Source organism: Streptomyces hawaiiensis, from assembly GCF_004803895.1.
GTDB classification, from domain to species: Bacteria; Actinomycetota; Actinomycetes; order Streptomycetales; family Streptomycetaceae; genus Streptomyces; species Streptomyces hawaiiensis.
The window spans coordinates 4662430-4718419 of sequence record NZ_CP021978.1 but is presented as its reverse complement, the minus strand read 5'-3'; the positions used below and the strand labels follow the sequence as shown (position 1 = coordinate 4718419).

Genomic DNA, 55990 nt, shown 5'->3' with positions numbered 1-55990 from the left:
ACGCTCGCCCGCATGACCCCTCAGCCGAACCCCGAAGCCGGTGCCGCCGTCAAGGCCGCCGACCGTGACCATGTGTTCCACTCCTGGTCCGCTCAGGAGCTCATCGACCCGCTCGCCGTCGCCGGAGCCGAGGGGTCGTACTTCTGGGACTACGACGGCCGGCGCTACCTCGACTTCTCCAGCGGGCTCGTCTACACGAACGTCGGCTACCAGCACCCGAAGATCGTCGCCGCGATCCAGGAGCAGGCGGCGCGGATGACGACCTTCGCGCCCGCGTTCGCCGTCGAGGCGCGGTCGGAGGCGGCCCGGCTGATCGCCGAGCGGACCCCGGGCGACCTGGACAAGATCTTCTTCACCAACGGGGGCGCCGACGCCGTCGAGCACGCCATCCGGATGGCCCGCCTGCACACGGGCCGCCCGAAGGTGCTCTCGGCGTACCGCTCGTACCACGGCGGTACGCAGCAGGCCGTGAACCTCACCGGCGACCCGCGCCGCTGGGCCTCCGACAGCGGCACGGCCGGGGTCGTGCACTTCTGGGCGCCCTACCTCTACCGCTCCCGCTTCTACGCCGAGACCGAGGAGCAGGAGTGCGCGCGGGCGCTGGAGCACCTGGAGACGACGATCGCCTTCGAGGGGCCCTCGACGGTCGCGGCGATCATCCTGGAGACCATCCCGGGCACGGCCGGGATCATGGTCCCGCCGCCCGGCTATCTCGCCGGGGTGCGGGAGATCTGCGACAAGTACGGGATCGTCTTCGTCCTCGACGAGGTCATGGCCGGGTTCGGGCGGACCGGTGAGTGGTTCGCGGCGGACCTGTTCGACGTCACCCCGGACCTGCTGACCTTCGCCAAGGGCGTGAACAGCGGGTACGTGCCGCTGGGCGGGGTCGCGATCTCCGGCGCGATCGCGGAGACGTTCGGCAAGCGGCCGTACCCGGGTGGGCTGACGTACTCCGGGCATCCGCTGGCGTGCGCCGCCGCCGTCGCGACGATCAACGTGATGGCCGAGGAGGGCGTCGTCGAGAACGCGGCCCGGCTGGGCGCGTCCGTCGTCGGGCCGGAGCTGCGCGCGCTCGCCGAGCGGCACCCGAGCGTCGGCGAGGTGCGCGGCGTCGGCATGTTCTGGGCGCTGGAGCTGGTCCGCGACCGCGAGACGCGGGAGCCGCTGGTGCCGTACAACGCGGCCGGTGAGGCGAACGCGCCCATGGCCGCCTTCGCCGCCGCCGCGAAGAAGGGCGGGCTGTGGCCGTTCGTGAACATGAACCGGACGCACGTCGTGCCGCCCTGCAACATCGGCGAGGCGGAGCTCAAGGAGGGCCTCGCGGCGCTGGACGCGGCGCTCTCGATGGCGGACGAGTACGCGGCGTAAAGGTCTGTAAACCCGTCAGTAAGCGACACCCTCGGGCCACATTCGAACGCGTAAGGTGGCGTGCCCGTAGACATATACGCGCACGCCACCCGAACGCGACGAGGGAGACGCCCTGACCATGCCCGCCAGCTCCGGCAACGGCGCCGTGACGCGCAGCACCCTGCGACAGCAGATCGCCGACGCGCTTCGTGACGAGGTGCTGGCCGGGCGGCTCCAGCCCGGGCAGGAGTTCACGGTCAAGGAGATCGCCGAGCAGTACGGGGTGTCCGCGACGCCGGTGCGCGAGGCGCTCGTCGATCTCTCCGCGCAGGGGCTGCTCGACGCCGACCAGCACCGCGGCTTCCGGGTCCACGAGTACTCGGTCGACGACTTCCGCGGCATGATCGAGGCCCGCGGGCTGGTCATCGAGGGGATGTTCCTCGCGCTCACCGCGGGACGCCCCAACGCGGTGCGGCCCGACGATCCCCGGGCCGCCGCCGTCGTCGCCGGGGTCCGCAGGCGCGGCGAGGAAGCCCAGCGGGCCGCGGCGGCCGGTGATCTCACCGTCCTCATCGGCTACGACCTGCGCTTCTGGCGCGAGCTCGGCGCCTGCTTCGGCAACCCCTACCTCGCGGACTTCCTGCACCGGCTGCGCGTCCAGACCTGGGTCTGCGCGGTGCAGCACCTGCGCCGGCTCACCGATCTGCGCGGCGAGCTGTGGGCCTGTCACACCGAGCTGGTCGACGCCCTGATCGACCGTGACAACGACACCGCCCGGGCGATCATCGCCGCGTACAACGCGCACTCGCTCACCCTGATCGAGCGGCTCGCCTCCGGATGACCCGCGTCGTCGCTGCCCGTATGGGTATGGGACATGCACGGCGGGAGCCGTGACCGCGGGGCACCGCTACCCTTCTTGACCATCGTGCTACCCGACCACCGCGCTGAGCGAGGAGCCTTCTTTGGCCTGTGACCTGTGGCTGGTACCGCTCGTCGACGTGTTGTGCCACACGCCGGACAACCCCTTCGCCGAGGAACTCGCGCAATACAACAAGGTGCTCACCGAGGCCGGGCTGCCCCCGGTGCCGGTGTACCAGTACATGCCGGGCCTGTCCGGCGAGGTCGCCCCGGTCGCGGGCTTCGACTACGACGCGCTGCACTTCCTGCGCCGCGCCTATCTGCTCCAGGTGTGCGGCCTGCCGGTGACGCCCGTGGGCGAACTCGGCGGTGACTACGAGCAGTTGCTGGAGATGTTCGAGTCGACGGCCCAGCAGTCGCACCTGGTCTGGCACTACGACCACGCGGGCGCCTACGTCCCCGTCGACTTCCCCGGCCCGCTCGCCGACGACGCTCTCCTCGCGGGCGGCGGCCCGCTGGGCTCCTCGCACGCCCTGCTGCGGGAACTGGAGCTGGTCGCCCCGGCCATCGGCATCGACCCGGCCAACCCGCCGGCGGCCCCCCAGCCGCCGCTCGCCCCGACGGAGCTGGAGGAACCCGCCGTACCCGCCCCGTACGATCCGAGTCCGTTCGCCCGTGAGCGGCACGTCTGGCTCGGGCTGCACGCGGCCGTGACCCGCAGTCTCGCCCAGGGGTCGATGATCGTCTTCAGCTGAGCCGGCGGCTCAGCGTCCCAGCTGGGAGAGGCCCTTCTGCACGTCCTCGACGTTCATCACCGGCGTGTAGGTGACCTCCGCGTTGAGCTGGAGGAAGAAGGGCTCGCTGAGCACCGGCATCTGCGAGCTGTCCTGCATGTCGAAGAACAGGAAAGCGGTGCGCTTGCCGTGCTCGGAGGTGAAGTAGGCCGCTTCGGGCTTGATCTGTTCCAGCGACTCCTGGATGAGCTTCCCCAGGGTGCCGTTCCGGATGGCCTCGTTGGCCTTCTCCGTGTCCATGGACGCCTTGAGCAGTACGCGCATCGCACTCACCTTCTTCTGGTCGACGCACGCGGGGGTATGGCTTCAGCGTATGCCCGTTTCCGGGAACTCTCCCTGCGAGAGAACGCGGGCCGCCCCCCGCGTGAACGGGGGGCGGCCTGCGGACGGGGGGTCGGATCAGATGAACGAGTTGATCTCGATCGTCTCGTCCCGGCCCGGGCCCACGCCGATCGCGGAGATCGGAGCGCCGGACATCTCCTCCAGCGCCTTCACGTACGCCTGGGCGTTCTTCGGCAGGTCGGCGAAGGTCTTCGCCTTGGAGATGTCCTCGTTCCAGCCCGGGAGCATCTCGTAGACCGGCTTGGCGTGGTGGAAGTCGGTCTGGGAGTACGGGAGCTCCTCGACGCGCCTGCCGTCGATCTCGTACGCCACGCAGACCGGGATCTCCTCCCAGCCGGTCAGGACGTCGAGCTTGGTGAGGAAGAAGTCGGTCAGGCCGTTCACGCGGGTCGCGTAGCGGGCGATGACCGCGTCGAACCAGCCGCAGCGGCGGTCACGGCCGGTGGTCACGCCCTTCTCGCCGCCGATGCGGCGCAGCGCCTCGCCGTCCTCGTCGAACAGCTCGGTCGGGAACGGACCGGCGCCGACCCGGGTCGTGTACGCCTTGAGGATGCCGATGACCCGGCTGATCTTCGTCGGGCCGACACCGGCGCCGGTGCAGGCGCCGCCCGCGGTCGGGTTCGACGAGGTGACGAAGGGATACGTGCCGTGGTCGATGTCGAGCAGCGTGCCCTGGCCGCCCTCGAACAGGACGACCTTGTCCTCCTCCAGCGCCCGGTTGAGGACCAGGACGGTGTCGGCGACGTACGGCGCGAGCTTGTCGGCGTAGGCCAGCAGCTCCTCGACCACCTGGTCCACGGCGATCGCGCGCCGGTTGTAGAGCTTGGTGAGGATCTGGTTCTTGACGTCGAGGGCCGCCTCGACCTTCTGCGTGAGGATCGACTCGTCGTAGAGATCCTGCACACGGATCCCGACGCGGTTGATCTTGTCGGCGTAGGTCGGGCCGATGCCCCGACCGGTCGTGCCGATCTTCCGCTTTCCGAGGAAGCGCTCCGTCACCTTGTCGACCGTCACGTTGTACGGCGTGATGATGTGCGCGTTTCCGCTGAGGAGGAGCTTGGACGTGTCGACGCCACGCTCGTTCAGACCGCTCAGCTCGGAGAGCAGGACCGACGGGTCGACGACGACACCGTTACCGATGACCGGCGTACAGCCGGGAGACAGGATTCCGGAAGGGAGGAGGTGCAGTGCGTACTTCTGGTCACCTACGACCACCGTGTGGCCGGCGTTGTTGCCGCCCTGGTAGCGCACTACATAGTCCACGGAACCACCGAGCAGGTCGGTGGCCTTTCCCTTGCCTTCGTCACCCCACTGAGCACCGAGCAGCACAAGTGCGGGCACGCGCGTACACCCCTTCCGGGCGGGGCATGTCCATGGTCGAGGGCGAACGCGGAGACAGGCAGCCGCGTGCACCGCGACCGCCGTTGGCCGCCAACCGTCGGACCGGATGCCCCGGAATAGACGAAGCCCCTGGCGCAATAGCGCAAGGGGCTCTTGCACAAAGATGCTACCCGAGGAAGCGAGGCATGGCCGAGGTGGCGACTTCCGCGACGTCCGAGCAGCTGCTGGTGGTGGTCGACCCGGTCGCCCGTAGGTCGGACGGCGAGTCCGTCCGGATCGCGAAAGACGTGCTCGGCGCGGGTGCCGGCATGAAGCTGTGCCTGCCGGACGGGCCGGAGGAGTTCGCCCGGGCGCTGGCCCGGCGGGGCTCGCGGCGGCCGGTGGTGGTGGGCGACGACCGGGCCCTGATCCGCGCGGTGGCACTGCTGCACCGGCACCGGGAGCTGGCCGGATGCGCGCTGTCGGTGGTGCCGGTCGGGGGCGCGCTGTCCCTGGCCCGGTCGCTGGGGGTGCCGACGGGGACGGTGGCGGCGGCACGGGCGGTGCTCGACGGGGTCGAGCGGCGCATGGACCTGATGGTCGACGACAGCGACGGGGTGGTGCTCGGCACGTTGCGGATACCGCCGTTGCGGCTCTCCCCGGGCGGGACGGGCCCCGGGGCCGCGCAGGACCCGGACGCCGTGCCGGGCCGCCCGTGGCTGCGGACCTGCCAGTCCCTGGTCCGGACGCTGGTTCCGGCGGGCCGCCCGTCCCGGCTCGCCGCCGCGCCCGAGCCGGGGCCGTCCCGGCTGCGGGTCGAGGTCGACGGGGAGACTCTGGTGGACCTGAACCAGCCGGTGGAGGCGGTGTGGGTGTCACCGACCGCGGCGGGCATCGCGTCGGTGGAGGTCAGACCCGTGTCGGTGGGCGCGGAGGCCTCCCCGCTGCTGGCGGAGGGCCGGACGGTGACCGTCTCGGGGGCGCACTTCCGCTACCGCGCGGACACGGTGGTGTCGGGGCCGGTACGGACCCGGACGTGGGTGGTGCGGGAGGGAGCGTGGGGGCTCACGGTGCCGGCGGGGCGGTGAGCCGGCCCTCGGCCTTCTCCTGACGACGTGATCAGCCGACCTCGACAGCCAGCCCCTCCAGCCCCCTGATCACGAAGTTCGGCTTCCTGTCGGGTTCGGCGGCAAGCCGCAGCGTCGGCGCCCGCTCCAGCAACGCCCCCATCGAGGCCGCCAGCTCGATGCGGGCCAGGGGTGCGCCGATGCAGTAGTGGATGCCGGCGCTGAAGGAGATGTGGGGGTTGTCCGCGCGGGTGAGGTCGAGGGCGGCCGGGTCCCGGAACACCGCCGGGTCGTGGTTGGCGGAGCCGAAGAGCATGGCGATCTCCGCGCCCCGGGGGATCGTCGTGCCCGCGATCTCGATCTCGTCCAGGACCCAGCGCTCGAACAGCTGGAGCGGGGTGTCGTAGCGCATCAGCTCCTCGATCGCGGAGGGGATGAGCGTGTGGTCCGCGCGCAGCAGCTCCAGCTGGGACGGGTTGCGGAACAGGGCGTACCAGCCGTTGACCGTGGCGTTCACCGTGGCCTCGTGGCCGGCGTTGAGCAGCAGGACGCAGGTGGAGATCATCTCCTGCTCGGTGAGCCGGTCGCCCTCGTCGTGGGCCTCGATGAGACCTGAGACGAGGTCCTCGCCCGGCTCTTTGCGGCGGGCCGCGATCAGGTCGCGCAGGTAGTCGGAGAACTCCACCGACGCCCGGACCGCCCGCGCCGCCGTGTCCTCGGACGGGTTCAGCTCGTACATCCCGCAGATGTCCGCCGACCAGGGGCGCAGCGGGGCCCGGTCGGACTCCGGGATGCCGAGCATCTCGGCGATCACCGCGACGGGGAGGGGCTCGGCGACGTCCTTCAACAGGTCGCCGCCGCCCGCCGCGACCAGCGCGGACGCCAGTTCGTCGGCCAGGCCCCGCACATACGGCTTCAGCAGCTCCACCGTGCGCGGCGTGAACGCCTTCGACACCAGGCGGCGGATCCGGGTGTGGTCCGGCGGCTCCAGGTCGAGCATCCCGTGGTCGTTGAGCGTGTGGAACGGCTCGTGCTCCGGCGGGGGCGCCGTGCGGCCGAACTCCTCGTGCATGAACCGGTGCTGGTACGTCCGGCCCAGGCGCCGGTCGCGCAGCAGTGCCGAGACGTCCGCGTGGTGCGGGACGAGCCACTGGTTCGTGGGCTCGAACCAGTGCACGCGGCCCCGGGCACGCAGCTCGGCGTAGGCGGGGTACGGGTCGGTGAGGAACGCCGGGTCCCACGGGTCGAATGCAGCCATGCCGGGACGCTAGCCCCAGCACCCCCTCCCTGACCAGGGGATCCGGACCGGCTATCCCGGCGTCACCAGCCGCGCCTCGTACGCGAACACCGCCGCCTGCGTCCGGTCCCGCAGGCCGAGCTTCACCAGGATCCGGCTGACATGTGTCTTGATCGTCGACTCGGCGACCACCAGCCGCTTCGCGATCTCCGAGTTCGACAGGCCCTGCGCGATGAGCACCAGCACCTCCGTCTCCCGGTCGGTGAGGTCCCCGTAGGCCCCGTGCGCGGAGGACATCAAGCGGGGGGTCTCGGAGAGTCTGGAGAACTCGGTGATCAGGCGCCTGGTCACCGACGGGGCCAGGAGTGCCTCCCCCGACGCCACCACCCGCACCCCGTCGGCGAGCTGGCGGGCCGAGGCGTCCTTGAGGAGGAAGCCGGAGGCACCCGCGCGCAGCGCCTGGTACACGTACTCGTCGAGGTCGAAGGTGGTGAGCACCAGCACCTTCGCCGCGCCGTCGGCGGCCACGATCTCGCGGGTCGCTTCGATGCCGTTCAGCTCGGGCATGCGGATGTCCATCAGCACCACGTCCGGGGCGAGCTCGCGGACCTTGGCGACGGCCTCCCGGCCGTTCACCGCCTCGCCGACGACCTCGATGTCCGGCATCGCGTTCAGCAGGACCGAGAAGCCCTCTCGCACCATCATCTGATCGTCCGCGATCAGGACCCGGATGGTCATGCGTCACCCTCGTCCGGCAGGGTGACCGGCAGGAACACCGCCACCTCGTAACCTCCGTCGTCCGTGCCGCCCGCCGTCATCTCGCCGTTCAGCATCGACACCCGCTCCCGCATGCCCGTGATGCCGTGTCCGGCGCCGGGCGAGGGCTTGATCAGGCTCGGGTTCGGCGGCGGGCCGTTGACTATGCGCAGCCCCAGGCCGCCGAGAACGTATCCGATCTCGACCCGGGCGCCCGCCCCCGGCGCGTGCCGCAGGGTGTTGCTCAGGGCTTCCTGCACGATGCGGTACGCCGACAGCTCCACGCCCTGCGGCAGCTCCCGCACCGCTCCTGTCACCGCCTTCTCCACCGTCAGCCCGGCCTCCCGGACATTGGCCAGCAGCCCGTCCAGGTCGGCGAGTGTGGGCTGCGGGGCGTCCGGGACCTCGTAGTCCTCGGCGCGGACGACGCCGAGCACCCGGCGCAGTTCGGTCAGGGCCGCCACCGCGTTCTCCCGGATCGTGGCGAACGCCTTCTCCAGCTCCGGCGGCGGGTTCTCCACCCGGTAGGGCGCGGCCTCCGCCTGGATGGCGACGACCGACATGTGGTGGGCCACGACGTCGTGCAGTTCGCGGGCGATGGTGGTGCGCTCTTCCAGCAGGGTGCGGCGGGAGCGCTCGTGCGCGGTGACGGTCTGCTGGGCGGTGACCTCCTGCTCGGCGTGGCGGCGGATGTGCCAGACGGTGACGCAGAGCAGGACCAGGGCCGATATGACCAGCATGGCCCCGGAGTTGCTGCCGTACTCGTAGTAGGTCGGGCCGATGCCGGTGTCCGCAAGCAGGGCGTACAGCGCCGTCAGCACCCACATCCACCCGGCCGTGCGCGGCCGGGTGCGTATCGCCACGACCGTCAGCACGGTCAGATGACAGGCGAAGCTGCCGGCCGCCCAGGGCCATTCGCCCCAGCGACTGCCGAGCACGGAGGCGAGCGGGGTGGAGACCATGGACGCCCAGAACGCGCCGACCGGCCGCACCATGGTCAGCAGCACGGGAATCGCGCAGAGCAGACCGAGCAGCAGGGCCGGGCCGCCGGTGTCGACGGTGGAGGAGGCCAGGGTGATCAGGGCCGCCACGGTGATCACGGCGTGCGGGAGCCATGCCGCGTACTCCCGCAGCCGCCCCGGCAACCGCCGGACGAGCGGCCCGTCGGTGCGCCGGCCCGGCAGCGGCCTGTAGGCGAACGCGTCGTTGATGAGGTCCTGCCGCAGCCCGCGCAGGGAGTCCACCGCCACCCGGAACTCCGGACTGCGCGGCTTGGCCCCGTTCCCCGCCGGCGTGGTCTGCATGTGAGTCGTCTCGGTCACGTACAGAACGGTAAGCGCGCCCCGGGGTCGCGGTCGTCCCCAGTGAGAGGGGTCATAGGAGGTCCCTCTCAAGTACTACGGGGACCACCGGCCGGCCTCAGTACCCCGACGGCCGCACCAGCCCCGACTCGTACGCGAACACCGCCGCCTGCGTCCGGTCCCTGAGGCCCAGCTTCACCAGGATCCTGCCGACGTGGGTCTTCACCGTCTGCTCGGCCACGAACAGGTGCCGGGCGATCTCCGCGTTCGACAGGCCCTGCGCGATCAGCGCGAGCACCTCGGTCTCCCGCTCGGTGAGATCGCCGACGCGTTCCTTGAGCGGGGCGCGGGGCCTGCCGTCCAGCCGGGAGAACTCGGCGATCAGCTTGCGGGTGATGACCGGGGCGAGCAGCGCGTCCCCGGCTGCGACCACCCGGACCGCCTCGGCGAGCTGCTCCGACGACGCGTCCTTCAGCAGGAACCCGGAGGCCCCGGCGCGCAGCGCGTCGTACACGTACTCGTCGAGATCGAAGGTGGTGAGCACCAGCACCCGCATGTCCGGGTGCGTCGCGGTGATGTGCTCGGTGGCCTCGATGCCGCCGATCCCGGGCATGCGGATGTCCATCAGGACGACGTCCGGGGCGAGCTCCGCGGCCTTGGCGATGCCACCCTCACCGTCCTTCGCGTCGCCGACGACCTCTATGTCGGGCTGGGTGCCGAGCAGCACGGTGAAGCCCTGCCGGACCATCGCCTGGTCGTCGACGATGAGAACCCGGATCGGGTTGCCGGTGCCGCTCGTCATGAAATCCCTCCGTGGGGGGCCTTGGGGTGGTGGATGCCCGAGGTGTCGGCGGGCGGGGTGTCCGGGAGGAAGGCGGTGACCTTGAAGCCGTCCCAGTGCCACGGGTGCGCCGTCATGGTCCCGCCGAGCATCGCGACCCGCTCCCGCATGCCGAGCAGTCCGTGCCCCGCCCCCGTCGACGGCGGAGCCGGCCCGGTCGGGCGGCCGTTGACGATCTCCACCTCCAGACCGTCCGGCTCGTAGGTGAGACGGACCGTGATCCTCGCGCCGGGCGCGTGCCGCAGGGCGTTGCTCAGCGCCTCCTGCACGATCCGGTAGGCCGACAGCTCCACGCCGGGCGGCAGCGGACGCCGCTCGCCGTTGATGTCGGTGACGACCTCGCGGCCGGCGGCCCGGGTGTTCTCCACCAGCGCGTCGAGCCGGTCGAGCGTGGGCTGCGGGGCGTGCGGGGTGGTCGCGTCGCCCGCGTCGGCGAACGGCTCTCCGGGCCCGGCGTGCTCCGAGCGCAGCACGCCCAGCACGCGGCGCAGCTCGATCAGTGCCTCCAGCGCGTTCTGCCGGATGCCCGCGAGGTTCTCCCTGAGCTCGTCGGGCGGGTTCTCGACGAGGTGCGGGGCGACCTGCGCCTGGATGGAGATGACCGACATGTGGTGGGCCACCACGTCGTGCAGTTCCCGCGCGATGCGGCTGCGCTCCTCCAGCAGGGTGCGCCGGGTGCGTTCCTCGGCGGTGAGCGTGGTCTGCTCGACGAGTTCCGCGCGGGCCTCGCGGCGGCCGCGCAGGGCGGTGCCGAGTATCACCACGACGGTGAACAGGGAGACGGCGAGCACGCCGGTGGTGTCGTAGTCAGCGCCGGTCCACAGGTTCTCGAAGACGTAGGTGACAAGTCCGGTCACCGCCAGGGCCGCCACCGCCGCGCGGGTGGGCACCCGCAGCGCGAGCAGCAGCAGCACGAGCAGCTGGGCGATGATTCCGGCGGCGGTCCAGGGCCAGGTGTAGGTCTCCAGGTCGAAGCCCAGCCGGGTGCGCACCGTGGCGGCTCCCAGGATGAACATCCCCAGGGACAGCCACCACGCCGGCACCGGCCGCCACATCCCCAGCACCACGGCACCGCCCTGCCCGCCCGCGACCAGGAGGGCCAGGCCGGAACCGAGATGCCCGTTGTCCACCAGATCACTCGCGCCGCCGACCGTGATGCCGAAGGCCGCCAGGCACAGCAGCCCGTGCGGCAGCCAGCGCAGCCACGTGGAGGGTGGCAACGGGTCCGCCCGGAGCGTCCACAGGTCCTGGCGCAGTTTCCGCAGCCAGCCCCCGACGCGCCCTCGCAGCGCGCGGCCCACCCCCGTGTCCGTCACGCGGCCCAGCCTAGACATGTCGTGCCTCGGCCGCTGTGCCCCGGTCGGCCGGGCGGTGCGCCCGCACCACCCGCGACCTGCGGCCCCGGCCGCCACCGCCCCGCTCGAAGGAACGGAAGGCGGCCCAGCAGACCGCGAGGGCCAGCGCGAACACGGGCAGCCACAGCAGCCGGACCCCGACCCAGCCGAGACCGTCGGGCGGCGTGTGCAGGCCGGGGAGCCGGCCCATGAGGAGGCCGGTGGCGGTCGTGGCCATCAGGGCCGTCTGGTGCCAGAGGAAGACGGTCATGGCGGAGAGGTTGACGAGCGCCACCGCCGCCCATGCCAGAGGCCGGCGCATCGCGTGCCGCAGCCGCTCGCGCAGCAGCAGGGCGAGACCGCACTGGGCCAGCCCGAACGTGACGACGGCCAGGGTCGGCGGATCCAGGTTGGACAGGCCCTCGCCCGGCACGCCGACCATCGACGCCGGATAGCCCGCCCACGCGACGAGCACCGCGGTCGCCGCCGCCCCGGCACCCAGCAGGACCCATCCCGCGCGCCGGCGCTCCAGCTCGCCGCGGGTCCAGGCCGCGCCCAGGGTGTAGGGCACCATCCAGCCGGCCGCCACGTTCACCCAGCCCAGCCAGGAGGGGCCGCCGAGGCCGAAGCGCAGCAGGTCCACGTGCAGGACGACGGCCAGCGGCCAGAGCGGGTTGAGCCGGGTGAGCAGCGGGGTCGCCGCCGTCAGACCGGCGAACACCACGAGGAACCACAGCGGGGACAGGGCCAGTTTCACCAGTGTGCGGACCGTGCCGAACTCGGCGCCCGACAGCAGCAGCGCGAGGGCGGCGACCGTCCACAGGGTGAGGACGGCGGCGACCGGCTTGAACAGCCGGGACAGCCGGGCCGTCAGCCACTGGTGGTACGGGACTCCACGGGCCCGGGCCGAGGCATGGCTGCGGGTGGCGACATGACCCCCGACCAGGAAGAACACGGCGAGGGTCTGGAACATCCAGGAGACGGGCGCCAGCCAGGGCATGTGGTGCAGCGGGCTCGCCGTGCGCAGGGCGCGGCCGTCGGAGACCAGGGCCGTGACCAGCCAGTGTCCGAGGACGACGCCGACGACGGCGGCGGCCCGCAGGGCGTCCACGGCCCGGTCGCGGTCGGGTGGGGTGGCCGCGCCGACGCGGTCGGCCTCACGGCGCACTCCCTGCCGGATGGCGCGTACGCCGAGGTCAGTCATGGGTCACCGCCTTGGTCTCGCCCAGGACGATCCGGGCCAGGTTGGTCAGGGAGGTCGAGCCGGGGCTGAAGTACTCGCTGTGGCCGACGTCGCCGGCCGCGAAGGCCCGGGCGCCGAAGGCCGGGGAGACGGGGTCGGTGCCGAAGCCGACGGTGGTGCCGAACAGGTCCAGGTCGAGGTGCGGGACGTTCTCCACCCAGTCGTCACCGCCCCGGGCCGCCCAGACGCGGGCGCGGGTGTGCAGGTCGGCGGCGGTGTCGGCACCCGTGCCCGGGCTGCCGACGAGCGCGATGTCGTCGACGGCGAGCCCGGCGGCGGACCGGCCGCAGACGACCGAGCCGTAGGAGTGGCAGAGCAGCGAGATGCGCGGTCCGTCGCCGGTGATCGCACGCAGGTCGGTGACGAGCGCGCGCAGGTGCGGGGCCGCCTGTTCCGCCCTGCCGGTCGTCGTGACCGTCGTGCTGACGGTGCCCGGCGTCTCGTAGCCCAGCCAGGCCACGACCGCGGTGCGCGTGCCCGCTGGGGCCTGCCGGGCGAGCTGCCGGTGCAGGGCGGCGGCCGCCGCGTGGAACCGGCCGTAGGTGTCGAGGCTCGTGTCGGAGCCGGGGACCAGGACGGCGACGCGGTCGGCCCGGGCGAGGTCGCCGAGGACCTCCGTCACCCGGCCGGAGCCGCGGCCGTCGAACCGCAGGAGGTGCCGGGCCGGGGCGGCCAGACGACGCTCCGTCGCGGCACGGTCCGGGTCGTGGTGGGCGGCGGCCATGCGGGCGGCCTCGGCGGCATTGACCCGGTTGGCCGCGTACGCCTCGTCGAGCGTCGAGGCGCTGAGAGGTGCGAGGGAGGCGGGGGCCGGGGCGGGGGTCTCCGGCCGTACGGCCGCGGACAGGGGGAGGACCACCGCACCGGTGATGAGGGCGGCGAGCCCGGCGCGGCGCCAACGGCCGTCTGGACGCCAACGGCCGTCTGGGCGTCTGCCGCCGTCGCCACGGCGGTACTTCGATGCGGACCCCATGGTCGTCCCTCCAGCGCACCCGGCCATCGGGTCTGCGTGGAAGGGAAGTTACGGAGCGGACCACCTCGTCCGCGTCACACCGGGGAACTCACCTGCGGCGTAGCTCTCAGGTACTACGGGTATGACCGGGTACCACTCCTACGGGTTGGACCACGCCCCCGTCGCTTGCCCACCCGGCGCCGCGCTCACCAGGCCAGCTGCGCGATCTCCTCCACCACCACCGCGCACGCGTCCGCCGCCGGGTCGATGAGCGGGAAGTGCCCCACGTCCTCCAGCAGCGTCACCCCCACCATCTCCCCGGCCTTCGCCGCCGCCTCCGCGTACGACTCGGCGACCGCCTGCGGCACGTCGAGGTCCGTACGGCCCTGGACGAGGGTGGTGGCGATGCCCGTGGGCAGCAGCAGCGCCGGGTCCGCGTACGGCTGCCGCTCCGCGAAGTGCTCGTCTCCGCCCAGGAGTTGACGGGCGGCGCCCCCGCACACGTCCAGCTTGTCGGCGATCGCGAGATCGGCGATCGGGGCGAGGGCGACGACGCCGCGCAGTGTCACCGGGCCGCCGCTGCGCCAGGGCGAGCCGGCCGGCAGGACGTGCCGGGCGGCACCCCACAGCGCGAGATGCCCGCCCGCCGAGTGGCCGGTGAGGACCGTACGGCGCGGGTCGGCCTGCGGCAGCACCTGCCGGACCAGCGCCGGAAGGGCGTCCAGCGCCGCGGCGACGTCGTCGAAGGTGTCGGGCCAGCGGCCCGCGAGGGAGTCGTCGCCGCCGCCGCGCCGGTACTCGATACTGGCCACGGCGAACCCGCGGCGGGCGAGGAAGTCCGCGAAGGGGCTGATGTGAAGCCGGTCGTACGGCGCCCGCCAGGCGCCGCCGTGCAGCACGACGACGACGGGGGCCGGTCCTGGGCCGCCCGCCCGGCGCGGCGCGAAGAAGTCGATCACCTGGTCCGGGTGGTCGCCGTAGGCCGCGGTGGCGTCGGGTTCGACGGGCGCGTGGGAGAAGGCCGACTCCTCCTCGGCAGCGGCCCGTGCTGCTGCGACGTCGTCCGTCATGCTCCAACCTTCCAGCGATGAACCGTACGTGGCAGACCAGTTGAGGGATCAGCCGTTGGCCGGGACGGTACCAGGCGCGTGACGTGCGAGGACACGGGGATGTCACGCTCGGTGAAGATCGGACGGGGCCGCGGGGCCGGGACACCGCAGGGGCGTCCCGGCCCCGCCGCCGCTCAGGCCAGCGTCCGCGCCAGCACCCGCGCCGCCCGCTCCACGTCGGCGAACCCGACGTACAGCGGTGTGAAGCCGAAGCGCAGCACGTCCGGCGCCCGGAAGTCGCCGACCACACCCCGCTCGATCAGCCGCTTCATGACGTCACCGGCGTCATCACAGCGCAGGGCGATCTGGCTGCCCCGCTCCCCGTGCGCCACCGGCGTCACGCACTCGACCCTGCCCTCGGGCACATACGCCGCCACGCACTCCAGGAAGAAGTCCGTCAGCGCCAGGGACTTGGCCCGCACCGCGTCGACCGACACCCCGTCCCAGACCTCCAGGGCCGCCTCCAGGGCGAGCATCGAGAGGATGTCGGGCGTGCCGACCCGGCCACGCAGGGCGCCGGGGGCCGGTTCGTAGCCGGTGCGCATGCCGAACGGCTCGGCGTGCGAGTTCCAGCCGGGCAGCGGCGAGTCGAAGCGGTCCTGCAGTTCCCGCCGCACGTACAGGTACGCCGGTGAACCGGGCCCGCCGTTCAGGTACTTGTAGGTGCAGCCGACCGCGAGATCGACGCCGTGCTCGTCCAGCCCGACCGGCAGCGCGCCCGCGCTGTGGCACAGGTCCCAGACGGCGACGGCGCCCGCCTCGTGCACGGCGGCCGTCAGACCGGGCAGGTCGTGCAGCCGGCCGGTGCGGTAGTCGACGTGGTTGAGCAGGACGGCGGCGGTGCGGTCGCCCAGCGCGGCCGGCACGTCCGCCGGTGCCACGGGCCGCAGGGTGCGGCCGGTCAGGCGGGCGGCGGACTCGGCGATGTACCCGTCGGTGGGGAAGGTCGTCGCGTCGACGAGGAGCTCGTCACGGCCTTCTCCGGCCATCCGCACCGCGCCCACGAGTGCCTTGAACACATTGACACTTGTCGAGTCGCCCACCACGATCTGGCCGGGCTCCGCCCCGACCAGCGGGGCGATCCGGTCACCGATCCGCTCGGGCGCCGTCCACCAGCCGCTCTCCTCCCAGGACCGGATGCGCAGCTCGCCCCACTGGCGGCGTACGACGTCCTCGACCCGGCCGGGGACGACCGCCGGCAGGGCACCGAGCGAGTTGCCGTCGAGGTAGATCACGTCGTCGAGGACGAACTCGGCGCGCTTGCCGCCCAGTTCGTCGACGGCGTCCAGCTTCCGCGCGCGTTCCGCCGGCTCAGACATAGGACCGCGCCGTCCACAGCTCGGGGAACACGTTCTTCTGCGCGCGCTTCTCCAGCCAGGCCACCCCGGCGGAGCCGCCCGTGCCGGTCTTGGCGCCCATCGCGCGGCGGGTGGCGACCAGGTGGTCGTTGCGCCAGCGCCACACCAGCTCGGCGACATCGCTCAGCGCCTCGCCCAGCCGGGCGACCTCGTCGATCTCGTCGCCCGAGTAGACGGCCGTCCAGGCCGCCTCCACCTGCGGCGACGGCTCGTAGCGCTTGGAGACGTCGCGTTGCAGTACGGCCTGCGGGATGTCGTGCCCGCGCCGCGCGAGCAGCCGCACCACCTCGTCGTACAGGCTCGGCTCGTGCAGCGCCTTCTCCAGCTCGGCGTGCACGCGCGGCGCGCCCCGGTGCGGGACGAGCATGGACGCGGACTTGTCGCCGAGCAGGAACTCCATGCGCCGGTACATCGCCGACTGGAAGCCGGAGCCCTCACCGAGTGCGCTGCGGTACGAGTTGAACTGGGCCGGCGTGAGCTGGGCGAGCGGCTTCCAGGAGTGGTTGAGCGCCTCCAGCTCCCGTACGGACCTCTTGAGCGCGGCGGTGGCGGTGGGGATGTCATCGCCCCTGAGCGCGCCGGCCGCCGTCTCCCACTCGTGGACGATGACGGTGAACCACAGCTCCATCACCTGGGTCGTCACCAGGAAGACCATCTCTCCGGGGTCGTCGGAGAGGGTGTGCTGGAGGTGGGTGAGTACGTCCGCCTTGACGTAGTCCTCGTACGGCGTAGTGCCGTGGAAGTCGAGATGCGGGGTCTCGGGCTCGTGAGCCTCGTGGGACATCGCTGTCTCCTGCGTATAACTCCGGGTAGCGGTCCGCCCCTGCCGAATCCGACACGGGGGCCCCGGTCCCCAGGGGCATCTTCCGCAATCGTCCCCCGAAACCGCAAGGCCCGCCTTTCGCGGACGGGCCTCGCGTGCACGGACCGTGTTCTCAGCCCAGGACCTGCGCCGCCGTCGGCGAGGAGTCCTTCAGGAACTGGGAGCAGCGCTCGTACTCCTCCTGCTCGCCGATCGCCTGCGCGGCGCGGGCGAGGGCGTGCAGGGCGCGCAGGAAGCCACGGTTCGGCTCGTGCTCCCACGGCACCGGTCCGTGGCCCTTCCAGCCGCTGCGGCGCAGGGCGTCCAGACCGCGGTGGTAGCCCGTGCGGGCGTAGGCGTACGACTCCACGGCCGCGCCGCGCTCGAACGCCTCGTCGGCGAGCTGCGCCCAGGCGAGCGAGGAGGTGGGGTGCGCACCGGCGACCTCGGCGGGCGCGGCACCCGACGCGAGCATTTCCCGCGGGCCGGGGTCGTCGGGGAGATGGGTCGGGGGCGGGCCCCCGAGAAGGTTCTCGTGAATGGACATGAGGTCAAGTCTGCGCCATGCCGACCGGTGCAGCGCAGCGGGCGGGGGGATCGGCCGGACGACTTCCAGGACAGGCCGGATTGACGACCACGACGGGGCCGGACGACCGGCGCGCCGGGGCAGGGCCAGGCGGCCAGGCCCGGACGGGACGGGCCAGACGGCTACCCCAGGCCGGACCGGACAACGACCCACACGTCCAGGCCGGACGACGGCCAGGACAACGCCGGCCCGGACGGACGGACCAGGCCACTACGCCAGGGCCGGACCGGACGGGCCAGACGACTCCCCCAGGGCCGGGCCGGACAGCAACCCTCACAAGGCCGGGTCGGACCGGCCAGCACAACGCCGCGCCAGACGGCCAGGCGACCACGCCAGCGCCCGACCAGACGGGCCAGAGGGGCCAGGGGGGCGAGACGGGTACGTCAGAGCCGGACCGGACGCGCCAGACGGCTACGCCAGAGCCGGGCCAGACGGCTACGCCAGGGCCGGACCGGACCGCCACAACGCCAGGCCGGACGGCGGACGGCACAACGCCAAGCCGGACGACAGCCGGCACAACGCCAAGCCGGACGACAGCCGCCACAACGCCAAGCCGGACGACAGCCGGCACAATGCCAGGCCGGACGGCGGACGGCGCGACGCCGGGCGGATGGGGCTAGGGCAACTTTTCCCGTACCGGCTCCCCCTCCAGCGGCGGTGCCGTCACGCCGCCCTGCCGCAGGCACTCCGGCCGCTTGCAGTCCGGCGGCGGTCTGCGCACCACCGCGGCCGCGATCACCGCGCCCGCCACCAGCGCCCCCGCACACCACCCCATCGCCTTCCCGAACGCGGCGTCGAAGGCGGCCGGCTCCCGGTACGCCTCCTCCCCCATCCCGGCCAGCAGCGGCAGCGCCGCCACCGCCATCAGACCCGCCGCCCGGGCCGCCGCGTTGTTGATGCCGCTGGCCAGCCCGGCCCGCACCACGCTCACCGAGCCCAGCACCGTCGCCGTCAGCGGCGCCACCAGCGTGACCATGCCCAGCCCGAGCACCATCAGCGCCGGCAGCACATCGGCCGAGTAGGACGCACCCGGCCCGACCCGCAACATCAGGAGCATCCCGGCCGCGCACAGCAGCGGCCCCACCGTCAGCGGGATCCGCGGCCCGATCCGGTCGGCCAGCTCCCCGGACCGCGCGGACAGCAGCAGCATCAGCACGGTCGTCGGCAGCAGCGCCGTACCGGCCGCGAGGGCCGAGTAACCCACGACCACCTGGAGCTGGAGCGCGGCGAGGAAGAAGAACCCGCCGAGGGCCGCGTACACACACAGCGTGACGAGGTTGACGGCCGTGAACTGCCGGGAAGCGAAGATGTCCGGCGGCATCATCGGATCGGGCCTGCGCCGCTCGACGACCACGAACGCGACGGCCGCGGCCAGCCCGGCCACCGCCGAGACCGCCACCACAGGACCGCCCCCGCCGGCCTCGATCAGCGCGTACGTCACCAGCGCGAGCGCCAGCGCCCCCAGCACGGCCCCGAGCACGTCGAACCGCCCGTGCGCCCGCTCTCCCCCACCCGACTCGGGAACGTGCCGTAGGGCGACCGGCACGCACAGCAGCGCCAACGGCACGTTCAGCAGGAACACCCACCGCCAGCCGGGCCCGTCCACCAGCCAGCCGCCGACGAACGGCCCGACCGCCGCCCCGATCCCGCCGAAGCCGGACCACAGGCCCACCGCCCGTCCCCGGTCGTCGGGATGGAAGGACGCCTGGATCAGCGCCAGCGACCCGGGCGTGAGCAGCGCACCGCCCACCCCTTGCAGGGCCCGCGCGGCGATCAGCGTCCCGGCGTTCGGCGCGATCCCGCACAGCAGCGACGCCACCGCGAACCACACCACGCCGACGACGAACACCTTCCGCCGCCCGAAGCGGTCCCCCAGGGCCCCGCCCAGCAGGATCAGTCCGGCCAGCGTGACCATGTAGGCGTTGACCGTCCACTGCAGGGCGGACAGGTTCGCGTCGAGATCGCGGCCGATGCGCGGCAGCGCGACGTTGACGACGGTCGAGTCCAGCATCGCCATGCCGGAGCCGAGGACGGTGGTGAGCAGGACCCACTTGCCCTGCGGTGAGGCCAACCGGACATCGGGCATGTGGGGAGCATACGGAAGAGCCCGGCACCCCAGGAGGTGCCGGGCTCGACGCGGGCGAACCGGGACTACTTGAGCTTCGTGCCGGTCGAGCGCAGGTTGCCGCAGGCCTCGACGACGCGCGCGGACATGGAGGCCTCGGCCAGCTTGCCCCAGGTGCGCGGGTCGTAGGTCTTCTTGTTGCCGACCTCGCCGTCGACCTTCAGGACACCGTCGTAGTTGCGGAGCATGTGGTCGGCGACCGGGCGCGTGAACGCGTACTGGGTGTCCGTGTCGATGTTCATCTTCACGACGCCGTTCTCCAGAGCGGTGCGGATCTCCGCCTCCGTGGAGCCGGAACCGCCGTGGAAGACGAAGTCGAACGGGGAACCCTTGCCGAACTTGGCGGCGACGCCCTCGTTCAGCTCCTTCAGCAGCTCGGGGCGCAGGACGACGTTGCCCGGCTTGTACACGCCGTGCACGTTGCCGAAGGACGCGGCGAGCAGGTAGCGGCCCTTCTCGCCCAGGCCGAGGGCCTCGGCGGTGCGGATCGCGTCGTCGACCGTGGTGTAGAGGGAGTCGTTGATCTCGTGGGTGACGCCGTCCTCCTCGCCACCGGTCGGGGTGATCTCCACCTCGAGGATGATCTTCGCGGCGCGGGCCTGCTCCAGCAGTTCCTGGGCGATGGAGAGGTTGTCGGCGAGGGTCTCGGCGGAGCCGTCCCACATGTGCGACTGGAAGAGCGGGGCGAGACCGGCGTCGACGCGCTTCTTGGAGAGCGCCAGCAGCGGACGTACGTACCCGTCGAGCTTGTCCTTGGGGCAGTGGTCGGTGTGCAGCGCGATGTTCACCGGGTACTTCTCGGCGACGATGTGCGCGAACTCGGCCAGGGCGACCGCGCCGGTCACCATGTCCTTGCTGTACTGACCGCCCAGGAACTCGGCGCCACCCGTGGAGATCTGGACGATGCCGTCGCTCTCCGCCTCAGCGAAACCGCGCAGGGCCGCGTGCAGGGTCTGGGTGGAGGTCACGTTGATGGCCGGGTAGGCGAACTTTCCTGCCTTCGCCCGGTCCAGCATCTCGTTGTAGACCTCGGGAGTTGCGATGGGCATGCGTCCGCTCCTTGTATCTGCGGGTTGACGTACTGCTGTGTCTAACGGCCCTGACCTAGACCTTGGGGTGCGACGTCATCGTCGGCCCCATCTTTCCAGACTTGGCCGGAAGGTCCAGGCCACCGTCCACGCCCTGGTCAGTCGAGGCCCAGCTCGTCCTTGGAGAAGGCGAAGAGGTACGGCACCCCGGCGCCCTCCTGGATCTTCTCGGCGGCACCGGTCGCCCGGTCGACGATGGTCGCGACGGCGACGACCTCGGCCCCGGCCTCGCGCACGGCCTCGACGGCGGTGAGCGGGGAGCCGCCGGTGGTGGAGGTGTCCTCGACGACCAGCACGCGGCGGCCCGCGATGTCCGGGCCCTCGACGCGCCGCTGCAGGCCGTGCGCCTTCGCGGCCTTGCGTACGACGAAGGCGTCCAGGCGCTTCCCGCGCGCGGCGGCCGCGTGCAGCATGGCGGCGGCGACCGGGTCGGCGCCCATGGTGAGCCCGCCGACCGCGTCGAACTCGAGCTCCTCGGTCAGGTCGAGCAGCACCTGGCCGACCAGCGGGGCGGCCTCGCCGTCGAGCGTGATGCGGCGGAGGTCGACGTAGTAGTCGGCCTCGAGACCCGACGACAGGGTCACCTTGCCGTGCACCACGGCCTTGTCCTTGATCTGCTGCAGCAGCGCGCCACGAGTGTCCGTCATGGCGCCCAGCTTAGAGGCGGCGCCAGCTCCAGGTGGTGGTGGCCTCCAGCGGCTCCAGGGGCGTGACCAGGCGCGGCATGGTGTTGAGCCCGTTGGGCGGGCCGGTCTGCGGCTCCACGCACACGGCCTCCTCCTGCTCGTCGTAGACGACGACCCACTCCTCGCGGCTGCTCACCTTCAGCTCCAGCTGACCGGGCCAGGTGAGGGTCGCCTCGACGCCGCCGGGCATGCCGAAGCAGTCGTCCCAGGGGCCGGGCTTCGGGTCGAGGCGGTTGCCCGTGGGCAGGTGGTCGTCGCCGCGCTCCTCCTGCCAGGCGGGGTCGAAGTCGAGGGTCACGTCCTCGCCGCCGAGGTTGCGGTTGAACCAGGGGTGCCAGCCGATCTGCGCCGGGAAGGACGACTCGTACGTCTCGACGGACATGGTCAGCGTCAGCGCGTCCCCGGTGAGGGCGACGACCTGGGTGACGCGGCCCGGGTGGGGCCAGGGGTCGCCGAGGTCGTACGTGAGGACGGCCTCGTCCGTGCTCGTGCGGGCGGTGCGCCAGGCGCCGTCGCGGGCGGTGCCGTGGATGGCGTGGGGCGGGGCGTTGAGGGGCATCTGCCGCACCTCGGCGCCGTCCAGGAACCGCCCGTCCCGGATCCGTCCGCACCACGGCACCATCGGGAAGCACCCGAACCGCTCGCCCTGGCGGAGCAGTTCGACGCCGCCGATCCGCAGCCCTCCGACCCGGCCGCCGTTGCCCGGCTGCACGGTCACCTCCGCGTCACCCGCGGTCAGCGTGATGTCTTCGTCACTCACAGGACGACCCTACTGCGGTGATCAAGAGGCACTCACCGGTTGCGGGCTCCTTCGGCCATGTCTGCCCGGCCCGCGCGGGGTGTCCGGCGACGCCCGGAACGGCTCAGCGACGTCCGCCGCGGACACGCACTGCCCGAACCGGCACGCGGCAGCGGCAGTGGGCGGCAGGCGGCAGGCGGCAGGCGGCAGGCGACAGGCGGCAGGCGGCAGGCGGCAGGCGGCAGGCGGCAGCGCTCAACGGCATCCAGCGGCGATGCGCTCCGGCCGAACCGGCACCCGGCACCCTGCGTCCGGCACCCTGCGTCCGGCACGCGGCACGCGGCACGCGGCACGCGGCAGCGCCCAACACCGTCCGACGCCGATACGCACCGGCCGAACCGGCACTTGACACCCGGCGCCCGGCGCCCAGCCCGCGACGGCGCTCAGCGGCGTCGACGCAGGGCCCGGACCGCCACGATGGCCGACGCCAGGGCCAGTGCCGCCGCGGGGGCCGCCCAACGCAGCGGGGCCGGGGACGTCACGGTCTGCGGCGCGGGCACGGGGGCGTACCGGCCGCGCGGAGGGGCGTGGTCGACCTCCTCGGCGCTGCGGCCGATCATGGTCCGCCGCGCGTGCGCCGCTTCGGCGATGTCCTCCTCGTCCTCCTCGTCCACGGGTCCGTGGGAGGAGGACGGGACGTCGGAGCCGAAGACGGAGGGGCGCTCGGGGCCGGGGTTTCCTCGGTGAGACCGGGGTCGGAAGGGGCCTTCTCCCCGGCCTCCGCCCGCGCACCCGCGTCGTCCGCACCAGCGTCGCCCGCGTCCGTGGCCGCCGCGGCCAGGTGCTCCGCGAAACGGTTCATCAGCCGGGTGACGGCACCCTCCACCGCCTCCGCGGGGAGGTCCTTGATCCGTCCGTCCGCGGACGCCGTGCCGTCGTACACGACGGTGCAGCCGTCCTCCGCCTCGCGCAGGACGATCCGCAGGGTGAGCTTGACCGTGCCGCTGCCGCGCGACTCCTCCGCCTCGCCCTCGACTTCGTACGCGTCGTCGCCCCGCCGGGAGACCCGTACGGCACCCCGGTAGGTGACGGAGTGGCTGCCGACCCGGATCTTCAGCCGCCCGGCGACGGGCTCGGCGCCGGCGTCCTGCTGGAGCCCGGGAACAGCCCGGGCGACCCGCGCGGGGTCGTCCAGTACCTCCCTGAGCCGCTCGGCCGGAACCGGAACGAACACCTCGTGCTCCATGTCGACGGACTCTACCCAGCACAGCCCGAAACGCACCCCCGCCTGAGGGATTCGCCCCCGATCCACCCCCACCAGGCGTATCCTCCCGGCCCGCCCGACGGCCCCGGCCCCGGCCCCTCAGTACCGCGGATGCACCAGCGTCGACGCCGGCAACCCGGCGATCCGCGTTCTGCGCGCCGCCCGCTCCCCGGCGGCGAGGGACGCCTCGGTGAGGACACTCGGCCGCGGACCGTCCGGGTCGAGCCGCAGCCGCGGCTCTGTGCGGGCGGCCAGGACGAAACCCCAGCCCCGGGGCGCCCGGGAGCGGTCGGCGGGGGTGCGGTCGGGCCCGGCGGCGAACGCGGTGTGACGGCCGCCCGTGCGGTACGGGGCGGTGCGGAAACCGGCCGCGCGCACTGTCGCCTCGACCGTCCAGTACGCCCGGGGGCCGGCCGCGACCGGCCCGGCGTGCACCACGAGCCGGCCGCCGGGGGCCAGCACGCGCCGCGCCAGCCCGTAGAACTCCTGCGAGTACAGCTTCGTACTCGCCGTGATCCCCGGGTCGGGCAGATCCGAGACGACCACGTCGTAGGTCGCCGGGGCCGCCCCGCGCAGCCAGCCGAAGGCGTCCTCGGTCGTCACCCGCACCCGCGGGTCGCCGAACGCGTGCTGGTTGAGCGCGGACAGGGCCGGGTCGGTGCGGGCCAGCCGGACCACCTCCGCGTCGAGTTCGACGACGTCGACCCGGTCCACCCCGGGGTGGCGCAGCACCTCGCGTACGGCGAGGCCGTCCCCGCCGCCGAGGATCAGCACGCGGGCGTGCGGCCCGCTCATCGCCGGGTGGACGAGGGCCTCGTGGTAGCGCGGCTCGTCGCGTCCGCTGACCCGCAGCCGGCCGTCGAGGAACAGGTCGAGGGGCCGCCCGTGCGTGCCACCGGTGAGGACGACCTCCTGCACGCCGGTCTGGAGCGCCACGCGGACGTCCCCGCCGTACACCGCCTGCCGCGCGGCCCGTTCGAAGTCGTCGACGAGGACGGCCGCCGAGGCGAGGATCGCGAGGACGAGGGCGTTGCCGAGCAGCAGCAGCCACCGGGCGCGCCGGGTCAGGTCCCGGCGGAACAGGCCGAGCACCAGCGCCCCGCCGACCACCGCGTTGACCGCGCCGGTGAGCAGGGTCCCGGTCAGCTGCCCGAGGAACGGCAGGAGGAGGAAGGGGAAGGCGAGGCCGCCGACGAGGGCTCCGACGTAGTCGGCGGCGGACAGGTCGGCCACCGCGCCGCCCGCGTCCTGGCGGCGGATGCGCTGGATCAGCTCCATCAGCAGCGGAACCTCGGCGCCGATGAGCAGCCCGGTGGCGAGGGAGAAGGCGACCAGCAGGCAGCGCGGCCCGTTGGCCCACATCCCGCCCCAGTCGCCGGTCCAGGCGAACACCGCGTACAGGGCCATCGCGCTGCACCCGCCGACGAGTGCCAGGCCGGCCTCGACGGCGCCGAAGCCGGCTGCCGCGAGCGGACGCAGCCGCTTCGCGGCGAGGGAGCCGATGCCCATCGCGAAGACCATGACGGACAGCACGACGGATGCCTGGGTGACGGAGTCGCCCATCAAGTACGAGGCGAGCGCGACGAGTTCCAGTTCGTACACGAGTCCGCAGGCCGCGCAGACGAACACGCCCGCGAGGACCAGGAACCGTCCGGTGCCGGGCCGGACGGGCAGGCGCGCCGTGCCGCCGGGTGCGCCCGGGTCGCTCCAGGGCGGCGGGCAACCGGGCGGGGCGGGCGCTTGCGGCTCGATCACGCTGCGACGTTACGTCACGCTTCGACTGCGGTTCGTCACCCACACGTGTGGTGCTGGTTTACAGAGGCCGGATATCGGTACGAGATTCGGTTCGCCGCATGCGGTTCGGTCGGCCGGGAAGCGGTCGGTCGGCCGGGAAGCGGTGGGTGGGCCGGGTCAGTTGACGAAGGCCGCCGCCGGTACGCGCACACCCACCTTGGTGCGGGTCGCCACCAAGTGCCCGTCCTGCGGATAGGCGTGCCAGGTCCGCCAGTGCACCTGCCCCTGGTGGTGCTGGGCGAGCAGGGCCGTGAAGGCGTACGGGCTGCCGGGGAAGACGCCGGCGAGGCCGTGCGGATGGTCGGAGACGAGGGCCAGCAACTCCTGGGCGCGGCCCGCGAAGGAGCCGGGCGAGAGGACCTCGACCCGGGCCGCGAACTCGTACTCCCAGTCGCCCACCCGCTTGGCGACGCCGAGCGGAAGCGGAGTACTGCTGCCCGCGATGCACGCCACCGTCTCCGAGCAGATGCCCCGCTCCTCCTCCAGCAGGACCTGGTGGGATGCGCCGAGGAGTCGCAACTGCAGTTTGGTGTCCGCCAGTTCGAGGTCGAGCGCGGCCAGTGCGGGAAGCGGCTCGCGCCCCAGGGCCCACGCGAGATCGGCCGCGCGCGTGTCGGTGTAGGAGGTGTTCAGGGTCGTGAGCATGGATCGGCTCCGCAAGCACACAAGGAGAGGGAGATGGGTCCGCTGCGCCCCGGTCGCACCGGGGGATGTCGGCCCGGGTCAGCCCAGTCGGCCGGTTTCAGGAAGGTGTCCGCGGGACGTCCGAGGGGCTGCGTTGGTGACTTAGAGGGAATCATGAACGGTGGCGCCGCCACAGCGTTTTTACCCAAGTTCGTAGGGTTTCCATCCCTCAGAGGGCTCCACAGCTCAACTGTTCAACTACGGCGTGCGCCGGTACCGGGGAGGCGTGCGCCGGTGCGCCGTGGCTCACACCCGGAGCCGTGACGGACAGGAGCCCGGGATTCCGGCCGCCTTCCGAAATCACCGTTTGTCGCGCGCAGTTGCCGCAGTCACACTCGGGCCCGCAGCCGCGCGGCGCGAGTTGTCCTACAGGCAGGGAATGTTGCCAGGATCCGCCGAAAGTCACCCCACAGCCGTTCGAGCAACCATCCGTCCGAGACCTCCGAGACCTCCCGGAACTCCGGGAACTCCGGGAACTCCGGGAACTCCGGACACGACGACGCGGGGCCCGCCTCAGGTGCGGACCCCGCGTTCGGTGGATGCGGCTTCCCCGTCGTGAGGACGGCCGGCGTCAGTCAGCTGCCTCCGCCGCCGCAACCACCGCCACCGCCACCGCCGCCCCCGCAGGACGACCCGCCTCCGCAGGACGAGCTGCCGCCGCAGGAGTGTCCGCTGGACGAGCCGGAGTCTCCCCCGCCGGCCCACCAGCTGCCGCCGCTGCTGCTGCTCGACCCGGTGGACGCCCACGCCCCGCGACGCGTCGTCCGCCGGGAACCGCCCCTGCGGGCCGTGGAAACCAGCGCCCCGATCAGTACGACTCCGACCACCGCCAGGATGATGCCTACGAACATGGCGTCACCCTCCTTCCGTTTCCCCCGAAGCGGCCCCCCGTGGGCGCCTCGCTCTTGCGTGAGGCGGTGATGCCCTCCCCGCTCACGGCCCAAAGCAGAGTTGAGGAACTCCAGAGCTTCGGCGCAGGATGGCCGGCATGACCTCCAGCGCGCGCCCCCTGCTGAACCGTCGGCTCGCCGAGTTCGGGACGACGATCTTCGCCGAGATGTCCGCCCTGGCTCTGAGCACCGGCGCCATCAACCTCGGGCAGGGCTTCCCGGACACCGACGGCCCCGAGGAGATCCGGGAGGCCGCCGTACGGGCCCTGCGGGACGGCCGTGGCAACCAGTACCCGCCGGGTCCCGGCGTCCCCGAGCTGCGCACCGCCGTCACCGCCCACCAGCAGCGCCGCTACGGCCTGGCCTACGACCCCGACACGGAGGTCCTGGTCACTGCCGGCGCCACGGAGGCCATCGCCGCCGCCCTGCTGGCCCTGCTGGAGCCCGGGGACGAGGTGGTCGCACTGGAGCCGTACTACGACTCGTACGCGGCGTGCATCGCGATGGCGGGCGGGCGCCGGGTGCCGGTCACCCTGCGCGCGGACGTGGCGGAGGGCCGTTTCCGCCTCGACCTCGACGAGCTGCGCGACGCCGTCACCGACCGCACCCGGCTGCTGCTGATCAACACCCCGCACAACCCGACCGGCACGGTCCTCACCCGCGAGGAGCTGGCGGCCATCGCCGAGCTGGCGGTGGAGCGGGACCTGCTGGTGGTGACGGACGAGGTGTACGAGCACCTGGTCTTCGACGGCGCCGAGCACGTGCCGCTGGCGACGTTCCCGGGGATGCGCGAGCGCACGGTCACTATTTCAAGCAGTGGAAAAACCTTTTCGTTCACCGGTTGGAAGGTCGGCTGGGTGACGGGGGCCCCCGAGCTGGTGATGGCGGTGCGCTCGGCGAAGCAGTATCTGACGTACGTCTCGGCGGGCCCGTTCCAGTACGCGGTCGCCGAGGCCCTTTCCCTGCCCGAGTCGTACTTCACGGCCTTCCGCGCCGACATGCTGGCCAAGCGGGACCTGCTGGCAGCGGGCCTGGCGGAGGCCGGGTTCCGGGTCTTCCGCCCCTCGGGCACGTACTTCGTCACGACCGACATCCGCCCCCTCGGCGAGAGCGACGGCTTCGCCTTCTGCCGCGCCCTGCCGGAACGCGCCGGGGTCGTCGCCATCCCCAACGCGGTCTTCTACGACCACCGCGAGGAGGGCGCCCCGTTCGTACGGTTCGCGTTCTGCAAGCGGACGGGGGTGCTGGAGGAGGCGGCGAAGCGGCTCAAGTCGCCGACCGCATGACAGCCGACCGGCGTACCGGCCAGACGTACACGGCTGCCCCGAGCCGCCACGCACCTACACCGCCTCGCCGCCGCACCGGGAGTCCTCCGTCAGCAGGCGTCTGCCTCGGGCTCCGGGCGCGGGAGTTCGTCAAGGTCGAGGGTGAAGGTGCGGCCGTCCACCAACGGGATGGGGAGCTTGCCCGTGCCGTACTTGTGCGTGTGCGCCGCGATGTAACCGGTGGCGGTCGGCTGGGTGTGGAGGACGACTTCCTGCGCGTACGGGTCCACGACCAGGTAGATCGGGATGCCGTAACGGCCGTACTTCGCGGTGCAGTCGTCATAGTCCTTGCGCGCGGAGGAGGTCGAGACGACCTCTGAGATCAGCAGGACGTCTTCGAAGCTGTAGCGCTTGCCCTCCTTGCGTGCGTCCTCACGCAGGATCGCGAGGTCGGGGGCGGAGTTCTCGTCGGCAGGAAAGTCGATGTAGACATCGGAGGTGACCTTCGCGTGACGGCCCAGGGCGAGAGCGGAGTCGATCTGCATCGACCTGATGGTGCTGGAGTGCTCTTCGCTCTGTGGGGTCATGATCACCTTTCCGTCGGCCCCGAACAGGACCGTGTACCCCTTGGGGAACTCGGTGTGCACGATCGCGTCGACGCTCATGGACGGCTCCTTCCCGTGTGCGGTCAGGATACGGCGGACAGCGCGGTATCACCGAGCCCGGCGGGACCGGCTGTGGGAGCGGTCCGGACAGGTTCTGCGGCCGTCACGACATCCCGACCGGCGACAACTGAGTAGGTGAACGAGGAGTGGGCGGTCACGGCGGCGCCGAACTCACTCGTGCACATCGACCGGGAGGATCGACGTCACCCAGCGGACGGAGTGCTTCCCTGAGCTGGTCAGGGTCGGCCTCGGTGCACTCTGCGTGGATGGCCGTGGTCAGCACCATAACGGGCGCGTCCCGGGGCGTGATGCCGGCCAAGCGGGACCTGCTGGCGGCGGGCCTGGCGGAGGCCGGGTTCCGGGTCTTCCGCCCCTCGGGCACGTACTTCGTCACGACCGACATCCGCCCCCTCGGCGAGAGCGACGGCTTCGCCTTCTGCCGCGCCCTGCCGGAACGCGCCGGGGTCGTCGCCATCCCCAACGCGGTCTTCTACGACCACCGCGAGGAGGGCGCCCCGTTCGTACGGTTCGCGTTCTGCAAGCGGACGGGGGTGCTGGAGGAGGCGGCGAAGCGGCTCGGCGCGGCGTTCCGGGCGCCGGGGACGCTAGAGCGACATTGCGGCGGAGGGTGGGTGGGCGGGTAGTTCTTTCCCCGGTTCTTTCAGGAGGTCAGCGGCTCGCCGGACCCTCGCGGACAAGGGCCCGGTGGGACCGAAAAGGCAAACGGCGCGTGCAGCACGTACCTGTTCGTACGCGCCGACGCGCCGTGGCCCCGGGCGTGGGGGCCTACTCCTCGTCCTCGGGCTTCTCCGCCTCGTTGATCTCCTCTTCGAGACCGAGCTGCTCGATGAGCCACTTGTCGAACTCGATCGCGGCGCGCACCCAGCTGACCGTCGAGGAGACGAAGTGCTCCAGGCTGACGCCCATGCCGATCAGCATCTGGGCCTCGCCGATCAGGCGGACCGTGCCGTCGTCGTGGGTGTGGCTGTAGACCTTGGGCCACAGGGTCCGGCGGTTCCAGTCGTCGATCGACTCCAGGATCTGCGGCTTGGCCTCGATCTCGTGGGGCCTGTCGTAGAACGTCCGCACGGAGAAGACCTGCTGGTCTCCCTCACCCCGGAACATGAAGTAGGTGCGGAACTGCTCCCACGGCGCCGCGAGGTCACCCTCGTCGTCGACGACGTACTTGAGCTCCATCTGGTCGAGGAGCTGCTTCACGAGGTCCTGATCCGGGACGACGGGGCCGGCCGGGCCGCCGGGCTGCGGCTCGGGCTGGCCCCCGAAGTTCGGAATCGAGGACGGGTCGATGGTCACCGTGAATTTCCCTTCGTACGGATTCCGCCATCCTCCCCCATGCGGGGAGGGGGGTGGCAAGCCCCGACTACCCCGCTAAGCCCATGGCTGACACGATCCGGTCAACCGCAACCCCCAGGGGGCGGAGCGCCGTCCTCCCGGGCAGCGGACGAAGGGGGCGGTGGTCGTGGTGGCAGCGGAGCGAGGGCGTACCCGGTGGGGGCTGATCCTGCCGTTTCTGGCGGTGCCGGTGCTCGTTCTCGGGTTCCTCGTCGTGGGCATGTTCCTGTGGGCCCTGACCGGCGAGGACGACCCACGTGCCGGGGGCGCGGCGAAGGTCCCGTGCGCCGGGGCACTGGCCTTCGGCGGCGCCGAACGCCCCGCCGGCGCCGAGCCGCACGACTGCACGGTGCAGCGGGGCATCGACACCGCGTACACGGCCGTGCTGCTGATGCCGCGCGAAAACGTGCGGTACTGGCTGGGCCACACGTATCCCGGCGCCCCGGAGCCCCGCACGGACGGCGGCTCCTGCGGGGCGCTCTGCCTCGAGGTGACCCACGAGAACGGCCTGCCCGGCACGGCGGAGGCGCACGTGGTGCAGGTGAAAGTGGAGTACGTGAACGCCGAGACCGCGCGCTTGCGGTTCTCGGCGTTCACGATGTGACGTCCTACAGCGTCTTGCCCGTCGCCGGTCCCACCAGCAGCCCGTCCTCGAAGCGGTCCACCCGGACCGTGTCGCCGTCCTTGATCTCCCCGGACAGGATCTCCTTGGCGAGCCGGTCGCCGATGGCGGACTGGACGAGCCGCCGCAGCGGCCGGGCGCCGTACGCCGGGTCCATGCCCTCCTCCGCGAGCCAGGCCAGGGCCTCGGGCGTGATGTCCAGGGTGAGGCGCCGCTCGGCGAGCCGCTTGGCCAGACGCTCCAGCTGGAGCTTCGCGATGCGCTCCAGCTCGGGCTTGGTCAGCGCGGCGAAGACGACCAGGTCGTCCAGGCGGTTGAGGAACTCCGGCTTGAAGGAGGTCCGCACCACCTCCAGGACCTGCTCCTTCTTCTCCTGCTCGCTGGTCACCGGGTCGACCAGGTACTGGCTGCCCAGGTTCGACGTCAGCACCAGGATCGTGTTGCGGAAGTCGACCGTGCGGCCCTGGCCGTCCGTGAGCCGGCCGTCGTCCAGCACCTGGAGCAGGATGTCGAAGACCTCGGGGTGGGCCTTCTCCACCTCGTCCAGCAGGACGACGGAGTACGGTCGCCTGCGCACGGCCTCCGTGAGCTGGCCGCCCTCCTCGTAGCCGACGTATCCGGGCGGGGCGCCGACCAGCCGGGCCACGCTGTGCTTCTCGCTGTACTCGGACATGTCGATGCGGACCATCGCCCGCTCGTCGTCGAAGAGGAAGTCGGCGAGGGCCTTGGCCAGTTCGGTCTTGCCGACGCCGGTCGGGCCGAGGAAGAGGAAGGACCCGGTGGGCCGGTCGGGGTCGGAGATCCCGGCCCGCGAGCGCCGCACGGCGTCCGACACCGCCCGTACGGCCTCGCCCTGGCCGATGAGGCGCTTGCCGATCTCGTCCTCCATGCGCAGCAGCTTCTGCGTCTCGCCCTCCAGCAGCCGCCCGGCGGGGATGCCGGTCCAGGAGGCGACGACGTCGGCGATGTCGTCGGCGCCGACCTCCTCCTTGACCATGGTGTCCTTGGCAACCTCCTCCTCGGCCTCGGAGGCGGCCTCCAGCTCCTTCTCCAGGGCGGGGATCTCTCCGTAGAGCAGCTTGGAGGCGGTGTCGAAGTCGCCGTCGCGCTGGGCGCGTTCGGCCTGGCCGCGGATCTCGTCGAGGCGTTCCTTCAGCTCACCGACGCGGTTGAGGGACTGCTTCTCCTTCTCCCAGCGGGCGGTGAGGCCGCGCAGCTCCTCCTCCTTGTCGGCGAGGTCGCGGCGCAGCTTCTCCAGGCGCTCGCGGGAGGCCGCGTCGGTCTCCTTGCCGATCGCCAGCTCCTCCATCTTCAGCCGGTCGACGGCGCGCTGGAGTTCGTCGATCTCGACGGGCGAGGAGTCGATCTCCATGCGCAGCCGGGAGGCCGCCTCGTCGACGAGGTCGATGGCCTTGTCGGGCAGGAAGCGGGAGGTGATGTACCGGTCGGACAGGGTCGCCGCCGCGACCAGGGCCCTGTCGGCGATCTGCACCTTGTGGTGGGCCTCGTAGCGGCCCTTGAGCCCGCGCAGGATCGCGATGGAGTCCTCGACGGTCGGCTCGGCGACCAGCACCTGCTGGAAGCGCCGCTCCAGCGCCGGGTCCTTCTCGATCCGCTCGCGGTACTCGTCGAGCGTGGTGGCACCGACCATGCGCAGCTCGCCGCGGGCGAGCATGGGCTTCAGCATGTTCCCGGCGTCCATGGCGGAGTCGCCGCCGGCACCGGCCCCCACGACGGTGTGCAGCTCGTCGATGAAGGTGATGATCTGCCCGTCGGAGTCCTTGATCTCGGCGAGGACGGTCTTGAGCCGCTCCTCGAACTCGCCCCGGTACTTGGCGCCCGCGACCATGGCCCCCAGGTCGAGCGCGACGAGCCGCTTGTCCTTCAGCGACTCGGGCACGTCGCCCTTGATGATCCGCTGGGCGAGCCCCTCGACGACGGCGGTCTTGCCGACGCCGGGCTCACCGATCAGCACGGGGTTGTTCTTGGTCCGCCGGGACAGCACCTGCACCAGGCGCCGGATCTCCTGGTCCCGCCCGATGACGGGGTCGAGCTTCCCTTCCCGCGCGGCGGCGGTGAAGTCCGTCCCGAACTTCTCCAGGGCCTTGTACTGGCCCTCGGGGTCGGCCGTGGTCACCCGGCGCTGGCCGCGCGTCTTCTGGAAGGCGGCCTGCAGCTTCCTGGCGCCGGCCCCCTGCTCGGACAGCACCTCACCGGCCGCGCCGCCCTTCGCGGCGAGGGCGATGAGGAGGTGCTCCGTGGAGAGGTACTCGTCCCCCAGGTCCTTGGCGCGGGCCTGCGCGTCGGCGACGACGGCGAGCATCTCGCGGTTGGGCTGGGGCGGCGCGACGGTCGACCCGGTCACGCTCGGCAGCCCGGCGAGCACGCGCTCGGCTCCGGCGCGTACGGCGGCCTGGTCGGCGTCGACGGCGGCGAGCAGGTCGGTGATGTTCTCGTTGTCCTGTCCCTGGAGCAGCGCGAGCAGCAGATGGGCAGGGGTGAGGTCGGGGTGCCCCTCGGTCACCGCCCGATTGCTGGCAGCGTTGATCGCGTCCCGGCTCCGGTTGGTCAGCTCGGCGTCCACCTTCGCGTTCTCCTCCTTGCACTGACCCGAACAGCTTGCACAAAGTTGAGTCTAGTGCACTCAAGGGCGGTTCCGGGAGGCTCGGGGGTCTAAGTTCCGGTCCATGGCGACCAAGTACTCCGTGAACCCAGGCGCTCCGGACCCGCCGTATCTCAGCTTCTGGCGGGAGCGGCACCTGTGCACCCTGACGACTCCCCGCCCGGACGGCACTCCGCATCTGGTACCCGTCGGGGTCACATACGATCCCGAGGCCCGTCTGGCTCGGGTGATCACCAACAGGGCGAGCGCGAAGGTGCGGTATGTGCGGGCCGCCGGGGAGCAGGGGGCGGCCGTCGCCGTCTGCCAACTGGAGGGGCGCCGCTGGGCGACACTGGAAGGCCGGGCCTTCGTCCGCGAGGATCCGGACCGGGTCGCCGAGGCGGAGCGGCGTTACGCGGAGCGCTACGGCAGGACGCCGACACCCAACCCGGCGCGCGTGGTGATCGAGATCCACCTGACGCGGGCGCTGGGGCGAGGTTGACCGAAGTGAAAATCCACACCGGTGATCGATTGGATCCAGCCACTACCAGACTGGGTCGATACCCGGAAATGTCCCCGAAAACTGCAGCGGCGTCACCGTGTTCAGGTCACGGTGACGCCGCTGCGGGGGGAAGCACCTGAGCGATCTGTTACGACGGGGGAATCGCGTCAGGCACTGCGGGGGGTGGCAGAGATGGTCCTCGGGGCAGGAGAGTCGGCCTCCACCTGCTGGTGGTCCCGTTGGTCCAGGTTCACAAAGATCATTCCGTACCGTACGGCGCACCGCACCGGCTGCGGCGCCCCCCGAGGCCGCCGCAGACACCGGTAAGCCCGTACGTCCTCGTCCTCGTCCCGCGTGACGACCACCGGCTCGCCGAACACGGTCACCATCAACGAGTCACCGCTGTGGGGGATGGCGGTAACCAGGTCGATGAAGTGCCAGCCGGAGCGGTAGGCGGTGGCCATTTCACGACGGAAGGAGCGGTCGTCGGGTGGAGTGGTCACATCAACGCTCCGAGTCCGCGACTATCGCCGGCCAATGACTGTCCGCCAGGACATCGCTCTTCGCATCGCTCGTGACGCTCTCCGGCCAGTGACTGTCCGCCCGGGTATCACCCTTCACGCCGGAGTAACCACTCACTCCGATGACAGCGACGACAGAGAGGGCGGCAGCAAGCACCGAGCGAAGCAGTCTCTTGCGCATAGTCGGCTTCGTCCTCACTTGTGAGTCTCCTCTTCCCCCGTCAGGTAAGACGATGGCTCATTCGAACACGTCATGGCCACACAATCGGTGCATCATGTTCCTGCATGTTCAGGACCCTGGGGGGTGGAGATTTCGTGGCAAATCCGACTAAGGAGACGCATCCCCATGCGGTCACCGATCTGTGCGAGGAAGGTAACCGACTCTATGCGAACGCCCTGCGTGCAGGGCGGATCGCACGTACAGACGTGATGACAGCGCCTTGTCTGGTCGAGCTCGCCCTTCTTCACCCGGACCCGGACGACGAGGACTGGCTGCGACCGGTGCCGCCGACGGTCGCGCTCGCCGAGCGTCTGCATCCGATCGAGCGCGACATTGCGGAACGCCGACAGTTGTCGATCAAGATCGCGGACGCGTTCGAGCCGTTCATGGCCCTGGGTGCCCAGGTGACGGCGACCGACCACTCCTTCACGGTGCTGGAGGGCGGCGACCGGATCAACGCGGCCCTCAACCTGGCCACGGCCCAGTGTCAGGTGGAGATGCTCACCATCCAGCCCAGTGACGACCGCTTCTCCGAGCGGAGCCTCACACAGGGGCTCGAAAGAGACCGGGCTCTGATCGAGCGTGGAGTCCGGATACGGACGCTCTACCAGCACACAGCGCGATACAGCCCTCAGAAACTGGCCTACGTCGCCCAATTGGCGAACGGCAAGGCGGAGTACCGCACGATCGACGAAGTGGTGGAACGGCTGATCGTCTGTGACGAGACCGTCGCGTTCATCCCGGCTCGCGACGACCAGCAGGTCGCCCTCGAACTCCGCCACCCCGGACTCGTCCGGTACCTGGTGAAGGTCTTCGAGTTCATGTGGAGCCGTTCCGTTCAGCTGAGCGCCGGCGCCCCGTACGGGCCGGCCGCAGACGGCATCACAGACATCCAGCACTCCATCGCCAAACTCCTCATAGAGGGTCATGTGGATGAGGCAATCGCCCGCCGCCTCGGGATGAACGTGCGCACTTGCCGGGCTCACATCGCCAAACTCGCCGCCACGCTCGGCAGCGGAAGCCGTGCCCAACTCGGCTTCCTCATCGCCCAGTCCGGCATCCTGGAACGCGAGGGCGCGGCCCAGTGAGTTCACCGCACCACGAGCACGGCACGGAAGACCTGTGCTCCACGGGCACCGAACTTTACGAACGGGCAGTGCGCCAGGGGCGGCTGCCGACGGAGGACGCCCTGGCCGCCCCCTGCCTCGTCGATCTGGGCCTGCTGCACCCCGCCGTCGACGACTCCGCCAGGTTGGAGCCCGTCGCCCCGCTCCTCGCGCTGCACCGGCTGCTGCGGAGCTCCGGGGAGCGGATCGCGAACGAACGGCAGCGTGAGGCCCGGCTGACCGAGACGTTCGGCTCCCTCATGCGGATCGCCGGCTCACCCCCCAATGCCACCGACGCTCCCACCGTCCGGCTGCTCACCGGCACTCAGCGGATCAACCAGGCCATCACCGACGCCATGGCCGACGCCTCCGAGGAGTTGATCACCGTCCAGCCCCGGGCCGGACTCACCGGTGAACGCGGTCAGATCGCCGACGCCGCCTCGCTCGGCCGTGATCAGGCAGCGCTGGACCGTGGTTGCCGCATTCGCACCCTGTACCCGCACACATTGCGCCACTTTCCGATCATCGCGGCCCGTTGCGAGCGCCTGAAGGGCGACGTTCAGATCCGCACGCTGGACGAAGTCCCCGACCGCCTTGTCCTCATCGACCGCTCAGTGGCATTCGTCCCGGCCGGTGAGGACGGCAAACTCGCTCTGGAGATCCGGCATCCGGCCATCGTGGCTCACCTGGCCGTCACCTTCGACCGCCTATGGCGCCTGGGCACACCCATGTACCCCGAAGCCGCCCCCCAGCCCTCCCGCAACGGCATCACCCCCCGCCAGCACGCCATAGCCGCCCTCCTCGTCGAAGGCCACACCGACGCGGTCATAGCCGACCGGCTCGGCATGAACATCCGCACCGCCCGCGTCCACATCGCCAAACTCGCCGCGACGCTGGGCAGTCAGAGCAGGGCCCAGCTCGGGTTCCTCATCGGACGCTCGGGGATTCTTGACCAGGAAGACTGAGGGGCGTGGTCGAGTGCTGTGAGCCGTCCAGGCCCGCCTGGGCGATGCGTACGCCCAACTGCGTCCGGCTCACCGCCCCCAGCGTCTCCGACAGCCGCGCGATGTGCGCCCGGCACGTCCGTACGCTGATCCCCAGACGTTCCGCGATGACCGCGTCCTGGTGTCCCTCCGCCAGCAGCGCCGCGATGGACTGCTCCCGGTGGGAGATGCCCTCGATGCCCGTGTCGGGGAGCGGGGCCGTGAGGGGGATGGCCAGGCGCCACAGCCGTTCGAAGACGGTGCCGAGGTATTCGACGAGCGCCGGGTGCCGTAGCTCCAGGGCCATCGTGCGGTCGGTGTTGGCGGGGATGAACGCCACCGTCCGGTCGAAGAGGATCAGCCGGTCGATCACCTCGTCCAGCGTGCGCGCCTCGACCGCGTCGCCCATCAGCTCCAGATAGGTCAGCAGCCCCTGCCCGTGCCGGGCGACATGCGTGTACAGGTCCCGCATCCGCACGCCCCGGCCGCGCAGCGCCAGCGCCCGGTGCAGCCCCTCGGAAAGCTCCGCCTCGCGGCGGATGCCGCCGGGCTGCACCGTGAGCACCTCGGTCGTGCACGCCCGGGTCGCCTCGTCCATCGCGGCCTGGATCCGGGCGAGTCCGTCCAGGACCCGGATCGCCGGGCCTTCCGCCGCCGACGCGGCCGGCCGCACCTGGCGGCCCAGACCGGCGTACCACTCGACGGCCGTGACGGCCGAGCCCAGCCGCCGCTGGCTCGCGCTCACCTCGTCGTACATCCCGCGCAGCAGCCGGGTCATGACCTCCTGCGGGGAGGTCGGCACCAGCCAGTCCATGTCGTCCGGGTCCGGATGCAGCAGGGCGAGTTCCAGCAGGCAGGGCACCGGATCCGCGTCCCGGCGCGGCACCCGGCCGCGCCGTACGGCCCGGGAATACACGCGATCCCCGGTCTCGCACAGTCGGTCGGCACCATGGGGATGCTCATCCGCCCCGTGCCCGGCCATCGCCCATCCCACCCCCGGTTTCGCCGTCTTCCGCAGCGCAACTATGCGCGGACCGGACGTGCTCCGCAACACGGCTCCCCGCGCGACGGCCACCGGAAACCACCGGTTCGCACGGGCATCAGGGAGCCTCGGGTCGTCAGGGTCGCAGGGGGTGGGTGAACCCGGCTCGCGACGCGGCTACTTCAGGCCGATGGCCCGGCAAGCCGCCTTGTACTCGGCCGTGCAGATGTCCGACAGCTTGTAGATGTCGTCCGCGACCACCGTGTCCTTGATGTTCTCCTTGGTGAGCGCGACCACGGGCACGAGCTGTGCCGGGATGCCCTTGTGCGTGGGGCTGTCGACCTTGTCGCGGGTGAGGGCGGCGAACTGGATGTCGCGGCCCTGGACCTTGGCGACCGCCATCTCCGCGGCGTTCTCCGCCTCCTGCGGGTACGACTTGTACACGCTCATGTACTGGTCGCCGCTGATGATCCGCTGCACGGCCGGCAGCTCCGCGTCCTGCCCGGTGATCGGCGGCAGCTCGGTCACGCCCGCGGCCTCCAGCGCCTTGACGATGCCGCCCGCCATGCCGTCGTTGGCGGAGTACACCGCAGCGATGTCGCCCTTGCCGATCTTCTCGATCGCGTCGGCCATGTTGGCCTCGGCGTTCTCCGGCTTCCAGTCCTTGGTGTCGAAGGACTCGGCGATCGTCACCTTGCCGTTCAGCTCGGACATCGCGCCCGCCTTGAACTGCTTGGCGTTCGGGTCGGTGGACGAGCCGTTCATCATGACGATCTTGTCGGAGAGGCTCGCGCTCTCGCCGATGGCCTCCAGCAGAGTGCGCCCCTGGACCTCGCCGACCAACTCGTTGTCGAAGGAGATGTACGCGTCGATCGGGCCCTCGGCCAGCCGGTCGTAGGCGATGACCGGAATGCCGGCCTCCTTCGCCTTCTTCACGCCGCTCGCGATGGCCTGCGAGTCCACGGCGTCCAGCAGGATCACGTCGACCCGGTCGTCGATCATCTGCTGCATCTGGCCGGCCTGCTTGTCCGCGCTCGCCTCGGCGTTGGCGTACTCGACGCGGCCCTTGTCGTTGGTGAGCGACTCGACCTTCGTCTTGATGATGGGGTAGTCGAAGTTCTCGTACCGCGTGTTCGCCTTCTCCGGCAGCAGCAGCCCGACGGTGATGTCGTTGCCCTTCGCCGGGCTCGCGTCGTCACTGCTCCCGGTCGCGTTGAGCACGCCGCAGCCGGCGAGCGTGACGGACATCGTGGCGGCTGCCACGGATATGGCGATACGACGCATGGGGGAGCTCACTTCGCGTGTGATTCGGACGTGGGCACAGCTTTGTGGCCCATGTGTCTGAAAAGCCAACGCGGACGCGCCCCCAGCGTCAAGCGGAACCACTTAACGAGATGACAACACCACGCTCCGCAGTAGTTGTGAAGACTCTGCGGAATCGCCTTCAAGTGACACGCACCATCCGGTCATCCACGGGAGACCACGCGAAACCAGGCCAAGACAGACGAAAAGGGCCGGGAGTCGCCTCCCGGCCCCTTCCCGGCCCTTTCACGGGCGCATGCGCGTCAGCCGGATGTCAGTGGATGTCAGTCGGACTGCTGCTGCCGCTTCGGCCGCCACACCACCAGCGCGCTGGTCTGCTGCACCTCCTGGTACGGCACCAGGTCGCGGCGGTACGACGCGTGCACCGCCGCCTCCCGCTGCCGCATCGCCGCGGCCGCGCCGTCGAGCGCGTCCTCCAGCTCGGCCACCCGGGCCTGGAGCGCGGCGACCTGGTTCTCCAGTTCGATGATGCGCTTGATACCGGCCAGGTTGATGCCCTCGTCCTGCGACAACTGCTGGACGGTGCGCAGCAGTTCGATGTCGCGGGCCGAGTAACGGCGGCCCCGGCCCGCGGTGCGGTCCGGGGACACCAGGCCCAGCCGGTCGTACTGGCGCAGGGTCTGGGGGTGCAGGCCGGACAGCTGCGCCGCCACCGAGATGACGTAGACCGGGGTTTCCTCGGTCAGTTCATACGGGTTGCGCCGACGACCGTCCATCTGACTCATGCTCCCTTCGCGGCCTGGAACAGATCCGCCCGCGGATCCTCACCCGCGGTCGCCTCGCGATACGCCTCGAGTGCGTCACGAGCCTTCCCCGTCAGGTCCTTCGGAACACTCACCTCCACGGTGACCAGGAGGTCGCCGCGGGTGCCGTCCTTGCGGACCGCGCCCTTGCCCCGGGCGCGCATGGTGCGCCCGTTGGGCGTGCCCGGCGGCAGCTTCAGCGTGACGGGCGGGCCGCCGAGCGTCGGCACCCGCACCTCGCCGCCGAGGGCCGCCTCCGAGAAGGTCACCGGGACGGTGACCGTGAGGTTGTCCTCCTTGCGGCCGAACACCGGGTGGGAGTCCACGTGCACGACGACGTACAGATCACCCGCCGGGCCGCCGCGCTCACCCGGCGCTCCCTTGCCGCGCAGCCGGATCCGCTGGCCGTCGCTGACGCCCGCGGGGATGCGCACCTGCATGGTCCGCGAGGACTTGGCCCGGCCGCTGCCCTTGCAGACCTCGCAGGCGTTCTCCGCGATCAGGCCGCGGCCCTTGCAGTCCGGACAGGGGTCGGTGAGGGAGAAGCCGCCGCCGCTGCCCCGGGCGACCTGCCCGGTGCCGACGCAGGTCGGGCACACGCGCGGTGTGCCGTTCTTGTCGCCGGTGCCCGAACAGGCCTTGCAGGGCGACTGCGACGACATCCGCAGCGGGACCGTCGCGCCCTCGATCGCCTCGGTGAAGCTGAGCGTGACCTCGGACTCGATGTCCTGGCCGCGCCGGGGGTGCGTGCGCGTCCCCGGGCCGCCCGCGCCACCGCGGTTGAACAGGCCCCCGAAGACGTCACCGAGTCCGCCGCCGAAGCCGCCGGCTCCCTGACCGCCGCCCTGGGCACCGCCTCCGAAGAGGTCGCCCAGGTCGAAGTTGAAGGAGCCGCCCGCGCCGCCCGGCCCCGGGCGGAAGCCGCCGTTGCCGAAGAGGGCGCGCGCGTCGTCGTACTCCTTGCGCTTCTTGGGGTCGCCGAGGATGTCGTTGGCCTCGGAGATCTCCTTGAAGCGCTCCTCCGCCCTGACGTTGCCCTTGTTGGCGTCCGGGTGGAACTCGCGGGCGAGCTTCCGGTACGCCTTCTTGATCTCGGCCTCGGTGGCGTCCTTGGGGACGCCGAGGACCTTGTAGTAGTCCTTCTCGATGAAGTCCTTGGTGCTCATCCTCGACGTCCCTCCTTCCCTTCGTCTATGACGTCAGCCCTCGTCCGGGCCACCGCTCTCCTTGTCCTCGGCGTCGGCGGACTCGTCCGCCTTGACCGTCTGCGCCCCCGGCTGGGGTTCGGCCACCGCCACCCGCGCGGGGCGGATGGTGCGCTCGCCGATCCGGTACCCGGGCTGCAGAATCGCCACGCACGTCGTCTCGGTGACGTCCGGTGCGTAGCTGTGCATCAGGGCCTCGTGGATCGTCGGGTCGAAGGGCTCGCCCTCCTTGCCGAACTGCTGCAGGCCCATCTTCGCCGCGGTGCCCTCCAGCGACTCGGCGACGGACTTGAAGCCGCCGACCAGTTCGCCGTGTTCACGCGCGCGGCCGATGTCGTCGAGCACGGGCAGGAGCTCGGTCAGGAGATTCGCGATGGCGATCTCCTTGACCGCGATCCGGTCGCGCTCGACCCGGCGGCGGTAGTTCTGGAACTCGGCCTGGAGGCGCTGGAGGTCCGCGGTGCGCTCGCTGAGCGCCGTGCGGGCCTGGTCCAGCTGGGCCACCAGAGCCACGTCCTGGCCCGTGTCCCCGGCCGGGGCCGCCCCCTCCTCCGCGGAGGGGGAGGCGGCCTTCGGCTCGGCGTCGTCGGAGGTGGCGCCGGAAGGGACGTCGGGCTGCTGCTCGTCGAAGCCCGGGGTCTCCTCCGTCACGCGGCACCATCCTTCCGCTCGTCGTCCACGATCTCGGCGTCGACGACGTCGTCGTCGGCCTTGGCACCACCGGCGGCACCCGCGTCACCGGCGGGGCCACCGGCGGCCTGGGCCGCGCCCGCGTCCGCGTACATGGCCTGGCCGAGCTTCTGGGAGACGGCCGCGACCTTCTCCGTGGCGGTGCGGATCTCGGTGGAGTCCTCGCCCTTGAGCTTCTCCTTCAGCTCGGCGACGGCTTCCTCGACCTCGGTCTTGATCTCGCCCGGGACCTTGTCCTCGTTGTCCTTGAGGAACTTCTCGGTCTGGTAGACGAGCTGCTCGCCCTGGTTGCGGGACTCGGCGGCCTCGCGGCGCTTGTGGTCCTCCTCCGCGTACTGCTCGGCCTCCTGGCGCATGCGGTCGACCTCGTCCTTCGGCAGCGAGGAGCCGCCGGTGACGGTCATCTTCTGCTCCTTGCCCGTGCCCAGGTCCTTGGCGGTCACGTGCATGATGCCGTTGGCGTCGATGTCGAAGGACACCTCGATCTGCGGGACGCCGCGGGGCGCCGGCGGCAGACCGGTCAGCTCGAACATCCCGAGCTTCTTGTTGTACGCCGCGATCTCGCGCTCGCCCTGGTAGACCTGGATCTGCACGGACGGCTGGTTGTCCTCGGCGGTGGTGAAGATCTCGGACCGCTTGGTCGGGATCGTCGTGTTCCGCTCGATGAGCTTGGTCATGATGCCGCCCTTGGTCTCGATACCGAGGGACAGCGGGGTGACGTCGAGGAGCAGGACGTCCTTGACCTCGCCCTTGAGGACACCGGCCTGCAGGACGGCGCCGATGGCGACGACCTCGTCCGGGTTGACGCCCTTGTTGGCGTCCTTGCCGCCGGTCAGCTCCTTGACGAGCTCCGCGACGGCGGGCATACGGGTCGAACCGCCGACCAGGACGACGTGGTCGATCTCGCTGATGGAGATGCCGGCGTCCTTGATGACGTTGTGGAACGGCGTCTTGCAGCGCTCCAGGAGGTCCGCGGTCAGCTGCTGGAACTGGGCGCGGGTGAGCTTCTCGTCGAGGTGCAGGGGGCCCTCGGCGGAGGCGGTGATGTAGGGCAGGTTGATCGAGGTCTCGGTGGACGAGGACAGCTCGATCTTCGCCTTCTCGGCGGCCTCGCGCAGACGCTGCAGGGCCATCTTGTCCTTGCCCAGGTCCACGCCGTGGCCGGACTGGAACTGCTGGACCAGGTAGTCGACGACGCGCTGGTCCCAGTCGTCACCACCGAGGTGGTTGTCACCGTTGGTGGCCTTCACCTCGACGACGCCATCGCCGATCTCCAGCAGCGAGACGTCGAACGTACCGCCACCGAGGTCGAAGACCAGGATGGTCTGGTCGTCCTTGTCGAGGCCGTACGCCAGCGCGGCCGCGGTCGGCTCGTTGACGATGCGCAGCACGTTCAGGCCGGCGATCTCGCCGGCCTCCTTCGTGGCCTGACGCTCGGAGTCGTTGAAGTACGCCGGGACGGTGATGACCGCGTCGGTCACCTTCTCGCCCAGGTAGGACTCGGCGTCCCGCTTGAGCTTCTGGAGCACGAAGGCGCTGATCTGCTGCGGGTTGAAGGGCTTCCCGTCCAGCTCGATCTTCCAGTCGGTGCCCATGTGCCGCTTGACCGACCGAATGGTCCGGTCCACGTTGGTGACCGCCTGACGCTTGGCCACCTCTCCGACGAGCACCTCACCGTTCTTGGCGAAGGCGACGACGGACGGCGTGGTCCTGGCGCCCTCGGCGTTGGTGATGACGGTGGGCTCGCCGCCCTCCAGAACGCTGACGACGGAGTTAGTCGTGCCCAGGTCGATGCCGACCGCACGTGCCATGGTTGATTCCTCCAGCTGACTTGAGTGGAACGGACTCAAGTGTGCACGACGGCTCCCCACCGGTCAACAGAGCTGAGTCGGGCAGGCTCAACTCTTATCCGTTCCTTACACGCAAGGGCGCTCCGACCTGCGGCGATACGCTGCGTCGAGGGCCGTACACAGGGACACGGGAGAGGGCGAGCACGACGACCAGGGCTCCTCCCGCCACCCACCACAGGGCGTCGGTCCCGACCCGGCCGGCATGCGCGAGTACCCCGACGAGCATCCCTGACAACGCCCCGATTCCGAGCAGCAGACTCGCCCCCGGCGCGGTCAGCCCGAGCCGCCGCAGCCGGTGCGCGAGATGATCGGGCCCGCTGCGCAACACACCCCGCCCGCCCAACCGCCGCGCCCCCAGCACAAGTACGGCATCGGCACCCACCACGGCGGTCAGCGCGAACAGGACCCCCGCGCTCTCCCCGACCCCGAACCCGGCCCGGGCGTACACGGCTCCCACGGCGATCACGAACCCGGCCGACATGGACCCGCAACTGCCCAGCGCCACGCGCGCGGGGTGCCAGTTGTGCAGCAGAAACCCGGTCAGCGCGGCGGCCAGCACGCTCATCAGCCCCGCGATCCCGTCCATCACCTCGACGGCCGCGCAGGCCGCCACCCCGAAGGCGGCGACGACCCCGACCGCACCCGCCAGCCCGTCGGCGTGATCGAGCCCCCGGAAGCCGAACACCATCCCCACGACCCACGCGACGGCCAGCAGCCCGGTCCCCACCCCCGTCTCCCCGTACGGCACGACACACGCGGCCGCCACGGCCGTACCGGCGACCAGCACCCGTCGCCGCAACCGCCACACGTCGTCGACGAGCCCGAGCAGGGCGACGGCACCCGCGGCGACGAGCACCGCCCGCGTCCCGTCGGCGGGCGGCGCCACCTCGAGCCACTCCCCGGCCACCACGACCAGCCCCGTGACGAGCACGACGGCCACACCCCCGGACAACGGCACGTCCCGCTGCCGCCGCCGCTCGACCAGCCGCAGCCGCAGGGCGGGGGTCCGCAGGGCGGCCGCGAGCAGGGCAGTGAGGAGGAGGGCGGTGGCGGCGGCGCTGATCCCGTAGAGCACGGATATAAGGTAGGCGGGATTATGACAATTCGGTATGAATAACACGACGGGATCGCGTCGACATCATGACCGGATCCGGTCGGTTTCTGAGGCAACCCTCAGCGATTCAGATCACTGCCCACCCGGCTACAGTGCGGCGGAGGATGAGGGTAGTCTCAGACGGACTGCATAAGTTACCGCTTAGTAATTTCGGGGAACCTGAAGAACGACAGGTCATCCCGACGAAACCCCTCGCAGGCCCGAGGAGCCCCCATGCAACTCGCCGCGATCATCGTGTCGCTGGTACTGACCGTGATCGGCGTCGCGCTGCTCGCACGCGCGATCGGCCAGTTCGTCCGGTATTTCAAGCTGGGCCAGCCGGTCCCGGCCGGAACCCGGACCGACAACCCCTACCAGCGCAGCGTGACCCTGGTGAAGGAGTTCCTCGGGCACACGCGCATGAACCGGTGGGGCATCGTCGGTGTCGCGCACTGGTTCGTCGCCGTCGGCTTCCTGACGCTGCCGCCGACCCTCGCCCAGGCCTTCGGCCAGCTGTTCAAGGCCGACTGGGTGCTGCCGGTCATCGGTGAGTTCCTGCCGTTCGAGCTGTACATCGAGTTCATCGGCGTGATGACGATCCTGGGCATCGCGGTGCTCATCGCGATCCGCCTGCTGAACCTGCCCAGCCGTCCGGGCCGCAAGTCCCGCTTCGCCGGTTCCAAGGCGGGCCAGGCGTATTTCGTCGAGTACGTCATCCTCACCATCGGCCTGGCGATCTACGTGCTGCGGGGCCTGGAGGGCGCGCTCCACCACGTCGACCACTACGAGGCGTCGTACTTCGCCTCGTACCCCCTGGTCCTCGCCTTCAAGGGCCTGTCGGTCACGGCGCTGCAGAACCTCGTCTACCTGGTCGCGATGATCAAGATCGGCACCTCGTTCGTCTGGATGATCGTGGTGTCGCTCAACACCAACATGGGTGTCGCCTGGCACCGCTTCCTCGCCTTCCCGAACATCTGGTTCAAGCGCGAGGCGTCGGGCGGGACGGCTCTGGGGGCGCTGCAGCCCATGACGTCGGGCGGCAAGCCGATCGACTTCACCGACCCGGGCGACGACGACGTCTTCGGCGTCTCCCAGGTCGAGCAGTACTCCTGGAAGGGCCTGCTGGACTTCTCCACGTGCACCGAGTGCGGCCGCTGCCAGTCGCAGTGCCCCGCCTGGAACACGGGCAAGCCCCTCTCCCCCAAGCTGCTGATCATGTCGCTGCGGGACCACGCGCACGCCAAGGCGCCGTACCTGCTCGCCGGCGGCGGCAAGACGATGGAGGGCGAGGAGAAGGCGTCGGCCGAGGCCCTCAAGGATGTCCCGGCGTCCGCGCTGGCGGAGGCCGAGCGCCCGCTGGTCGGCACGCTGGAGGAGAACGGCGTCATCGACCCGGACGTCCTGTGGTCCTGCACCACCTGCGGCGCCTGCGTCGAGCAGTGCCCGGTGGACATCGAGCACGTCGACCACATCGTCGACATGCGCCGCTACCAGGTGATGATCGAGTCGTCGTTCCCGTCCGAGGCGGGCACGATGCTCAAGAACCTGGAGAAGAAGGGCAACCCCTGGGGCCTGGCGAAGAAGCAGCGCCTGGAGTGGCTCAAGGAGGTCGACTTCGAGGTCCCGGTCGTCGGCAAGGACATCGAGGACCTGTCCGAGGTCGAGTACCTGTACTGGGTCGGCTGCGCCGGCGCCCTGGAGGACCGGGCCAAGAAGACCACGAAGGCCTTCGCGGAACTCCTCCACATCGCGGGCGTCAAGTTCGCGATCATGGGCGGCGACGAGAAGTGCACCGGTGACTCCGCCCGTCGCCTGGGCAACGAGCCCCTGTTCCAGGAGCTCGGCATGGAGAACGTCATGGCGCTGAACATGGCGTTCGGCGAGGAGATGGACGACGAGGGCAAGGTCGTCCCCGAGTCGGCGAAGCCCAAGTCGGCCAAGAAGATCGTCGCCACCTGCCCGCACTGCCTCAACACCATCGGCAACGAGTACCCGCAGCTCGGCGGCGACTACGAGGTCATCCACCACACGCAGCTGCTCCAGCACCTCGTCGACGCGGGCAAGCTGATCCCGGTCACTCCGGTCGAGGGCATCATCACGTACCACGACCCGTGCTACCTGGGCCGCCACAACAAGATCTACACGCCTCCGCGCGAGATCATCGCCAGCGTCCCGGGCATCCGCAACGAGGAGATGCACCGCCACAAGGAGCGCGGCTTCTGCTGTGGCGCCGGTGGTGCGCGGATGTGGATGGAGGAGCGGATCGGCAAGCGCATCAACAACGAGCGCGTCGACGAGGCCCTGTCGGTGAACCCCGACATCGTCTCGACGGCCTGCCCGTTCTGTCTGGTCATGCTCACGGACTCCGTCAACGGCAAGAAGAACGACGGCAAGGCGAAGGAGTCCATCCAGGTGGTGGACGTCGCCCAGCTGCTGCTGGACTCGGTGAAGACACCGGTCCCGGCGGAGGCCGAGAGCGACGACGACGGTGACGACGGCGAGCCGCCGGCCGGCACGTCGGACTCGGAGAACGCGCCGGAGCCGGAGCCGGTGAAGTAGGCGGTTCCCGCGGTCCGTCCCACTGTTGCGACGCCCCCTGTTCCGAGTCATCGGGCGGGGGGCGTCGGCGTTCCACCTCTGCTGTTGTACGGGTGACACGAGCATCCGCAGCGGGGTTGCAGCAGGATGCCGAAGGCGAAGGGGAGTGGCAGATCCCAGAGCTGACGGCAGTGAGTGTGCAGGTCTTGGTAGCCGGGGCGGGCGGCGACTGTGCACTCGGAGGACTCGTCGTACGGGCCAACGCCGGGTGTCATGGGGAGGAGCGTTCCTCGCCGGGCCTCCGCCCACGACTTTCCGCGACACGGAGGATGTCCCGCAGGGCTTCGGTCAACCGCTCGGCGAGGAAGCGGAGTTGGGCCTCGGTGGCGCCGGGGAGCAGGTCGTCGGCGTGGGCGAGGAGTCGGGCGCCCATGTCGAGCTGGACCGCTTCGGTGACGTCGGCCAGCCGGGACACCCGTCCGCCTCCGTCATCGGTGATGAGGAAGCAGGGCTTGGCTTCCGAGCCGGTCCAGGGGAGAAGGCGGAGCGTGCGACGCGGGCCGGTATCCATCAGGCGAGATCAGAGTCGGATGACCGTGCTCAAGGCCGAACAGGAAGCCCACGACCGCCGCTCGCTGCACGAACGGATCGCGGCCGACCTGCGCGACGACATCATGGCCGGAGAACTGCCGCCGGGCGCGAACCTGCCCTCCACCGCGCAGCTCAGAACCCGCTTCGACGCCTCCAACGCCACGATCCAGAAGGCCCTCCAACTTCTCAAGGACGAGTGCCTGGTGGTCGGACGCGCGGGAGCGGCGGTGACGGTCCGCGAGCACAGGCAGCGGACGATACGTCCTGCCACGTCCCTCACACCGGCGGCAGCCGGCGAGCCCTACCCCTGGCTCATCGAGGCGGCCAAGCACGGGACGGACGCCCGCATCACCCTCCTCGACGTGTCGGAGACGAACCCGCCCGCGGACATCCGCACGGCTCTCGGCCTCCGGGACGAGGACACAGCCGTACGGCGCAGCCAGCTGCTGTTCATCGACGACGAGCCGGCCGAAATCGTGGCGTCCTACTATCCTTTGGCCATCGCCCAGGACACACCGCTGACGGACCACCAACGCATCAGGGGCGGAACCGCCACCCTGCTCAGGCAACTGGGCCATGCCCCTCACCACTGCGTGGACCGCGTCTCCGCCCGTGTCCCCACGCAGGAACAGTTCGAAGCCCTACGCCTCCCCGGCAGCCTGCCGGTCCTGTGCACGCTCCGTGTCGTCCACGCGGCAGACGGACGCCCCATCGAGGCGACGTCGATGGTGAAGGCGGGACATCTCTACGAGTTGCAGTACGAGTTCGCACCGGAGTGACGGCTGAGGTGTGGTTGCTCTCTGCCTGCTGTGGCAAGCCTCGTCGAGTCACGGCTCTTCGAGACGCACCGCTTTGCCGAGCTCTTGAACGGCGCTCCAGTAGTGATCGAGAGCGGCGTAGAACGCGGAGGCATTCGTGGCGCCTTCTGCTATGTCGCCCAGCGTGATGTAGACCGTTCTGGACGCGGCGAAGACGTGATCACACGCCTCTATGGCCTTGCTGCTCCGCGCGTGCACGGTGGCGACCTGACAGGTGTGGCGGAAGGACCCGAATGCCTCACGTAGGCGTGCTCGGTGCTCTTCGAGGCGTGCCCGGCGCTGCTCCTGATCTTCAGTTCTCAGAATCTCCGGAGTCTGGCGGTACTCGACACCCATGAGGTGAGCCTGTTCGAGGAAGGCGAGGTAAGACGCACGGCTCACCTCTCTTCGACGCGTCTCATCCTGAGCTGCTGCCGAGATCTCCGCCTGTAAGCGTGCGGCTCGCGTATGCCCGCGACTTGTGACCCAGCTCGCGAGTACTGCTGTGGCGCCTGTCAGCCCTGCGATCCATAGTCCGCTGTCCCCCACGTCAGTGAGTGTGAGGCTTGGCGGCCCGCCGGAACAGCCCCCATGCCCGATCAAAGCCCGCCAGGCCAGGGATGATCCGGGCCGGGAGCGGACCACAGGTGGGAGCACGCCGCTCGGCGGGCCGGTGCACCGGGCGCCGACCCGCCGTGGACGTCAGCGGCCCACCCTCACGGCATCCGACGTCGCCCCGCGGAACGACTCCGTCTTGTCGAACCGGGCGCGGAAGTAACCTCGCCGCGCATCGGCGATGTCCGCCGAGAAGGCGTGGCCCTCGCCGGACCAACTGGCCTGCGCCGTCAGCAGGTCCGTCCACCGCTTGCCGTCCCGCGAGTACTGGATGTGCACCGGGATGTCGGCGGGCGTCCAGCCGTCGGGGAAGTCCATCGCGCCCTCGACGTGCACGCCACCGTCCTGTGTACGGGTGGCCGAGAACGAGGTGAACACCGAGGCGCGCAGGACGGTGATCTCGGCGCTGTTCGCGGAGGCGGGGGCGATGAACGGGTCGTCGCTGTGCGAGGCCACGCGGAAGGTGCCGGTCTCCCCCGGGGTGTGGGTGAAGGTGGCGGACTTGCCGTCCGCTCCGGTGGTGAAGTAGCCGACGCTCGCCCAGTGCGTGCCGGAGGAGGCCTCGTAGAGGACGCCACCGCTCTGGCCCTCGAAGGGGACCCAGCCCTGCGCGGTCTCGCGCTCCAGCGTCGCCGTGACGGTGACCTGCTCTCCGAAGTCGATCGTCCGGGCTTCCACCGGGGTGTCGAAGGTCCAGCGCGTGGCCACCTGACGGATGTCGATCGGGGTCGAGGCGGACTCGCCGTACATGACGTACGGGTTGGCGCTGTCGTGGCGGTAGACGGCCTGGACCGGCACCGCGTCGTTCACGGTGACCGTGCCGGAGAAGCGGCCCTGCGCGTCGGTGTGGACGGTGTTCTCCGTCCAGTAGTCCACGTCGAGGTCCACCCGGTGGTCCGCCAGGGGCTTCAGCTCGCGGGTCGCCGGCCAGCGTCCCTTCAGGGTGCCGTCGACGCGCACCTGGCGGTGGTCGGTGTCGATCTCCGTACGGTCGGGGCGTACGTCCTCGAACACCGCCGCGACGTAATAGGCGAGAGTGCCCGCGGAGTTGTCGACGCTGCGGTCGCCGTCGGCGTCCGTGGCCTCGATGCGGACGGTGTAACTGCCCAGGTCCGGAAGGTCGAGGGGCTTCTTCGTCCGCCATACGCCGTTGTCCGCGGTGCCGGAGACGAGGCCGAAGGCGTCGGTCTCCACGACGGCGACTTCCCGCTGCGTGGCCGCGGAGACGAGATGGGCCCTGATGCCCGTGATGGCGCTGTCGGAGCTGATGCCGACCTCCAGGGTGCCGAGATCGCCCGAGGCGCTGTGCGCGTACCGCACGTCAGGAGCCTGCGCCTCCGCGGCGTTCGCCGCCGGAGAGCCGGTCACCAGGAGCGCGACGACACCGATGGCGGCCGAAGCCGCCCGAGTTCTGAACAAGGTCCCCCCCACAGGGATATGTAGAAGCCGCGTTCGCGACTGAACGCCCTTTCTATCGCACCGTGTTGACGAGGGGCGCCCGAGTTTCGCCGTGGTGGTGCCCTCGCGGTCCCCGCTCTCGGGGACACGGAGCACGTCACACCTCGGCCGGGGCGCTCACCGTCACCACATTCACCACCACCTGGGCGAACCGCCGGTAACCGTGACCGGGCGCGGTGGTGGTACAGGGGGCGCACACAGGGGCGCGCGATATTCGCGAATGCACCCGGGCGGACGCGTCCATCAGGGTCACCCTCGCCACAGAATGTGAAGATCGTAAGTTCCCGCAAGCGCCCTCAACTGGCAGCTGACCCGGCATCAGCCATCAACCAGCGCCTTCTCCATCGCACTTCACATATCGAATCAGTAAAGAGGGTTCCGTTCAGCGAATTATTGTTGAATCATGAAGGTCCACAAATGAGGGGGGTTTGTGAAGATCACCGGTTGCGCTTTGCGCACGGTCGGGCAAGGGGGCCCGGCGAGCCGGTGACGCGGTGGTGGTGCCGTTCCCACGCCGCTTCTCACGCAGTACCACGCCACGGCCGCCTGCTTCAGGAACAGGCGGCCGTGCTTCAGGGGTGAAGGAATCCACCATGCACATATGTGTGCTGGGGCAGGGCTATGTCGGCCTGCCCCTGGCCGTGAGGGCCGCCGAGGCCGGACACACCGTCACCGGCTACGAGCCCGACCGGGCGCGCTGCGAGGCGCTGGCCGCCGGGTCGTCGTACGTCGAGGACATCGGTGACGACCGGCTCCGGGCCGTGCTCGGTTCGGACGCGTACTACGCGAGCTCCGACCCGCAGGACCTCAAGGGGTTCGACATCGCCGTCATCACCGTGCCCACGCCGCTCACCGACCGCGCGCCCGACCTGAGTTGCGTACGGGACGCCGGTCGCGTGCTCGCCGAGTGGATCGAGCCGGGCGCCACCGTCGTGCTCGAGTCGACGACCCACCCCGGCACCACCCGTGACGTGCTCGTCCCGCTGCTGGAGGAGGGTTCCGGCCTCGTCGCCGGGCGGGACTTTTACGTCGGGTTCAGCCCCGAGCGCATCGATCCCGGCAACGCCGACTGGCGCCTGGAGAACACGCCGAAGATCGTGGCCGGTCTGACCGAGGACTGCCTGCGGCGGGTGAAGGACTTCTACGACACCGTCACCGACGTCACCGTGCCCGCCTCGGGGCTCGAAGAGGCCGAGCTGGCCAAGGTGTTCGAGAACACCTACCGGCACGTCAACATCGCGCTGGTCAACGAGCTCTCGCGGATGGCCCACACGCTCGGCGTGGACGTCTGGCACACACTGGAGCTGGCCGCGACCAAACCCTTCGGGTTCACCAGGTTCCTGCCCGGGCCCGGGGTCGGCGGGCACTGCCTGCCCATCGACCCGGTCTACCTCAGCCACCACGTCAAGGCGCGGCACGGGCAGACCTTCCGGCTCATCGAGCTGGCCCAGGACATCAACGAGAGTCAGCCGGACTACGTCGTACGCCGTCTGCAGGACGCCCTCAGCCGACGGTTCCGGCGGAGCGTGCACGGGGCGCGCATCCTCGCGCTCGGCGCCGCCTACAAGCCGGGCACCTCGGACGCCCGCCAGTCGCCGGCCGTCGAAGTCACCGACCGGCTGCGGCAGATGGGCGCGGACGTCACCGTCGTGGACCCCTATCTGCCGGTGGCGGACGGCACTTGCCCGGAGATCCCCTTCGCCACACCGGGGGCCGGTCCGGGTACGAGCGTCGCGGACTTCGACGCCGTCGTCCTGCTCACCCCGCACGCCGAGTTCGACCTCACTCAGCTCGCCGCCGAGGCGGCCTACGTACTGGACACGCGCGGCGTCATGGCCGCCGCACCTCACATCGAACGGCTCTAGAGAGCCACAGAAGGAAAGCAGGGACAACATGTACGGACAGAACGGTGTGGGCGCGGCGATCGGGACCGCCACGGGCGGAGCCGCCCTGGCGGCGACCGGCGGAACGGCGCTCGGGTGGATCGTGCTGGCGGCGATGCTCCTCGTGATCGGCGGTGTCGCGGCGTTCCGCCTGGCGACCCGCGGCAGGCGAGTGACCGCTTGAGCGCGTTCCCGGACCGTGCGCCACGGGTGAGGCTCACCGTGGTGACCGCTGTGGTGGTGGCGGCTCTGGCCGTTGCCACCGTGGTGGTGCACGCCCAGTCGAAGAGCCCGATCCTGACGTTCTACTGGTGGCTGGGCATGGCGGTGATCGTGCTCTGCCTGGTGTCGTTCCTGAAGGGCCGGTCCTTCACCCACCTCCCGGTCGCCCCGGGCCGGACCGTGGCGATCGTCCCGGCTTTCGAGGAGCCCACGGAGAACCTGCACCGCACGGTGCGGTCGCTGCTGGCGCAGACCCACCCGATCGACGAGATCCACGTCATCGACGACGGCTCGCGGCAGCATCCCGTCGAACCCTTCGACCACCCCCGGGTCTTCTGGCACCGGCAGGAGAACAAGGGCAAGCGCGGGGCCCAGGTCACCGTGCTGCGGCACCTCCAGGAGCAGAACAAGCACTTCGCGTACGTGCTCACCATCGACTCCGACGGCGAGCCCTTCCCCGACGCGCTGGAGCAGCAGCTGCGGGCCATGAGCAACCCGCGGATCCAGGCGACCACCGGCATGATCTACATCCGCAACTTCGAGGAGACCTGGGTCTCCCGGGCCGCGGACATCGACATCGGCACGTCCTGCGTGATGATGCGCTCCTCGCGCTCCATGCTCGGCGCCCTGGAGACCACCTCGGGCGCCCTGGCCCTCTACCGTGCCGAGCTCCTCTACGACCACCTCGACGCCTACGAGGTGGAGTGCGGCACGGGGGACGACCGCTGGCTGGCGCTCAGGGCGCTCATGCGCGGCGAGGTCGTGGCGGTCAACGAGGCCGGCGTCGTCACCGACATGCCGACGACGCTGAAGAAGACCTACCGGCAGCGGCTGCGGTGGGCCCGCTCCTGGTGGTGGATGCTGCCGTTCGTGTACGCGCGGCTGTCGCTGAAGCAGCTCATATCGCCGACGTTCGGGCTGCTCCAGCTCGTCATCACCCCGGTGATGCTGGCCTGGATCGTCGTCATGACGCTCCTGACCCTGGGCGGGCGGTACCACAACCCCGGCATCGCCCTGGTGTATCTCGCCGTGTACCTGGTGGTGCGCTTCGGCCAGTCCGGGCTGTACGTCCTGATGCGCCCGGACATGACCGCCCGCCAGCGCTGGCACTCCTGGCTCGTCGGCACCCCGGCGGCCGTGTTCATGAACATCGTGCTGCTGTGCCCGACGCGGTACTGGGCCCTGTTCAAGCTGCGCGACAACGCGTGGCAGTCACGGGGCCTGACGGCGAAGACGGCGCTGCCCGGGGGGCGGCACCGCGCGCCTGCGGAGAAGCCGATCGAGGTGTGAGTGCCCACCTCTTGTCCGAACCTGCGGAGCGAGTCGGCCGGTCGTCACGGTCGGCCGACCGCTTCCGCTTCGCCGGTCTGTCCGACGAGCTGTCATGTGTCATGAAAGATCCAGCCAACCCCCCGGCGGGCCGAGGCGCTTACTTCACGTTGGAGGTCCGGACCGACTCGGCCGCACGCCACGAGCACCCGTTGGCACGGGGAGCGTCGGCCTTCCCCGTCGGCCTCCCGAGCCCGATCACCGGCCCAGTCGTGCCCCCATGGCCGTAGCGCGCAGGCGGCCCAGGAGAAGCTGCGCGGTCGAGCCTGCCTCCCGGAGAGGATGAGCGCCGGGCGATGAGTTTCCGGCGCGCTCCCGGTCTACGGATGCGGAAAGGCCGCCCAGGCCCTCAACCGCACAGGAGCCCCCATGACCACCGTCGTGATGCACAACGTCGTCTCCGTCGACGGCTTCATCGCCGACGCGGACGACGACGTCGGTCCCCTCTTCGACTGGTACGGCAACGGCGAAGTCGAGATCAACGAGTACGCCAAGGTGTCCAAGGCCTCCGCCGACTACGTGCGGCCGGCCATGGCGAGGATCGGCACGCTGGTCGTCGGGCGGCACGTGTTCGACATGACCAACGGGTGGGACGGCGTGCCGCCGGCCGGTGAGCACCTGGTCGTCGTGTCGCACCGGCCGCGCCCCGTGGGGTGGCACCCCGACGCCCCGTTCCACTTCGTCGACGGCGTGGCGCAGGCCGTCGCCAAGGCCAGGGAGCTGACCGACGAGGACCGTGACGTCGGTGTGGCCGCCGGCGACGTCGGCGGGCAGGCCCTCGCCCTCGGCCTGGTCGACGAGGTCGCGATGGACGTCGTGCCTGTGGTCTTCGGCTCCGGCAAGCGCTACTTCGGCTCGGTCGACGCCCAGCACCTGCTCGAGGACCCGCACGTCGTGATCCAGGGCGACCGGGTGCTGCACCTGCGCTACCGGGTCCGCAAGCAGCCGTGACGAACCGGAGAGAAAGGCCGGACGCCTTGGACCCGCAGGCCGCCGAAGGCAAAGTGCTCTGGCACTTCACGATGTCCCTCGACGGGTTCGTCGCGGGCCCGAACCACACCATGGACTGGATGACAGGGACGGCCTTCCGGCCGGGCCTCGTCGAGGAGTACGCCGGGACGACCGGCGCGGTACTGGGCGGCCGGGCTGGCTGGGACGCCTGCCCCGACCCCAACGGCATCTACGGCGGGGCCTGGCAGGGGCCCCTGTTCGTGCTCACCCACCATCCGGAGGACGCGCAACCCACCCCGGGCGTCACCTTCCTGAGCTGCGACGTCGCCGAGGCGGTCCGGATCGCGTTGAAGGCGGCCGACGGGAAGAACGTCGAGGTCTTCTCCCCGGCCATCGGCCGGCAGCTCCTGGAGCGCGGACTGATCGACGAGATCGACCTGCACATCGCGCCCGTCCTGCTCGGCGACGGAATCCGGCTGTTCGACAACCCCGGGGGCGCGCCCGTCCGGCTGGAGCTGCTCACGGGGGAGGACCGTACGGCCGTGGTGGACGTGCGGTACCCGCCGGCGACCGCTGGTCGGTCACCGCGCACCTCGAGCAGCCCCGGAAATTAACCGAACTCACGTACAACCCTTACGTCCCTCTGCGGGTCTCTTGATCGCCGACCACCCGTGAACGCCCGGACAACTCCCGGCGAACACGGACAGTCCGGCCCTCCATCGACTGTGGATGTCCGCCAGGCATCCCCCGCATGCAGCAGGAGACCCCGCATGCAGCAGCACGAGCGCCCCTCCGGGCGCCGGCCCGCACCCGCTCACCCGTCCCGGCGCCCCCGCCTGCGGCTTGCCCTGGCGACCGCCGCCGCGGTCGCGCTGACCGGCACACTGCTCTCGGCCACGGCCGGCCCGGCGACGGCCGCGGACGGCACGCACGCCCCGCGGGCCGACTTCAACGGCGACGGCCGCGCCGACGTGCTGGCCGGCTCGTACGAGAACGACGGCAACGGCGCGGTCCTCTACCTGCCGTCCAACGGCACGAAGATCACCGCCACCGGCTCGCGCACCGTCTCCCCCAGCGCCTCGGGCGTCTCGACGACGGGCTACCCGAACTTCGGCGCGAACTTCGCCGACTGAGCGCCCGTACCGACCGAGACACCCTCGCACCCTCTCGGGGCCAAACCTTCCAGGTCAGGCCCACCCCCGCACCCTCTCGGGGCCAAACCTTCCAGGTCAGGCCCCTTCCCACCCGGAGCCCCACCTTGCGCAAGCGCACCCTCCTGCTGGCCGCCACGCTCACCACCGGCCTGCTCACCGCCACCCCCGCCACCGCCGCCCCCTCCGGTCTCGCCGGGGACTTCAACGGCG

The 55990-nt window shown here is 70.9% G+C and carries 53 protein-coding genes and 2 pseudogenes (1 of these 55 cut by a window edge); 19 read left to right on the top strand and 36 right to left on the bottom strand.

Features of this window, described 5'->3' with window-relative positions; genetic code table 11:
* Positions 1–12: 12 nt before the first annotated feature.
* From CEB94_RS21795 to CEB94_RS21785, 3 genes are all read left to right on the top strand, one after another.
* Positions 13–1368, top strand: a complete 1356-nt coding sequence (locus tag CEB94_RS21795) for an aspartate aminotransferase family protein (RefSeq protein WP_175433814.1) — start codon at positions 13–15, stop codon at positions 1366–1368.
* Between the two features lie 118 nt (positions 1369–1486).
* Positions 1487–2188 (top strand): GntR family transcriptional regulator, encoded by a 702-nt coding sequence (locus CEB94_RS21790; protein WP_175433813.1) that lies wholly within the window; start codon positions 1487–1489, stop codon positions 2186–2188.
* A gap of 121 nt (positions 2189–2309) precedes the next feature.
* Positions 2310–2960, top strand: coding sequence for a hypothetical protein (locus tag CEB94_RS21785; protein ID WP_175433812.1), 651 nt, complete (start codon positions 2310–2312; stop codon positions 2958–2960).
* 9 nt (positions 2961–2969) lie between these two features.
* Here CEB94_RS21785 and CEB94_RS21780 read toward each other — a convergent pair whose 3' ends face one another.
* Positions 2970–3263, bottom strand: a complete 294-nt coding sequence (locus CEB94_RS21780; protein WP_175433811.1) for a hypothetical protein — start codon at positions 3261–3263, stop codon at positions 2970–2972.
* A 135-nt stretch (positions 3264–3398) separates the two neighbouring features.
* Positions 3399–4682, bottom strand: a complete 1284-nt coding sequence (locus CEB94_RS21775; RefSeq protein WP_175433810.1) for an adenylosuccinate synthase — start codon at positions 4680–4682, stop codon at positions 3399–3401.
* A gap of 185 nt (positions 4683–4867) precedes the next feature.
* On the opposite strand from CEB94_RS21775, the gene CEB94_RS21770 reads away from it, so the two are divergent.
* The gene (locus tag CEB94_RS21770) at positions 4868–5749 is read left to right on the top strand and encodes a diacylglycerol kinase family protein (protein ID WP_175433809.1); all 882 of its coding nucleotides are present in this window, start codon (positions 4868–4870) and stop codon (positions 5747–5749) included.
* Between the two features lie 31 nt (positions 5750–5780).
* Here the strand turns inward: CEB94_RS21770 and CEB94_RS21765 are convergent, their stop codons facing one another.
* The 20 genes from CEB94_RS21765 to CEB94_RS21675 all read right to left on the bottom strand — a co-directional run bounded on the left by CEB94_RS21765 (position 5781) and on the right by CEB94_RS21675 (position 26478).
* The gene (locus CEB94_RS21765; RefSeq protein WP_175433808.1) at positions 5781–6986 is read right to left on the bottom strand and encodes a cytochrome P450; all 1206 of its coding nucleotides are present in this window, start codon (positions 6984–6986) and stop codon (positions 5781–5783) included.
* A 51-nt stretch (positions 6987–7037) separates the two neighbouring features.
* Positions 7038–7703, bottom strand: a complete 666-nt coding sequence (locus tag CEB94_RS21760) for a response regulator (RefSeq protein ID WP_175433807.1) — start codon at positions 7701–7703, stop codon at positions 7038–7040.
* Entirely contained in the window at positions 7700–9043 is a 1344-nt protein-coding gene (locus CEB94_RS21755) for a sensor histidine kinase (RefSeq protein WP_175433806.1), read from the bottom strand. The genes CEB94_RS21760 and CEB94_RS21755 overlap by 4 nt, the downstream gene beginning before the upstream one ends.
* Before the next feature lie 97 nt (positions 9044–9140).
* Positions 9141–9824 (bottom strand): response regulator, encoded by a 684-nt coding sequence (locus tag CEB94_RS21750; RefSeq protein WP_175433805.1) that lies wholly within the window; start codon positions 9822–9824, stop codon positions 9141–9143.
* The gene (locus tag CEB94_RS21745) at positions 9821–11197 is read right to left on the bottom strand and encodes a sensor histidine kinase (protein ID WP_175433804.1); all 1377 of its coding nucleotides are present in this window, start codon (positions 11195–11197) and stop codon (positions 9821–9823) included. The genes CEB94_RS21750 and CEB94_RS21745 overlap by 4 nt, the downstream gene beginning before the upstream one ends.
* The gene (locus tag CEB94_RS21740; protein ID WP_175433803.1) at positions 11190–12401 is read right to left on the bottom strand and encodes an acyltransferase family protein; all 1212 of its coding nucleotides are present in this window, start codon (positions 12399–12401) and stop codon (positions 11190–11192) included. Before CEB94_RS21740 ends, CEB94_RS21745 begins: the two co-directional genes overlap by 8 nt.
* A complete protein-coding gene (locus tag CEB94_RS21735; protein WP_175433802.1) occupies positions 12394–13413 on the bottom strand; it encodes an alpha/beta hydrolase in 1020 nt (339 codons plus the stop codon). The genes CEB94_RS21740 and CEB94_RS21735 overlap by 8 nt, the downstream gene beginning before the upstream one ends.
* A 185-nt stretch (positions 13414–13598) precedes the next feature.
* Positions 13599–14462: an alpha/beta hydrolase gene (locus CEB94_RS21730; protein WP_175433801.1), complete on the bottom strand. Its 864-nt coding sequence runs from the start codon at positions 14460–14462 to the stop codon at positions 13599–13601.
* A 173-nt stretch (positions 14463–14635) separates the two neighbouring features.
* On the bottom strand, positions 14636–15820 hold the full coding sequence (gene kynU, locus CEB94_RS21725) for a kynureninase (protein WP_175433800.1): 1185 nt from the start codon (positions 15818–15820) through the stop codon (positions 14636–14638).
* Positions 15813–16643, bottom strand: coding sequence for a tryptophan 2,3-dioxygenase family protein (locus CEB94_RS21720; protein ID WP_175433799.1), 831 nt, complete (start codon positions 16641–16643; stop codon positions 15813–15815). Before CEB94_RS21720 ends, kynU begins: the two co-directional genes overlap by 8 nt.
* A 151-nt stretch (positions 16644–16794) precedes the next feature.
* Positions 16795–17208, bottom strand: a complete 414-nt coding sequence (locus tag CEB94_RS21715) for a DUF3151 domain-containing protein (protein ID WP_031142408.1) — start codon at positions 17206–17208, stop codon at positions 16795–16797.
* Positions 17209–17863: 655 nt separating this feature from the next.
* On the bottom strand, positions 17864–19333 hold the full coding sequence (locus CEB94_RS21710) for an MFS transporter (protein ID WP_175433798.1): 1470 nt from the start codon (positions 19331–19333) through the stop codon (positions 17864–17866).
* 65 nt (positions 19334–19398) lie between these two features.
* On the bottom strand, positions 19399–20421 hold the full coding sequence (gene fbaA / locus CEB94_RS21705; RefSeq protein WP_175433797.1) for a class II fructose-bisphosphate aldolase: 1023 nt from the start codon (positions 20419–20421) through the stop codon (positions 19399–19401).
* A 137-nt stretch (positions 20422–20558) separates the two neighbouring features.
* On the bottom strand, positions 20559–21107 hold the full coding sequence (gene pyrE / locus CEB94_RS21700; protein WP_175433796.1) for an orotate phosphoribosyltransferase: 549 nt from the start codon (positions 21105–21107) through the stop codon (positions 20559–20561).
* 10 nt (positions 21108–21117) lie between these two features.
* Complete coding sequence (locus CEB94_RS21695; RefSeq protein ID WP_175433795.1) at positions 21118–21906, bottom strand: aldose epimerase family protein; 789 nt, start codon at positions 21904–21906, stop codon at positions 21118–21120.
* A gap of 422 nt (positions 21907–22328) precedes the next feature.
* Positions 22329–22559, bottom strand: a complete 231-nt coding sequence (locus CEB94_RS41900; RefSeq protein WP_342789645.1) for a hypothetical protein — start codon at positions 22557–22559, stop codon at positions 22329–22331.
* A complete protein-coding gene (locus CEB94_RS21690; protein ID WP_342789643.1) occupies positions 22502–23131 on the bottom strand; it encodes an SRPBCC domain-containing protein in 630 nt (209 codons plus the stop codon). The genes CEB94_RS41900 and CEB94_RS21690 overlap by 58 nt, the downstream gene beginning before the upstream one ends.
* A 117-nt stretch (positions 23132–23248) precedes the next feature.
* Positions 23249–24904, bottom strand: a complete 1656-nt coding sequence (locus CEB94_RS21685) for a polyamine aminopropyltransferase (RefSeq protein ID WP_175433794.1) — start codon at positions 24902–24904, stop codon at positions 23249–23251.
* A gap of 156 nt (positions 24905–25060) precedes the next feature.
* The gene (locus CEB94_RS21680; RefSeq protein WP_175433793.1) at positions 25061–25588 is read right to left on the bottom strand and encodes a DUF2617 family protein; all 528 of its coding nucleotides are present in this window, start codon (positions 25586–25588) and stop codon (positions 25061–25063) included.
* Positions 25589–26202: 614 nt separating this feature from the next.
* Positions 26203–26478 (bottom strand): hypothetical protein, encoded by a 276-nt coding sequence (locus tag CEB94_RS21675; protein WP_175433792.1) that lies wholly within the window; start codon positions 26476–26478, stop codon positions 26203–26205.
* A 128-nt stretch (positions 26479–26606) separates the two neighbouring features.
* Here CEB94_RS21675 and CEB94_RS21670 point away from each other — a divergent pair, with 128 nt between their 5' ends.
* On the top strand, positions 26607–27803 hold the full coding sequence (locus tag CEB94_RS21670) for a pyridoxal phosphate-dependent aminotransferase (protein WP_175433791.1): 1197 nt from the start codon (positions 26607–26609) through the stop codon (positions 27801–27803).
* 89 nt (positions 27804–27892) lie between these two features.
* Here the strand turns inward: CEB94_RS21670 and CEB94_RS21665 are convergent, their stop codons facing one another.
* Positions 27893–28447, bottom strand: a complete 555-nt coding sequence (locus CEB94_RS21665; RefSeq protein ID WP_175433790.1) for a Uma2 family endonuclease — start codon at positions 28445–28447, stop codon at positions 27893–27895.
* Between the two features lie 299 nt (positions 28448–28746).
* On the opposite strand from CEB94_RS21665, the pseudogene CEB94_RS21660 reads away from it, so the two are divergent.
* Positions 28747–29091: pseudogene (locus tag CEB94_RS21660) on the top strand (aminotransferase class I/II-fold pyridoxal phosphate-dependent enzyme); the annotation flags it as partial.
* Positions 29092–29233: 142 nt separating this feature from the next.
* Here CEB94_RS21660 and CEB94_RS21655 read toward each other — a convergent pair.
* The gene (locus CEB94_RS21655) at positions 29234–29761 is read right to left on the bottom strand and encodes a YbjN domain-containing protein (protein WP_031142427.1); all 528 of its coding nucleotides are present in this window, start codon (positions 29759–29761) and stop codon (positions 29234–29236) included.
* Positions 29762–29930: 169 nt separating this feature from the next.
* Between CEB94_RS21655 and CEB94_RS21650 the strand changes: the two genes are divergently transcribed.
* Positions 29931–30404 carry a hypothetical protein gene (locus tag CEB94_RS21650; protein ID WP_246111875.1) on the top strand — a complete coding sequence of 158 codons (474 nt, stop codon included), beginning with the start codon at positions 29931–29933 and terminating at the stop codon, positions 30402–30404.
* A 4-nt stretch (positions 30405–30408) separates the two neighbouring features.
* On the opposite strand, the gene clpB is transcribed toward CEB94_RS21650, so the two are convergent.
* The gene (clpB, locus tag CEB94_RS21645) at positions 30409–33006 is read right to left on the bottom strand and encodes an ATP-dependent chaperone ClpB (RefSeq protein ID WP_175433789.1); all 2598 of its coding nucleotides are present in this window, start codon (positions 33004–33006) and stop codon (positions 30409–30411) included.
* A gap of 103 nt (positions 33007–33109) precedes the next feature.
* Here clpB and CEB94_RS21640 point away from each other — a divergent pair, with 103 nt between their 5' ends.
* On the top strand, positions 33110–33526 hold the full coding sequence (locus tag CEB94_RS21640; protein WP_175433788.1) for a pyridoxamine 5'-phosphate oxidase family protein: 417 nt from the start codon (positions 33110–33112) through the stop codon (positions 33524–33526).
* A 167-nt stretch (positions 33527–33693) separates the two neighbouring features.
* Here the strand turns inward: CEB94_RS21640 and CEB94_RS21635 are convergent, their stop codons facing one another.
* Entirely contained in the window at positions 33694–34029 is a 336-nt protein-coding gene (locus CEB94_RS21635) for a Rieske (2Fe-2S) protein (RefSeq protein ID WP_031142435.1), read from the bottom strand.
* A 303-nt stretch (positions 34030–34332) separates the two neighbouring features.
* On the opposite strand from CEB94_RS21635, the gene CEB94_RS21630 reads away from it, so the two are divergent.
* Complete coding sequence (locus tag CEB94_RS21630; RefSeq protein WP_175433787.1) at positions 34333–35355, top strand: helix-turn-helix domain-containing protein; 1023 nt, start codon at positions 34333–34335, stop codon at positions 35353–35355.
* Complete coding sequence (locus CEB94_RS21625; protein WP_175433786.1) at positions 35352–36338, top strand: helix-turn-helix transcriptional regulator; 987 nt, start codon at positions 35352–35354, stop codon at positions 36336–36338. Before CEB94_RS21630 ends, CEB94_RS21625 begins: the two co-directional genes overlap by 4 nt.
* On the opposite strand, the gene CEB94_RS21620 is transcribed toward CEB94_RS21625, so the two are convergent.
* The 7 genes from CEB94_RS21620 to CEB94_RS21590 all read right to left on the bottom strand — a co-directional run bounded on the left by CEB94_RS21620 (position 36301) and on the right by CEB94_RS21590 (position 44224).
* Positions 36301–37338: a helix-turn-helix transcriptional regulator gene (locus CEB94_RS21620; protein ID WP_175433785.1), complete on the bottom strand. Its 1038-nt coding sequence runs from the start codon at positions 37336–37338 to the stop codon at positions 36301–36303. The genes CEB94_RS21625 and CEB94_RS21620 overlap by 38 nt on opposite strands.
* A gap of 177 nt (positions 37339–37515) precedes the next feature.
* Entirely contained in the window at positions 37516–38622 is a 1107-nt protein-coding gene (locus CEB94_RS21615; protein WP_175433784.1) for a sugar ABC transporter substrate-binding protein, read from the bottom strand.
* A gap of 302 nt (positions 38623–38924) precedes the next feature.
* Entirely contained in the window at positions 38925–39377 is a 453-nt protein-coding gene (locus CEB94_RS21610; RefSeq protein WP_031142455.1) for a heat shock protein transcriptional repressor HspR, read from the bottom strand.
* A 5-nt stretch (positions 39378–39382) separates the two neighbouring features.
* The gene (gene dnaJ, locus CEB94_RS21605) at positions 39383–40570 is read right to left on the bottom strand and encodes a molecular chaperone DnaJ (RefSeq protein WP_175433783.1); all 1188 of its coding nucleotides are present in this window, start codon (positions 40568–40570) and stop codon (positions 39383–39385) included.
* 33 nt (positions 40571–40603) lie between these two features.
* Entirely contained in the window at positions 40604–41260 is a 657-nt protein-coding gene (grpE, locus tag CEB94_RS21600; RefSeq protein WP_175433782.1) for a nucleotide exchange factor GrpE, read from the bottom strand.
* On the bottom strand, positions 41257–43110 hold the full coding sequence (gene dnaK / locus CEB94_RS21595; protein WP_175433781.1) for a molecular chaperone DnaK: 1854 nt from the start codon (positions 43108–43110) through the stop codon (positions 41257–41259). The genes grpE and dnaK overlap by 4 nt, the downstream gene beginning before the upstream one ends.
* Positions 43111–43204: 94 nt before the next feature.
* The gene (locus CEB94_RS21590; protein WP_175433780.1) at positions 43205–44224 is read right to left on the bottom strand and encodes an MraY family glycosyltransferase; all 1020 of its coding nucleotides are present in this window, start codon (positions 44222–44224) and stop codon (positions 43205–43207) included.
* Between the two features lie 252 nt (positions 44225–44476).
* Between CEB94_RS21590 and CEB94_RS21585 the strand changes: the two genes are divergently transcribed.
* Positions 44477–46801, top strand: coding sequence for a (Fe-S)-binding protein (locus CEB94_RS21585; protein ID WP_175433779.1), 2325 nt, complete (start codon positions 44477–44479; stop codon positions 46799–46801).
* 250 nt (positions 46802–47051) lie between these two features.
* On the opposite strand, the gene CEB94_RS21580 is transcribed toward CEB94_RS21585, so the two are convergent.
* Positions 47052–47351, bottom strand: a complete 300-nt coding sequence (locus tag CEB94_RS21580; RefSeq protein WP_175433778.1) for a hypothetical protein — start codon at positions 47349–47351, stop codon at positions 47052–47054.
* 19 nt (positions 47352–47370) lie between these two features.
* On the opposite strand from CEB94_RS21580, the gene CEB94_RS21575 reads away from it, so the two are divergent.
* Positions 47371–48150 carry a GntR family transcriptional regulator gene (locus CEB94_RS21575; RefSeq protein WP_175433777.1) on the top strand — a complete coding sequence of 260 codons (780 nt, stop codon included), beginning with the start codon at positions 47371–47373 and terminating at the stop codon, positions 48148–48150.
* A 48-nt stretch (positions 48151–48198) separates the two neighbouring features.
* Here CEB94_RS21575 and CEB94_RS21570 read toward each other — a convergent pair whose 3' ends face one another.
* Complete coding sequence (locus CEB94_RS21570) at positions 48199–48525, bottom strand: hypothetical protein (protein WP_175433776.1); 327 nt, start codon at positions 48523–48525, stop codon at positions 48199–48201.
* Positions 48526–48870: 345 nt separating this feature from the next.
* Positions 48871–50202: a hypothetical protein gene (locus CEB94_RS21565; RefSeq protein WP_246111874.1), complete on the bottom strand. Its 1332-nt coding sequence runs from the start codon at positions 50200–50202 to the stop codon at positions 48871–48873.
* A 632-nt stretch (positions 50203–50834) separates the two neighbouring features.
* Between CEB94_RS21565 and CEB94_RS21560 the strand changes: the two genes are divergently transcribed.
* The 7 genes and pseudogenes from CEB94_RS21560 to CEB94_RS21530 form a co-directional block, all read left to right on the top strand.
* Positions 50835–52106, top strand: coding sequence for a nucleotide sugar dehydrogenase (locus CEB94_RS21560; protein ID WP_175433775.1), 1272 nt, complete (start codon positions 50835–50837; stop codon positions 52104–52106).
* A gap of 28 nt (positions 52107–52134) precedes the next feature.
* Positions 52135–52308: a ComC/BlpC family peptide pheromone/bacteriocin gene (locus tag CEB94_RS21555; RefSeq protein WP_107063075.1), complete on the top strand. Its 174-nt coding sequence runs from the start codon at positions 52135–52137 to the stop codon at positions 52306–52308.
* A gap of 41 nt (positions 52309–52349) precedes the next feature.
* On the top strand, positions 52350–53636 hold the full coding sequence (locus CEB94_RS21550; protein ID WP_246111873.1) for a glycosyltransferase family 2 protein: 1287 nt from the start codon (positions 52350–52352) through the stop codon (positions 53634–53636).
* Positions 53637–54044: 408 nt separating this feature from the next.
* Positions 54045–54626: a dihydrofolate reductase family protein gene (locus CEB94_RS21545; protein WP_175433773.1), complete on the top strand. Its 582-nt coding sequence runs from the start codon at positions 54045–54047 to the stop codon at positions 54624–54626.
* Entirely contained in the window at positions 54623–55240 is a 618-nt protein-coding gene (locus tag CEB94_RS21540) for a dihydrofolate reductase family protein (RefSeq protein WP_246111872.1), read from the top strand. Before CEB94_RS21545 ends, CEB94_RS21540 begins: the two co-directional genes overlap by 4 nt.
* Before the next feature lie 330 nt (positions 55241–55570).
* A pseudogene (locus CEB94_RS21535) lies at positions 55571–55759 on the top strand (hypothetical protein); the annotation flags it as partial.
* 125 nt (positions 55760–55884) lie between these two features.
* A protein-coding gene (locus tag CEB94_RS21530; protein WP_175433772.1) for an FG-GAP-like repeat-containing protein crosses the window boundary here: on the top strand, positions 55885–55990 show its beginning. It continues 1301 nt past the right edge of the window; the window shows 106 of its 1407 coding nt (coding positions 1–106); its start codon is at positions 55885–55887; its stop codon lies beyond the right edge, outside the window.

Bases quoted from the DNA above. Each gene is read 5' to 3' on its own strand.
- CEB94_RS21615 (WP_175433784.1), bottom strand. From the start codon at position 38,622: ATGCGTCGTATCGCCATATCCGTGGCAGCCGCCACGATGTCCGTCACG.
- CEB94_RS21690 (WP_342789643.1), bottom strand. From the start codon at position 23,131: ATGGAGCACGAGGTGTTCGTTCCGGTTCCGGCCGAGCGGCTCAGGGAG.
- CEB94_RS21720 (WP_175433799.1), bottom strand. From the start codon at position 16,643: ATGTCCCACGAGGCTCACGAGCCCGAGACCCCGCATCTCGACTTCCAC.
- CEB94_RS21580 (WP_175433778.1), bottom strand. From the start codon at position 47,351: ATGGATACCGGCCCGCGTCGCACGCTCCGCCTTCTCCCCTGGACCGGC.
- CEB94_RS21585 (WP_175433779.1), top strand. From the start codon at position 44,477: ATGCAACTCGCCGCGATCATCGTGTCGCTGGTACTGACCGTGATCGGC.
- CEB94_RS21670 (WP_175433791.1), top strand. From the start codon at position 26,607: ATGGCCGGCATGACCTCCAGCGCGCGCCCCCTGCTGAACCGTCGGCTC.
- CEB94_RS21680 (WP_175433793.1), bottom strand. From the start codon at position 25,588: ATGCTCACGACCCTGAACACCTCCTACACCGACACGCGCGCGGCCGAT.
- CEB94_RS21745 (WP_175433804.1), bottom strand. From the start codon at position 11,197: ATGTCTAGGCTGGGCCGCGTGACGGACACGGGGGTGGGCCGCGCGCTG.
- CEB94_RS21640 (WP_175433788.1), top strand. From the start codon at position 33,110: ATGGCGACCAAGTACTCCGTGAACCCAGGCGCTCCGGACCCGCCGTAT.
- kynU (WP_175433800.1), bottom strand. From the start codon at position 15,820: ATGTCTGAGCCGGCGGAACGCGCGCGGAAGCTGGACGCCGTCGACGAA.
- CEB94_RS21630 (WP_175433787.1), top strand. From the start codon at position 34,333: ATGTTCAGGACCCTGGGGGGTGGAGATTTCGTGGCAAATCCGACTAAG.
- CEB94_RS21610 (WP_031142455.1), bottom strand. From the start codon at position 39,377: ATGGACGGTCGTCGGCGCAACCCGTATGAACTGACCGAGGAAACCCCG.
- CEB94_RS21575 (WP_175433777.1), top strand. From the start codon at position 47,371: ATGACCGTGCTCAAGGCCGAACAGGAAGCCCACGACCGCCGCTCGCTG.
- CEB94_RS21760 (WP_175433807.1), bottom strand. From the start codon at position 7,703: ATGACCATCCGGGTCCTGATCGCGGACGATCAGATGATGGTGCGAGAG.
- CEB94_RS21620 (WP_175433785.1), bottom strand. From the start codon at position 37,338: ATGGCCGGGCACGGGGCGGATGAGCATCCCCATGGTGCCGACCGACTG.
- CEB94_RS21545 (WP_175433773.1), top strand. From the start codon at position 54,045: ATGACCACCGTCGTGATGCACAACGTCGTCTCCGTCGACGGCTTCATC.
- fbaA (WP_175433797.1), bottom strand. From the start codon at position 20,421: ATGCCCATCGCAACTCCCGAGGTCTACAACGAGATGCTGGACCGGGCG.
- CEB94_RS21730 (WP_175433801.1), bottom strand. From the start codon at position 14,462: ATGACGGACGACGTCGCAGCAGCACGGGCCGCTGCCGAGGAGGAGTCG.
- CEB94_RS21795 (WP_175433814.1), top strand. From the start codon at position 13: ATGACCCCTCAGCCGAACCCCGAAGCCGGTGCCGCCGTCAAGGCCGCC.
- CEB94_RS21740 (WP_175433803.1), bottom strand. From the start codon at position 12,401: ATGACTGACCTCGGCGTACGCGCCATCCGGCAGGGAGTGCGCCGTGAG.
- CEB94_RS21570 (WP_175433776.1), bottom strand. From the start codon at position 48,525: ATGGGTGTCGAGTACCGCCAGACTCCGGAGATTCTGAGAACTGAAGAT.
- CEB94_RS21750 (WP_175433805.1), bottom strand. From the start codon at position 9,824: ATGACGAGCGGCACCGGCAACCCGATCCGGGTTCTCATCGTCGACGAC.
- dnaJ (WP_175433783.1), bottom strand. From the start codon at position 40,570: ATGAGCACCAAGGACTTCATCGAGAAGGACTACTACAAGGTCCTCGGC.
- CEB94_RS21710 (WP_175433798.1), bottom strand. From the start codon at position 19,333: ATGCCCGATGTCCGGTTGGCCTCACCGCAGGGCAAGTGGGTCCTGCTC.
- CEB94_RS21735 (WP_175433802.1), bottom strand. From the start codon at position 13,413: ATGGGGTCCGCATCGAAGTACCGCCGTGGCGACGGCGGCAGACGCCCA.
- CEB94_RS21675 (WP_175433792.1), bottom strand. From the start codon at position 26,478: ATGTTCGTAGGCATCATCCTGGCGGTGGTCGGAGTCGTACTGATCGGG.
- CEB94_RS21770 (WP_175433809.1), top strand. From the start codon at position 4,868: ATGGCCGAGGTGGCGACTTCCGCGACGTCCGAGCAGCTGCTGGTGGTG.
- CEB94_RS21780 (WP_175433811.1), bottom strand. From the start codon at position 3,263: ATGCGCGTACTGCTCAAGGCGTCCATGGACACGGAGAAGGCCAACGAG.
- CEB94_RS21665 (WP_175433790.1), bottom strand. From the start codon at position 28,447: ATGAGCGTCGACGCGATCGTGCACACCGAGTTCCCCAAGGGGTACACG.
- CEB94_RS21715 (WP_031142408.1), bottom strand. From the start codon at position 17,208: ATGTCCATTCACGAGAACCTTCTCGGGGGCCCGCCCCCGACCCATCTC.
- CEB94_RS21560 (WP_175433775.1), top strand. From the start codon at position 50,835: ATGCACATATGTGTGCTGGGGCAGGGCTATGTCGGCCTGCCCCTGGCC.
- pyrE (WP_175433796.1), bottom strand. From the start codon at position 21,107: ATGACGGACACTCGTGGCGCGCTGCTGCAGCAGATCAAGGACAAGGCC.
- CEB94_RS21765 (WP_175433808.1), bottom strand. From the start codon at position 6,986: ATGGCTGCATTCGACCCGTGGGACCCGGCGTTCCTCACCGACCCGTAC.
- CEB94_RS21555 (WP_107063075.1), top strand. From the start codon at position 52,135: ATGTACGGACAGAACGGTGTGGGCGCGGCGATCGGGACCGCCACGGGC.
- CEB94_RS21790 (WP_175433813.1), top strand. From the start codon at position 1,487: ATGCCCGCCAGCTCCGGCAACGGCGCCGTGACGCGCAGCACCCTGCGA.
- dnaK (WP_175433781.1), bottom strand. From the start codon at position 43,110: ATGGCACGTGCGGTCGGCATCGACCTGGGCACGACTAACTCCGTCGTC.